Below are 43,377 nucleotides of genomic sequence, written 5' to 3' on the forward strand. Positions count from 1 at the left end.
CTCAGCATACGAAGGCTACAGAGATACCCAGTACACCACCCAAAAGTATATCTCCGGGGTAATGCACACCTAGATAGATACGGCTATAAGACAGAAGTGTGGCCCAAGCAAACATAAACAACGTGAGCTTACGTCGTCTGAAGAACAACATCGTAAGCATAGCCAGCATATAAGTATTGGTGGCATGACTCGACGGAGTACCATAATGCCCACCTCGATAATCATTGATAATATGCACCAAGTGGCAAATAACACTGTCGTCTTGAGCCGGACGAGGACGCGCTATCCACGGTCTAACCAACTGTACACAGAGATAATCAGTCAGCGCAAAGGCTATCAAAAACACACTTATCACCCCGATGAGCTTGCGCCAATCGCTTTTGAAGTGAAGCGCATTGGCCACAACAATGGCTATATACATCGGTACCCACACCCAACGGTTGGATATTTGCCACATCAGCGTGTCGAAGAAGCTGTTGTGGAAACCATTGAAAAACAGGAACACAGTCTGGTCCAAGCTATTAATTTGCTGTAATATGGTTGTCATGGTCAACGTTTTGAGAGGTCATCGTAAAGTTTTTGAAGGTAGGCCTTGCCCAACTTCAACGTATAATCGGTATGTTTGCCGCGCTTCTGCACGGTTGTTTTTGTATCAAGATCGTACATCACAGAGTCGGTAGACGTAATCATACCCAATGCATTAGGCACCGTGAAATACCCAAAATGTGGTGCTCTGCTGTCCATCATGTCTTTACTGAAAGTAAACTGATGGTGCGGCATACCCAATTGCGACAGGAGTGTAGCCGCAATATCTATCTGCGAGCCGATAATATCAATACGGTGCGACTCCTTCACTGCCCCACCTACCATGATGAGCGGAATATGATAACGCGCGAAATCATAGTTGCTAATATCTTCCGGATAGCATCCCAGATGGTCGGGAACAAGCACGATGAGCGTATTATCCCACTGTTTAGAACGGCGCAAGCGCTCTACAAACTTGCCCAAACAATCGTCCGCATAAGCAAAAGCATTCAATACCTTGTTGCTTAAACGATGATAAGGCACATCATAAGGCTCATGACTGCTGCTTGTCTGAATCACCTTCAAGAAAGGTTTACCGCGATATTGTTCTATATCTTTAGCCGCACGGTCGAACACATAACCATCTGGAACACCCCATTTGCTCAACCTTAGATTCACAGGAAAGTCAACATCGGCCACTATTTTCTCAAATCCGGCCGTAGTCAAAAACGACCGCATGTTGGTAAAATCTGCATCACCACCATAATAATATTGCAAGTCGTACCCCTCATTGCTCAATTCTCGCGGCAACGAAGGTAATGTTTCCACTTTCTCAGTGTACTTCATGATACTCATCGTGGGCTGAGCCGGATAGCCGGCCAAGATAGAAACGAGTCCGCGATCGGTACGGAAACTATTGGCATAGAATCGAGTAAAGAGCACACCTTCGCGTGCCAAGCGATCCATATTGACCGCCACTCGCGGCAAACCACCCAACTCTTGCATGATTTGAGCAGAGAAACTCTCTAGCACAACAATCACAATATTGGGACGATGCACGCGTAGCAACTGCGTCTCTTCTCCTTTATTACTGCGGTCACCGGTCTTTACAAGCTGACTAAACAGGCTGTCAGCCTCGGTGGCATCCATCAATCGGTATTGGTCGGAAAGCTTCGTCGCCCCATCAATCCATGAACGTAACAGACTGAAACAAGGATTTACGGCAGCATGATTCAGTCGCTGATTCTGACTATAATACACATTTCCCAAATTCATGGTCGATGTTGTGACGCCTCCACGTATCGGGATAATGAGCAATCCCATCAATACTAAGGTCATCACTACGGTCTGTATACGCTCACGAACTTTTGTTGTAGTCGTAGGAAGTGGCAACAGGCAACGCACAGCAATACTATAAATACCCAACGACAATAACAACCAAACTACCACACCCAGCACGATGAAGCCTGCACCGACACTTGCCATGGCGTCCGAAGGCGACGAGTAGAAATAAAACAAAGGTGTCGTGTCGAGTCTGAATCCCCAATAGCTATAGAGCACCGCATCCACTATGAATATCATAGCGAGCAGCAATGCCACCACAGCATAGTACGTCTTGGCAATACGACGAAGCACATCGCCACCGCCAAAAGGCGCAACGAGTGCAAGAAGTGCAGGTACTATTGATAGGTAACCACTCACAGAGAAGTCCATCGGGAGTCCATGCCACATCACAGCCACATAGTCTTTCAATGTTGCTTCAACATAGATGGCGTGGTTATAAAGCATGAAAAAAGGCTTCATCAGCATTGCCAACACAGCAAAACCTATGAAATTTCCAAGTATGAACGTAGCCATACCCATAGCACACTTCAATCTATGCTCCCTCATTTCGTGTCTTTAATGTTTAAATTTGAGTCTAATTACCTACTATTATATTAGGCTACAAAAATATAAAATAAGTCTAACAATCAGGCAGATAAGAGTTTAAAATTAACTAACATTCTTGTTTTCAGACATCTAACGTTCTTTTGGGCGAATACAATACACCTCTACAATTTGCTATAACTCCTCACTTGTCACTCCTAACTCCTCACTCTTCATTTGCTGTAACGTCTCTTCAGCATCGCTGCACAGCCCATTCAGCATTACTGCCGAGCCGAAGCAGCAAGACTGCCAAGCCACTGCAGCAATTTGAGTTAGTAAGTTTATGAATCTACAAGTTATGATATAAAACATGGAAAGTATTAATATTGCAAAGCGGCCATCGCACATAATTACAGCCTAAAAGATAGTGTCATCCCACTTTTATGTTTATCTTTGCATAAAATAGGCTGCATTCGACAATCACAAATAAGAAAAAACGATATGAAAACAGAAGGTTACAAGGTGAAACAATACGATGGTCCGGTAAAGCGATATTGCCAAACAATGGATCTACGCGACAATCCTGAACTCATCAAATGCTATCGCGAAGCCCACGACCGTGAGCATTTCCGCCAACAAATAGAAGACGGAATCAAACAAGTTGGCATTCTAGAGATGGAGTTATACATCGTTGGTACACGCGTATTCATGATAGTTGAGACACCGGTAGACTTCGATTGGGACGATGCCATGGCTCGTCTTGCTACCCTACCCGGCCAACAAGACTGGGAAGACTATGTGTCGCAATTTCAACAGTGTGCCACCGGTAGCACCTCAGACGAAAAATGGAAGATGATGGAACGTATGTTCTACCTATATTAATCACTCTTAACAACAACTCTACCCTATTGACATGATGAGACAAATCATACAACACTTCACCGACGACGACCTCTATAAGTTTACCATGTGCTGTGCCGTTATTGACAATTTCCCACGTGCACAGGTGAAATATCAGTTCGTAGACCGCAACAATACCGTCTATCCGGAGGGCTTTGCCGACCTTGTAGCCGAGCAAATCAAGATGCTCGAAAACCTCGTTATCACCGATGAAGAGATTCATTTCATGCAGCGTGAATGCTACTATATACCCCATTGGTTCTATCGCTACCTACGTGGTTTCCGCTTCAAACACCAATGGACACGCGTCTGGCAAGACGAAAACCGGCACTTACATATAGAGTTTGAGGGCAGTTGGTCGGATACTATTCTGCTCGAAGTAAAAGTATTGGCCATCGTGTCCGAACTATATTATATGGTGACAGGACAGGAAGCCAAACTCAACTACGAGGAATATTACAAGAAATCGTACGCCAAAGCCGAGCGACTTTTGACTGCCGGCTGTGTCTATAGCGACTTCGGTACGCGCCGTCGAGCATCGTTCGAGGCTGAAGATACGGTAGTAAGAGCCATGAAAGATTGCTATACTTCGCGCCAATGGCCGGGTAGATTCGTCGGAACCAGTAATGTCTATTTGGCCATGAAGCACGGTCTGACACCCGTGGGAACGATGGCTCATGAGTTTGTTTGCGCCATCGGAGGTATGTATGGTCCCCAAATGGCTAACCATATTGCCATGAACTCGTGGCGCAACACATTCCGTGGGGCATTGGGAACCTACCTCTACGACAGCTTCGGGTGGAACATTTTCAGCCTCAACTTCTCTGAAGACTTCGCCAATTTGTTCAAAGGTCTGCGCATAGATAGCGGAGACAACCGACAAGAATTAGCTAAGATTATCGGTAAATACCGCTCGCTGGGCATTGATCCGCGTACCAAACAGGTGGTATTCAGCAATGCGTTGAACACCGACCAAGCCATCGAAGTACAACAATATGCCAAAGACTATTGCCAACCTTCATTCGGTATAGGTACTCACTTCACCAATGACTTCGAGGAAATAGAACCGATGAATATCGTCATCAAGTTGGTAGCAGCCAAGATTACAGAGTCGTGGGACTTCTATAACGACACTTGTAAGCTGAGCGAAGACAATGGCAAACACACAGGAAAGCCCGAAGTCATCAAGCGATTCTTAGACGTTCTGCACATGCAAGACTAACAATGAGTTCTCTAAACGATGCAATGAATAGGAATCAACAGATTATTCGGACAAGTCTTATCGGCATTTTGTCCAACGTACTGTTGGCCTCTTTCAAGGCCGTGGTAGGATTCTTGGCAGGCTCCATTGCTATCGTGATGGACGCAGTCAACAACCTGAGCGACGTATTCTCGTCGGTCGTGACCATCATCGGCACCCGATATTCAGCCCGACCGGCCGACCGTAAGCATCCCTTTGGGCATGGACGAATAGAATATCTCAGCGCCATTGTGATTGCGGTATTCGTGATTGCTGCCGGTATTACATCGCTCATAGAGTCCGGAAAGAAGGTTTTACACCCCACAACTCCCGAATATACCACCGTCACATTGACGGTTATCATCACAGCTATCGTCGTAAAGCTCATCCTCGGACGATATGTTAAAAGCACGGGAGAGCGACTCCAATCAGACGCTCTCATCGCTAGTGGAGCCGATGCAACCTTTGATGCCGTCGTCACCTTGGGTACTTTGGTATCGGCTGTCATCATGCTTGTATGGCATTTTTCCATTGATGGTATCCTCGGTGTGCTCATCTCACTGCTCATTATCAAGGCCGGTATTGAGATATTGGCCTCTCCCGTGAATCAGATTTTGGGTACACGCATCTCTCAAGAGCTTATTACTAACATCAAAGACGAAGTAAAAACATTCGATGGAGTGTGCGGAGTGTTCGACGTTATCATGCATACCTACGGGCCGGATACCATCATTGGGTCGCTCCATATCAGCGTATTAGACACCACTTCGGCCATAGAGATACACAAACTCACCCATCGTATCAGCCACAGACTGATGGAGAAATTCGGCATCATCGCCACTATAGGCATCTATGCCATCAACTCCGGCGATAACTTAACAACTCAATTGCAACAACAAGTGATGGAGATGACTGCCGAATGTCCCGATATTTGTCAGGCACATGGATTCTTCTTGGACACAGAAACACGCACCATCTCACTCGATATCATACCCGAAGACGGGGTAAAAGAAAAAGAGGGACTTCTCAAACGATACTTGAAAAACCTGCAAGAAACCTTTCCCGACTACCATTTCAGCATCATTATAGACAATAACTATAGCGATTAAGCAGCCCCGATTCATGCCTTTTTGACACACAATTATGCCAAAAAGGCATGAATTTTAATAAGGCATGGGGTTTGACTTCTCCTTTACTGAATGAATAAAACATTGAATTAATCAAGGAAAGGAGACACGATATGGATTTCAACAAGTTTACTATCAAAGCCCAAGAGGCCGTGCAAGAAGCTGCAAACATAGCTCAAAGCAGCGGCCAACAGGCTATAGAGCCGGTTCATTTGCTTCAAGGCATCATGAACAAAGGCAAAGATGTGACCAATTTTATATTCCAAAAGCTGGCCATCAACACACAGTTGATAGAGCAGGCGGTACAACAAGAGATTCAACACTTACCTAAAGTACAGGGCGGACAGCCTTACGTGAGCAACGAAACAAATGCCGTATTACAAAAAACGCAAGATTATAGCACGAAATTAGGAGACGAATTCGTATCTATCGAACCTATGCTGTTGGCATTATTGAGCGTCAATTCCACTGCTAGCAGAATTCTAAAAGATGCCGGTTGCACCGAGAACGGCGTGCTACAAGCCATCAACGAACTGCGCCAAGGCAAAAAAGTAGACAACCAAAGCGGCGATGAGAACTATCAAGCATTGCAGAAATACGCTAAAAACTTGGTCGAAGATGCACGTCAAGGCAAGCTCGATCCGGTCATAGGACGCGATGACGAGATTCGTCGAGTGCTGCAAATCCTGTCTCGAAGAACCAAAAACAACCCGATATTAATAGGAGAACCGGGTACCGGTAAGACCGCCATCGTGGAAGGTTTGGCCGAACGTATCGTACGAGGTGATGTTCCTGAGAACCTCAAAAACAAGCAATTATACTCTCTCGACATGGGAGCTCTAGTAGCAGGAGCCAAATATAAGGGCGAGTTTGAGGAACGATTGAAAGGTGTTATCAAGGAAGTGACCAACGCAGACGGTGAGATTATCCTCTTCATCGACGAGATACACACGCTCGTTGGAGCCGGTGGTGGCGAGGGTGCTATGGATGCTGCCAACATATTAAAGCCTGCATTGGCTCGTGGCGAACTCCGTGCTATCGGTGCAACTACACTCAATGAGTACCAAAAATACTTTGAAAAAGACAAGGCATTAGAGCGCCGTTTCCAGACAGTAATGGTGGATGAACCCGACGAACTAGACGCTATCAGCATCTTACGTGGCCTAAAGGAACGGTACGAAAACCACCATAAAGTGCGCATACAAGACGATGCTTGCATCGCAGCGGTGCAACTTTCGGAGCGCTATATATCCGACCGTTTCTTGCCGGATAAGGCTATCGACCTCATGGACGAGGCTGCCGCCAAGCTTAGAATGGAGCGCGACTCGGTGCCGGAAGAGCTCGATGAGATTACTCGTAGGTTGAAACAGCTTGAAATAGAACGCGAAGCTATCAAGCGAGAGAACGATACCGACAAGATAGCACAGCTCGATAAAGAGATTGCCGAACTCCAAGAAGAGGAACATCAATACCGAGCTAAATGGGAATCGGAGAAAGGATTGGTCAACAAGATACAGCAAGATAAGCAGGAAATGGAAAGCCTCAAGTTTGAAGCAGAGCGTGCCGAACGAGAAGGAAACTACGAGAGAGTGGCCGAAATACGCTATGGTAAGCTCCAAGCATTGCAGGATGACATCGATAATATACAGCAACAATTGAGGGCAACTCAAGGCGGCGAGGGCATGATAAGGGAAGAAGTGACGGCCGACGACATCGCGGAAGTGGTGAGCAGATGGACAGGTATCCCCGTCACACGAATGCTTCAAAGCGAGCGCGAGAAGCTTCTTCATTTGGAAGAGGAACTGCATAAGCGTGTCATCGGGCAAGAAGAAGCCATCCAAGCGGTAAGCGATGCGGTGCGAAGAAGTCGCGCCGGACTGCAAGATCCAAAGCGTCCGATAGCCTCTTTCATCTTTATGGGCACCACAGGTGTAGGAAAAACCGAATTGGCCAAGGCACTCGCCGAATATCTTTTCAATGATGAGAACATGATGACTCGTATAGATATGAGTGAATATCAGGAGAAATTCAGCGTCTCCAGACTCATCGGCGCACCTCCGGGATACGTGGGTTACGACGAAGGAGGGCAACTAACGGAGGCTGTAAGACGCAAACCGTACAGCGTGGTACTGTTCGATGAGATTGAAAAAGCACATCCCGACGTCTTCAATATCTTGTTGCAAGTGTTGGACGACGGCCGATTGACCGACAACAAAGGGCGCACAGTGAACTTCAAAAACACTATCATCATCATGACATCCAACCTCGGCAGTCAGTACATCCAGCAACAAATGCAGGATATGAACGTCTACAATAGGGATGAAAAGATGAATGAAATGCGCCACCAAGTGTTGGAAATGCTGAAACAGAGCATCCGTCCGGAGTTCTTAAACCGTATCGATGAGACCATCATGTTCCTGCCTTTGACACAAGAAGAGATTGGAAAGGTGGTCACGCTACAAATGAAACACGTGCGCAAAATGCTCGAACAACAGGGCTTCAGCATCGAGTGGACACCTGAAGCCATCAATTTCTTGGCCACGGAAGGCTACGAACCGGAGTTCGGAGCACGTCCGGTAAAGCGTGCCATACAGCGTTTTGTGCTTAACGATTTAAGCAAACAGCTCCTATCAGAGAACGTATTACGCGACAAGCCCATCATCATCGATGCCGACAACAATGGGCTTGTGTTCAGAAACTAATAAAGATTAGACTTTCATGGGGAAAGGTTCATCATGGTTTGATGAACTTTTTCCCATTTTTAATGTATATTTCCGAAGGCATACTACTTTCATCTCGTCCCATATAATAGCCTGAAATAAGGCATTATTATGTATTGAATAGAATATCAGATATAAAGTTTTGCCCAGTCAAAGCATTACCGCCACTTCACTGCAAAGCCTATAGAAAGCTCTCATAGCGTTGCCATAGATGAATGTCTGTTGCAAAAATACGTTATTTCTCATACAATCCAATGGTCTTCTTATATAAATATGTTACTTTTGTAGCATATTAACCCTATTTCGTTAACATTCATGCAAGAAGAACAAATCAAAGAGGTAGAGCCCATGGAACTACCTGAGAACGCATTCAGAGAATTGAAAGAAGGTGAGGAATACAAGCCTATTATGAGTCCGGAACGCAACTATCCGGAAGTAAACGGATGGTCGGTGACGTGGGGAATCGTCATGGCGATGCTGTTTTCTGCCGCTGCTGCCTATCTGGGATTAAAGGTTGGGCAAGTCTTCGAAGCCGCTATCCCTATCGCCATCATTGCCGTTGGTGCTTCGACAGCAGCCAAACGTAAAAACGCACTAGGCGAGAACGTTATCATACAGAGTATCGGTGCTTGTTCAGGAGCAGTGGTGGCAGGTGCCATCTTCACCTTACCGGCCATCTATATTCTGCAAGCTAAGTATGGCGATGCGATGACAGCATCGTTCTTTAAGATATTTATGAGCTCGGCATTGGGCGGTATCATCGGTATATTGTTCCTCATTCCGTTCCGCAAATACTTTGTGAGCGATATGCACGGCAAGTATCCTTTCCCCGAAGCTACGGCCACCACACAAGTGTTAGTGAGCGGTGCGAAGGGCGGAAATCAAGCAAAACCGTTGCTTATATCGGGACTTGTAGGTGGTCTCTACGACTTCATCGTGGCCACAATGGGCTGGTGGAACGAGAATTTTACGTCGCGTGTCGTCGGTCTCGGAGAACTATTGGCCGATAAAGCCAAACTTGTTTTCAAAATCAATACGGGTGCTGCTGTAGTCGGACTGGGCTACATCGTGGGCTTAAAATATGCTTTGATTATCTGTTTAGGGTCGCTATCGGTATGGTGGCTCATCGTTCCGGGCATGTCAATCCTGTTCCACGACCAAGTATTAAACATGTGGGATCCCTCCATTCAGGCAACAGTGGGTAGCATGTCTGCCGAAGAAATCTTCTCAGCCTACGGCAAGAGCATCGGCATCGGAGGCATTGCCATGGCCGGAATTATCGGTATTATCAAGAGTTGGGGCATCATTAAAGGTGCTACTTCGCTTGCTGCCAAGGAACTAAAAGGTGGTGATGAGGCCGCAACAGCACAGAAACGCACACAACGCGACATTTCTTTTAAGATTATAGCTGTGGGTAGTATCGTCACCATTTTGGCTACATTCATCTTCTTCTGGACCGGTGTGATGAGCGGAAATCTACCCTATGCCGTTGTCGGAATCCTACTGATAACGCTCATTGCATTCCTCTTTACCACCGTGGCAGCCAATGCTATCGCCATCGTAGGTAGCAACCCAGTATCGGGAATGACCTTGATGACGCTGATATTAGCTTCTGTGGTGATGGTGGCTGTGGGCTTAAATGGCCCCGGAGGCATGTTGGCTGCCCTCATCATGGGTGGAGTTGTGTGCACAGCTTTATCTATGGCAGGTTCGTTTATCACCGACTTGAAGATTGGATATTGGCTCGGTACGACACCTAAAAAGCAAGAGAGTTGGAAATTCCTTGGTACTTTGGTGAGCGCAGCTACCGTAGGTGGTGTCATGATGTTGCTCAACGAGACCTATGGATTCACCTCCGGACAGTTGGCAGCACCGCAAGCTAACGCTATGGCAGCGGTCATCGATCCGCTCATGAACGGCGTCGGTGCACCTTGGGTACTTTATGCTATCGGTGCAGCTATCGCTATTATACTCGACCGTTGTAAAGTTCCGGCCTTGGCATTCGCCCTCGGTATGTTCATTCCTTTGCAGTTAAACACACCTCTACTAGTCGGTGGAGCCATCAATTGGTTTGTCACTTCGCGCAGCAAAGACGCTCAGGTGAATAAAGAACGTGGTGAGAAAGGAACGCTGATTGCCAGTGGTTTCATTGCCGGAGGAGCCTTAATGGGTGTGGTAAGTGCACTTCTGCGCTTCGGTGGAATCAATCTTGTAAACGAAGCATGGCTTGCTAATCCGCTCTCAGAGCTTTGTTCGCTTGCCGCTTACGTACTTTTGATACTCTATTTCATCAAGGCTACAAAGAAATAGAAGTCCCTCTCAAGCCCTCCCCATCAAGGGGGAGGGTTGGGGTTGGGCTTACATCAAACCACCTCAATAGCGGTGTCATGAAACGAGTGAGTCTACGTGGCTGCGCTACACCGTGATAATCAAGGCGCGAAACACTCTGCATCACGATGACACGCTTCTTAGCTCGCGTCATGGCAACATAAAATTTACGAGCGTCCTCAGCCATTTGTTGAGGATTGTTACGACTGAAATAACTCGGATAACGGTCTTCCACTGCATCAAAGATAATTACGTTATCAAACTCCAAACCTTTTGCTTTGTGCACTGTTGTCACAAAAATACGGTCTTCTATAGCCTGACTGCTGCATAAATCGGCTTCTTTCAACGTGTTCATCGTGGTGAGATGATTAGCCAATTGTTCTACCAATGACCCTCCACTCTCTTTGTTTATCAAGTCATGAGAGAGGTAACGAACGATGTAATCGAGCGAACGAACCGGCTCGATTACCTTATCTTGTTTCAACACACCATATATATAAAGCAATTCATCGACCAATGCGGGGCGATCACCCTGCATCTCTCGTCTATACAAACGGGCTTGCGTATGCGCATAAATAGGCCCATAGACGCGATGCAACACCTCTACTCGCGACGCAACTCGCTTTTGCTGCATCAGCTTTTGCTGCCCTTCTACCATCTCTTTTGCCTGCTGATAACAATAATTTACGACGCTAACAGTAGCTTCAACATCCGCATCGGCCAAGTGAGAGTTCTCCCCTTCCAAGTGTAGAACAGCCAACAGATACTTCAACTTATACTCCTTCAACCCGGGAACAAGTAATCGTGCCAACTTCAACGAGTCGAAATAAAGCGGATGAAGACTGCCTAAATCAACGTCGGGCAGGTATCGTTGCAAGTTATAAGTGAGGATATGATAATCGTATTCGGCATTATGAGCAAGCAAAACGGCATCACCTACATAGTCAAGAAACTGTCTTAAAGCCTCTGGAGGAGACAAAAGTTCATGATGACGAAGCTCTTCCAAGATGGGATTTTTAATATCCCCAAGCATTTCGGGAATTGGTCTGGCAGTCTGAATGAACAGCGATAACCGACTTCCCTCTACCACCTTGCCACCTCTCAGCTTCACAGCTGCAATCTGAACAATGTCGTCTTCAAACACATCAAGGCCAGTTGTTTCGGTATCAAACACCACGATTTCACGTTCATCGTACGTCTCCACAAACTTCTGAACATACGAAGAGCCGGGGAAAAGCAGGAAATCGGAGGGCAACATAGCATGGTTTAGCAACGTACGAACGAAGTTTCGAGCAGCCGTATTGGTCTCAAACACGTGCAAACCTTTCAATATTCGCGCCCAAGAAATAAAGTTATGCTCACACGAAATCAGATTGAAATGAGCGAAAAGGAGTTTTACTACGGGTGAAGAAAAGAGGTCTTCGCCCGATACTTTAAAGTGGTTGACCATACGAGACCGCAATGCTTGGCTGATAGCATCGGCATCCCGATTTGAACTAACAATGATGGCTGCATTCTCATCGGGATAATCCAGCATGAGTTGTCCGGCTATCTGAGCAGCATCCAAACACTCTGATTCGATGTTTTCCGATTGAAATAACTGCAGTTCATTGCCCAGTCTGGCCGGTTCATAATCTGTTGTCGGCAGTAAAGCAGGGTCAATCTTCAACACTTCTTCGGCGTAAATATTGAATACATCAAGCAAGTAACGGGGCGAACGATGGTTCATCTGCAAGCGATGTAGATGGTCTTTACACCGCTTTTTCAGCACTTCAAGGGTCGACATCTTAGCTCCCATGAACGAGAAAATGGCCTGTTGTTCGTCTCCGAGGTACACTACCGTGGGATTACAAGGCGCTGTCAAAGCATCAATAATGGCTAATTGGAGTGCATTCAAGTCCTGTACTTCGTCCACTTGAATCCACCGATACACCCTTCTTTCATCTTCCTTGGCATGTCGCAGATGCTCGTATGTGAGCAACAACAAGTCTTCAAAGTCCACCAACTTATTCTCCGTACGGTACACATCAAACAGTCTTGCCGTACGCATCTTTATCAATAAGTGGTTCACTATTTGCTGCTCGCCCATGTCGTAAGCCTCACTTCGAGCCTCATCCAAATAGAAATCGGCATTCATATAAAAGTCTTCAACTGTCCGAGCACTCAGTTCCAAATGCTGATGTCGGCATATTATCCGCATTGCCTCGACATCATCGGGCGATAAACATTCAGGATGAAGACGCAAAGTACGCGGATGTTCATGTGTCAACTGGTACATGAAATGCGACAACTGCATCACTTCCATGTAAGCACGATGGCGCCGTGGTGCAGCAGCTACCTCATATTCGTCCTCGTTTAAGATGTTAGCCAAAATACTGATGGTATCTTCTTCGTCGATAATCGAAGCCTCGGCCGGTATCAAAGCATGCTCAAAGAGATATTTGGAACAAAACCGATGCACGTTTCCCACAAAGACTTCGTCTACTCCCTCATCTGCTATTTGCCCATGAATACGCTCCATCATGCCGCGGGCAGCACGATTGGTGAAGGTCAAACAAAGCATACCGGCATAGTCAACTCCCAAAGAATGCGCCACGCGAATGCGCTCGGTGAGTATCTGTGTCTTACCACATCCGGGCGGAGCCAGCACCAAATGATAGCCTTCTTGGGCTTCTACAACCTCTTGTTGGCTTGAATCGAGGGTGAAACCGCGCCCCTTTGAACTTTCCAAAGGCGTACCATCTCCCACTCTTTCATCCTTACTTATCTTTGCATTCATGCTATTTACGTTTCCACAAATATACTAAAAAAATATCTTGATTACAATAGCAATGTTTCACTATCTATATTTTGAGTTATCAAAAATAACACCTATATTTGCCATATAAGATTCAACGATATGCCAGAGATATTTAGATTCTTCGGTTATTCATTCTTCTTTTATAGTCAAGAGCATGAACCTCTGCACGTACATGTAGAAGGAAATAGAGGTCATGCTAAATTTAATTGGGACGGAGACCATTTCTCTTTATAAGAGAAACACGGCATCAAGGCAAACGACTTCAAAAAGATAGAGATGGTAATAGAAGAAAATAAAAATATTATCATTAAGGCTTGGAACAGATATTTCAATGGAGGAGAGTAATATGGAGATAAAAAGAATATGGTTTGATAAGGAATATATATATGCAATGGGAGCCAATGGGCAAACTTATCGTCAATCGTTGTTATGGTATCCTGCACTAAAAGAGGCTACCGAAGAGCAACGAATAAATTACACACTAGGCTCCGATGGAATCCATTGGAGACATCTTGACACCGACATCAGTTATGAAAGTTTCGAATACGAAGATGCAGAACCGACCTTACTTCAACGCTTTTTCCTTACGCATAAAGAGATTAATATCGCTGAGTTTGCACGTCGCACGGGGTTCAATGCAACCCTTTTGAGAAACTATATCAACGGATTCAAACGTCCATCGAAAGAACGTGAGCGTGAGATTCTAGAAGCCGTACACAGTATTGGCAAGGAATATACTGCCGCAACCTTTTAATATGGAATGGTAAGGTTTACCCACTAAAACCTTCCAATTGTATCATGCGAATTATCCACAACAGGTTTATACCTTTCAAACAGTACGATGCCATCAACCTCTTCGGACTGCTTTTCTGCCGTAAGGGAACCGGTATCACGCTCGAACTCATTCAGCACGAGCGCATACATACGGCTCAAATGGTAGAGATGGGGGGCGTTGGGTTCTATCTGTGGTACATGGTTGAGTGGCTCATTCGCCTCTTCATGCACGGCAGAGCATACACCCACATTTCTATGGAGCGCGAAGCCTACGCCCACATGCACGACCCTAACTATCTATTACACCGTCGCCACTACGCTTGGTGGAAATATTTAAGAAAGGAACATCGATGATTAGACAATTCTTCATAGCTTTATCGGCCATCTGTATGCTGTCGTGTAACGCGGCTACAGAACCTACTGACCAGCGCGTAAGCAACCTCATTGAACAAGAAGACTGGTTTACGTTGGATACAGAATATGTCTCATTACGCCCACATATCAAAGATACGGGCGTCCGTCTCACCGCCGATGCAATGCTATCCTATCTACAAAACAATCCACGCAAGTCCATTGCGTATCTCGACACATTGCTCACTCGACAGTTTTATCGTAAGAATCGCGAGACCTACTACCGTCTTTCCATGCTCAAATGCCGCATGCTCAACACCATAGGCCGTTATTGTGAAGCCACCATCTTACTGGGAGAAATGACTCGACTACGCAAGGCCGAGGGCGCCCATGAACAAGATTGGAAACCATTGGAGGCTTTCCAAGCACAAAACAAATCGTTGAACCATCTTCCCGGACCGGCTCTTCAACTTCCAAACAAAGATGTTTCTATACCGTTTACATTGCGAAGCATGCAGGCAAAAAATCAAGATGCATGGGTACAGAAAGCAAAGAAAGACTTCAAAGGCTATCTATTGACCGTTGGGGCGCACATGAACGGCCATCCACTACAAATGGTTTTCGACACAGGAGCATCGAAAACATTCCTCTCCGAGGCCACTGCCAAGCGACTGGGACTGCACTTCCTGCCCGACACCATCACCCTCAATGGCTATCAACAAGCCCGGCGAGCCTTCGTAGATAGTCTGCGTGTGGGCGAAATCACCTACCATAACCTCATCGTCTATGTAGGTATCTCGTCGCTCAACGAGCTTATCGGCACCACCATCGACGCCGTATTGGGGCTCGACTTCATCTCGGCTGTGGGCGAAACCCAGATACTTTTCGACCAACAACGGTTACTCTTTCCGCGCAAACAGACACCCCTACCAGCCTCCGGGCGCAATCTTTACCTCCAAAAAGTGCCTTACATGCGCGTCAACCAAGGCAACGAACATCTCACAATGGTATTTGATACGGGCGACACCACAGGCTCACTCTACTATCCATACTTCGACAAACACCGCTCAGAAATACTTCAATCGGCCGAAAAAGACTCCATTGCGCAGGTAGAATATGGCCGTGTCTATATTCGCGAAGTCTATATGTTGCCCCGGTTCAACTTTCATTTGGGCCGTACACCGGTCAATATCGAACAGGTATACGTAGACCCGAAGCCCAACGGATGGGTCTCTACTGTAGACGGAAGAATGGGAATGGATCTCGTACATCGCTTCCGTAAGACCACCATCAATCTACGCTCGATGTTCATAAGTGTCACTCCTTAATCGCTGCAAGGGCTCGCCAGCATTGCTGAAAAGTCCCGGCAGTAAAACAGCAAAGGCTCGGCAACGATGTTGCCGAGCCTTTGCAATAAACTCATTCGTCTATCGCCACCTTCGGATATAGGCTGTCCCACCATGCGGAATCGTCTTGTAAATACTTCGCAAACCATGCGAAGATGGTGTTCTGCCATTTCACTCGTTTCTTATAATCAAGTATATGATGGTCTTGTCCATCCACTACGACAAAAGCCGTGGGACGTCCCAATAACTTCAGGGCGTTGAACATCTGAATACTTTCTCCCAAAGGCACGTTATGGTCTGCGCTGCCATGCAAGAAGAGCAAGGGCGTATGAATCTTATCGGCATTGAATAATGGCGACTGATTGACATAGAGTTTACGGTCGGACCATGGATAACGGTCGCCCATAGACACCTCGCTATAGCTGTATCCCCAATAGCCTTCGCCCCAATAACTGGTGTGGTCGCTGATACCTGCATGCGAGATGGCAGCGGCAAATAAGTCTGTACGGGTCTGGAGATACTGTGTCATGAAACCGCCATACGACGCTCCGATGCAGCCAATCTTCTGCGTATTGATGTAAGGATGAACCTCACAAAACTTTCGTGTACCCTCAATGATGTCTTCGGCCACGCCCTGTCCGGCTGTGGCTACGTGTCTAGAGGCGAACTCCTGTCCAAACCCTGTGGCACCACTCGGATTGATCACGTAAACCACATAGCCCATAGCTGCATACAAGTGTTGCGGATAACGCGACTCAAAATTGCGGCTAGTAGGCGAACAACCGCCATAGTAGTTCACAATAAGCGGATATTTCTTGGCCGGATTGAAGTCAGCCGGCAGATAGAAACGACCGCTGATGGTGTCGCCACGACTGTTAACAAAGTCCCAAGCCTCGCACTTTCCTAGCTTCACCCCTTTGAGTATATCGCGGCTCAAATCTTCCACCAACTCCGATTGTCCGCTTTTCGTATTGAGCAGATAGAGTCTGTCAGAATTAGAAGCACTCATTCCACACCATGCCATCCGATCGCTTTGATTAGCCAAAGAAAACTCGGTCACCATGTCTTCCGGTACATCTATACGCACGATCTTACCATCAGCAGGCGACAAACGGAACAACCGGCAATAGTCTTTATCCAATGCCGAGAAATAGATTTGACCATCGGCGCGGCTCCACTCATACTGTGCAATAGACGGATTAAAGGAACGTGTGAGTGGCATTACGTGGCGTGTGGCTATGTCAAGCGTATAGAGTTGATAGTCGTACATACTGGGAATACGCCCTTCGGGTACGTTCTTCCCCACTCCACCAAAGCTTTCGGGCGAGCCCTTCACGACGAGACTACGGCCATCGGGCGAGAATTTTGCATCGGCTATAAAGCCATCATCGGCCACCAATGTCTCGGATTTCATCTCCTGAAGGTCTATACGTATGAGCGAATAGAGCGTTGTCGGACGCTTCGTCAGCCTACTTCGACTGGTCATGATGAGCAGATAACGACCGTCAGTCGATATATCTTGTACCACAACATTGTGAAAACCAAAGGTCAAAGGCTGTAAGATACCGGTCTCCACCTTATATGTACCGAGGCTTTTACGGTCGCGCCACCCCGGTTGACGATCGTCGGGTTCCACGATTTGGTAAATATCTTTATGCTCGGCAGGCCCCTGTTGCACGTTCGACACGATAATATCTTTCAGCGTAGGAGAAATCATGAACGAAGCTCCGATGGGTAATCGGGTGGCAAGCACACGTTGTTGACCCGTCTCTATATCCGTCATGGTTAGGCGAACTCCATCTTTTAAGCTCTCTTCCACATAATAGGCATTGCGTCCCGGCACCCATTTGAGGGTAGAGAGCGACTCAATAATCAACTTACCAGTAGCAACCTCTGTGAGGCGCCATACGAAATAGCTCTCTTCTTCAGGCTCTGTAATGCGGTAAGAGGTAATCTGATAACGCCCATCATGCGACAGTGAGACACCAGAAAACCGTTTACCATCAAGCACATCGCCCAAAGAATAACTGCGCTCGGCATCGGCATCAACCGACAGGAGCGACTCTTTATCGGCCTTGACACTCACCTTCAACGCTTCGCGACGCCCTTTACGCGACATATATTTAATGGTTACGAGGTGCGTTCCGGGCAAAAACGTCTGCTCGCCTTGGGCAGACTGTCCGTCAATAGTCACTTCATACGATTTCAAACCAGTGACAGAGATCTGTCCTTTCACATATCCTCGCGATCTAAAATTGAACTTTAACAGGTGCAAAGCGTATGCATCCGTGCTCGTAGGTACTTGTTTACCAGTGTATATCTTGCTTTCATCATTGGCTTGAACCATAAGACTCGTCTTCAAAAGCGATTCATCCGAGAATTTCTCGGCATTGATATCAATGCTGTCGAGCATCAAAGGACGATACACAGCATACGGCCCTTGGTAGCGAAAGGTGTTGACATCAATGGCATAGACGTTTGTATCGAGCCCCAAAAACAAGCATGCAAGAAGAAATAAGTATGACTTTTTCATCGTAATTTCATTTAAAATTAGAAGTATATTACTGCAAAAATAGGCTTTTTAATGCAAAAGACCATGGAATATCATACAACATTTGTCACACCGAAAGCAGCAATACTGAAAAAGAAGAGAAGGGATACTAAAAAGGACAAAAGAACATCAACCCACGTAGAAAGATACGAATCAGGTTGATGTTCTTTTGTCCTGAAATGGCAGATATTAAAACTCTAGCTCCAAACCTATCATTAATTCTTCCGGGGCAAAGCGTATACCCCATCCCGAATTGCCAATTTCGGCCTCTTCGCCACCAGTATAATGATTGCGATAACCAACAAAACCCATGCGCAGACAAAGGCAAAGCCCCTCGGTAAGGTCGACACATGCGCCCGGACGCACGCCTATTTCATAACCGTTTTTCTTACCCGTTGCCTCCGAAGTCTTGCGATAACTATAACCCACACCGCCATCCATAAATAGGTTGAAAGGCCCTTTATGTACATAATAATAACGGGCAAAGGGAGCCACTTTATAACTTGTGGTCTTCATTCCGTTGCTTTCTTTCTCATGTCCGAAACCTAACATGACGCCCACTCCCCATGTTTGATTGAACAAACGTCCGATTTCTGGATAGAAATTGAACGTATGACTATGCTCTTTCTGATTATTCCAATAGGTAAGAGAGCCACCTACAAATGTGCGAGGTCCATGTTCCATCTCCAAATGTTGTGATGGAAAAGTGTCATGATCACCAGCTCGGACAGAAGACCACACACAGGACTACAGGCATACCAATAGCAATAAATGTTTCATATTATAGTTTTTGAATGATTAATTATTAACAAAGCTACTGAAAACCTGTGAGGTAATAGAAAGAAAAGGAGCATCCAACAAGTAAATTACCTACAATTAGGTTAGGTCAAAGAGGTGTTTACAGTATCTATCCCCTATTTTTTGCACACTAAAAAAGGCGAAGATGTTTACACATCTCCGCCCTTATAAAGGTTTATATTAATTCCGTAAATTATAGAGGTTTGTACTCTACGAATGCCTCCATAGCCTCATAGCATGCCAAACCTAAATCATCGTACAACTTAGCTGTGCCACGGTTACGGTCTTCAGAACGCTGCCAGAACAGACGTTCGTCGTTTCCTAAGAACGGAGCACTCTCCATTTGGCTTGAATGCTTCAAGATACTGTTACGCTTAGCACGCAACTCTTCGGGACTCATCGGTACACACATCTCGATGTTTTCGATTTCCCATTCAGCCCAAGCACCACGATACATCCAAATACGGCAGTCTTTCAACCACTCAGCACCGGCTTCCTTCTCTACGTCAATAGCCGCCATAACAGCGTCGGTACACTTGCGATGAGTTCCATGAGGGTCGGCTAAGTCACCTGCAACATAGATTTGATGAGGTTTAACTTTGCGCAAAAGCTCCAAAACCACTTCCACATCAGCTTCACCCATAGGCAATTTCTCGATCTTACCAGACTCATAGAATGGTAAATCGAGGAAGTGAACGCGCTCCAATGGTACACCATTGTAAGTACAAGCTGTGCGAGCTTCACCACGACGAATCAATCCCTTGATGGTCAATATGTCGCGTGTATCCATGTCGCCTTCTTTCTTTTCGGCCAAGAACTTTTTGATTTCTTTGTACTTGCTCTTGATAACTTCATCTTTTTCGTCGCCGAAAATCTGATTGAAACCATTGATGAAGTGCATGAAACGAGTTACTTCTTCATCGCCAACAGCAATGTTTCCACTGGTCTCATAGGCTACATGCATCTCGTGTCCCTGCTGAACGAGGCGACGTAAAGTACCACCCATGGAGATAACATCATCGTCGGGGTGTGGCGAGAATACAATAACGCGCTTGGGGAATGGCTTTGCACGCTCCGGACGATTGGTATCGTCAGCGTCAGGTTTACCTCCCGGCCAACCGGTAATCGTATGCTGTAGGTCGTTGAAAATCTTGATATTGGCATTGTAAGCAGAACCATACAGCGCCAAAAGTTCTGATAATCCGTTCTCGTTATAATCTTTATTGGTAAGTTTTAAGATAGGTTTGCCAGTCTTCAAGCAAAGCCATACGAGTGCAGAACGAACCAACTTATCGGTCCACTTGCAAGAAGTTACCAACCAAGGATGAACGATACGTGTCAATTGGCTGGCTGCAGCGAGATCTATAACCACGTGAGCGTCGTTGTGAGTCTGCAAGAATGAAGCAGGAAGAGCGTCTGTAATCTGTCCCTCGACCATCTTCTGAATCACCTCAGCCTTTTCATCTCCCCATGCAGTGATGAACACCTTACGAGCCGCAAGGATTGTAGCGATGCCCATAGTGATGGAACATGGAGGCACAGGTTCTTGTGAACTGAAGCTCATTGTCATCTCTTCGCGTGATGTAGCATCAAGCAACATCAAACGAGAAGTAGTGGTAAGCCCTGATCCGGGTTCGTTGGTTGCGATATTACCGCTACGTCCTATACCCAAAAGAATAATGTCCAAACCGCCACATTCAGCTATTTTCTGCTCGTAAGCACGACATTGTTGCTGTACATCATCCTGCTTTACGGTACCGTCAGGACCATATACATTCTGTGGATTAATGTCTACTTTGTCTAAGAACATAGCATGCAATTGAGCCATAGCACTATGCTGACTGTCGGCATTCAAGGGGAAATATTCGTATGCGTTGAATACAACTACATTCTTAAAACTCAACTCTTTCTTCTCATAACGAGCTATCAACTCGTCGTAAACAGGCACCAACGACTTACCGGTACCCAAACCCAACACGCAATTGCGGCCTTCGTTGCTGCGCTCATTGATGAGTTTGCAGATTTCATCTGCTATATTTACGGCACCTTCTTCTACCTTTGCGAAAATCTCTGTAGGTACTTTCTCACAACGAGTGATTTCAGAACGCTCCACAGCCGTGCGTGGACGGTAGAACTCTTCAGGTACTTTATTCAGTACAATTTGTGAACTTAGATGTAATCTCATTATTTACCTCCTGTATAATTAAGTTCGTTTTACTTATGTTCAATATCCTTGAAGTAACGGTATGTACCCACTTTGAGTTCATCGGTAGCTGCCTCGTCGCATACAATAATACCATGCTTGTGCAACTGAAGAGCGCTGATTGTGAACATCTGAGTTACCGGTCCTTCTACCACTGCCTGCAAAGCGCGAGCCTTAGAGTGGCCGTTGATAAGTACCATTACCTCACGAGCGTCCATCACTGTGCCCACACCTACGGTCAATGCGTAAGCAGGAACTTTGTTCATATCGTTGTCGAAGAAACGTGAATTGACGATACGTGTATCCGTGGTCAATGTCTTCTGGCGAGTACGAGAAGTCAATGACGAACCCGGTTCGTTGAAAGCTACGTGGCCATCAACACCCACGCCACCGATAAACAAGTCGATGCCACCGGCCTCTTGAATCATTTCCTCATAGTGAGCGCACTCTGCTTCCAAGTCTTCTGCATTACCATTCAGAATATGGATATTCTCTTTTGGGCAGTCGATATGGTCGAAGAGATTGCGAGCCATAAACGAATGGTAGCTCTCAGGATGTGATTCGGGAAGACCCACATACTCATCCATGTTAAAAGTCAACACATTCTTAAACGACACTCTACCTGCCTTGCAAGCTTCTGCCAGTGCCTTGTACATGCCAATAGGCGAAGAACCTGTAGGCAAACCAAGTACAAACTTATGGTCTGGTGTAGGATTAAACTGATTGATACGATTGATAACATGCTCCGCTGCCCACTGAGACAGCTTCTCATAATCTTTTTCAATGATTACTCTCATGGTTGCTAATTAAGTTAGTTTACTTATTTTTTTGAATTAGCAAAGATAACATAAAAACATCAGAAAGTCGAACAAAACAGCAATTTTTCTTAAAGTTAATATTTTATAACGCACCATTGACAAGCCCGCTTGGCAAATACTAATCTTAGAGTATATAAAACTTAGGATGAAATGCCATATTTATGACTTTATTTCTTAACTTTGCATGGATTATAATACAATATACATGAAGGAATTTGTCATCTCAGAAGTAAAGGCCGAAACAACCGTACTCGTGGGACTTATCACGCAAAACCAAGACGAAGCAAAGACCAAGGAATACCTCGACGAACTGGAATTCCTTGCCGACACGGCCGGAGCCGTCACCGTCAAGCGATTCACCCAAAAGGTAGCCGGGCCTAGTCAGGTAACCTATGTGGGCAAAGGTAAGTTGGAAGAGATAAAACAATACATCAAAGACGAGGAAGAAAACGAACGTCCGGTGGGTATGGTCATCTTCGACGATGAACTGTCGGCTAAGCAGATACGCAACATAGAAGGCGAACTTGGCGTGAAGATTCTAGACCGAACATCGCTGATTCTCGACATATTTGCCATGCGAGCGCAGACAGCTAACGCCAAGACTCAAGTGGAATTAGCGCAATATCGCTACATGTTGCCGCGACTCCAACGCCTTTGGACTCACTTGGAACGCCAAGGAGGTGGTTCTGGTTCGGGTGGCGGAAAGGGTTCCGTAGGACTCCGTGGCCCCGGTGAAACGCAGTTAGAGATGGACCGTCGTATCATCTTACAGCGCATCACGCTGCTGAAACAGCGATTATTGGAAATCGACAAACAGAAAACCACACAACGCAAGAACCGTGGCCGCATGATTCGTGTGGCGCTTGTAGGCTACACCAACGTAGGTAAATCGACACTGATGAACCTCATGGCCAAGAGCGAAGTATTTGCCGAGAACAAACTTTTCGCCACACTCGACACCACTGTGCGCAAAGTTGTGGTCGACAACCTGCCTTTCCTATTGGCCGACACTGTCGGTTTTATTCGTAAACTACCTACTGATTTGGTCGATTCTTTTAAATCTACACTCGACGAAGTGCGCGAAGCCGACCTGCTACTACACGTGGTCGACATCTCACATCCCGATTTCGAAGAACAAATACAAGTGGTAGAAAAGACACTCAGCGAACTGGGTTGTGCCGAGAAACCATGTATGATAGTCTTCAACAAAATTGATAACTACACGTGGATAGAAAAGGAAGAAGACGATTTAACACCGATTCGTAAAGAGAATATCACACTTGAAGAGCTCAAACGCACTTGGATGGCACGACTAAATGATAACTGTCTATTCATATCGGCAAAGCAACGAGAGAACATCGATGAGTTCCGTAGCGTACTATATAAGAAGGTGCGCGAGCTACATGTGCAAAAATATCCGTACAACGACTTCCTCTATCCACAGATGGAAGGCTAAATCAGATAGACATGAGACAGTTGACAGACAAAGAAATCATCACACTTGAAGAGAATAATTGTTGGGCCGAAGACTGGACTGCAATACAGGTAGCCGAGGATTTCATGCCTAATTATTTGCATCGGGTCATGTTTTACGGTGACATAGAGTTGGGCGAATTTACCAAAAATGTCGAGGTAAGCCGCGGATTCATGAAACATAGTGGTATCAACAACGCCACCCTGCGCAACGTTTCTATCGGCGACAACTGTCTCATAGAGAATATCGGCACCTATATCAACAACTATACGATAGGCGACGACTGCTATATCGGCAACGTGGCAATGATGGAAACAGCCGAAGGAGCGACTTATGGAGAGGGTAATCCGGTCTCCGTGCTCAACGAATCGGGCGAAGGCAATCTGCTACTCTTCCACAATCTCAGCAGTCAATTGGCCGCCCTCATGGTGCTACATGCCGAAGACAAACTGTTGCGCGACGCCCTCCGACGTCTCATTCATGAGGATATTGAGCGCCGTATGCCCGACCGTGGCATCATCGGTAACAACGTGAAGATTGTCAATACCAAAGAGATTACCAACACCATCATTCACGACGACTGTGAAATTAGTGGTGCCGAACGACTCTGCGACTGCACAATTATCAGTTCACCCAATGCCAGTGTATTTATTGGAACGGCCGTCATCTGTGAAAATTCCATTATCTGCGACGGTTCATCCATCACCAACGGTGTAAAGATACAAGATTGTTTTGTAGGCGAAGCGTGTCAGTTGAACAATGGTTTTACAGCAACTAGCAGTGTCTTCTTTGCCAATTCCAACATGAGTAAGGGGGAAGTCTGCTCAGCTTTTTGCGGTCCTTTCAGTACCAATCATCATCAAAACAGCCTGCTATTGAGCGGCATGTTCTCGTTTTACAATGCCGGTAGCGCCACTAATTTCAGCAACGATTGCGGTAAACTGGGGGCTATCCATCATGGTATTTTAGAGCGCGGATGCACTACAGAGAGCGGTTGTCAACTGGTCATGCCGGTGCATATCGGCGCATTCTCTACATGTTCCGGTGTTTTAACGCATCATCCTGATACCCTGTCAATGCCTTTCTCACAGCTCAAAGCAGTAGGTGACACCGTATATCTGAAGCCGGGCTACACACTCTGCACTGCCGGATTGTATCGAGACATACACAAGTGGGTGAAGCGCGATGTGCGCGTTCATGCCATTCAGAGAAGCATTGTCGACTTCGACTGGTTGAATCCTGTCACCATAGGAAGTATCGTCGAGGGTAAAGAGATACTCGAACGCCTGCGCGAAGCATCGGGAGAACACGCTCCCACCTATTATTATCATGAGCACGCAATATCTGCCGCCGACTTAAAACAGGGCATCCAAAACTACGATATGGCCTTGCACATCTACATGGGAGCGGTATTGAAGCAGCGTATAGAGCAGAATGAAGCCGAACAACCCTACGCTCAAACGGGCTGTGGACAATGGAGTGACCTTGCCGGTATGCTCTTACCGAAGAGTGAGGAACGTATGCTAATCAACGACATCAAGCATGGTGACATCGAGACGGTGCAAGACATCATCGACCGATTGGTTGACATCCACGAGTCGTACCGGGAATATGAGTGGGCTTGGACGTACCGATTGATACTCAATTATTACCATCTGACCGAGCTAACCGATGATGCCACGGAGCAAATCATGCAAGATGGTATCGCAGCTCGACACATGTGGGCAGACCAAATTCGCAAAAATGCTGAGCAAGAATTAACATCAAGCGATGTGGAAAAGAGTGTATTGAGCGATTTCATCAATATGCTAAGTCGCGAAACAGAACAAAACGAAGAGAACAGTATAACATTATAAATTCATGAAAATGATTAAAACAAAGAGAATCATTGCCACTGTCATGGTATTAGCATGTTCCGTCATGGGTATGCAAGCTAAGGATTATCACTACACGACAGTCAAAGGCGACCCCATGCAGACGCGTATTTATACGCTTGACAACGGTCTGAAGATTTATCTAAGCGTCAATAAAGATGCACCACGCATCCAAACCTACATTGCCGTACGAACCGGTTCGCGCAACGACCCAGCTGAAACGACAGGCTTGGCTCACTACTTGGAGCACTTGATGTTTAAAGGAACAAATCACTTCGGTACCAGTAATATGGCAGCCGAGCAACCCCTACTCGACTCTATTCAGAATCGTTACGAGGTCTATCGCACCATCAAAGACCCAGCAAAGCGCAAAGCTTGGTATCACAGCATAGACAGCTTGTCGCAGTTGGCAGCCAAGTATAATATCCCAAACGAATACGATAAGATGATGGCCAGCATCGGAGCAGAGGGTACCAATGCCTATACGAGCAACGATGTGACCTGCTATCAGGAAAATATCCCGGCCAACGAGATTGAAAACTGGGCCAAAGTACAGAGCGATCGTTTCCAAAATATGGTGATTCGTGGCTTCCATACCGAACTTGAAGCTGTGTACGAAGAGTACAACATCGGCTTGGCCAAGGACGCCCGGAAAGTTTGGGATGCTCTCAATAAAAAGCTCTTCCCTACTCATCCCTACGGAACACAGACTACTATCGGTGTGGGCGACCACTTGAAAAATCCTTCTATCGTCAATATCAAAAACTACTTCAAGAAGTATTATGTACCCAATAATGTAGCTATCTGTATGGCCGGTGATTTGAATCCCGACGAGACCGTAGCCTTAATCGACAAATATTTCGGTGGATGGAAGAAAAGTGAGAACCTCTCACGCCCAGAATTCCCTGTTCAACCCAATCTCACTGCTGTTGTTGATACGACGGTTATAGGTATCGAAGCAGAAAACATGATGATGGGATGGAAGTTTGACAAGGCTTCTTCTTTGCAGAATGATACGCTCGAAGTCATCAGTTCGCTGTTGTCAAACGGCCGTGCCGGTCTCTTCGATTTGAACTTGAATCAAGCCATGAAAGTACAAGGAGCAGGCACAGGAGTCAATGCTTTGACCGATTATAGCGAATTTATAGCTGTGGGGTATCCTAAAGAAGGCCAAACATTGGAACAAGTTCGCGCCCTCATCTTGGCCGAGATTCAAAAGCTGAAAAATGGAGAATTCTCCGACGATTTGCTTCCCTCGATTGTCAACAACATGAAGCGAGCTTACTATGCATCGCTATTGAACAACAATTCTCGCGCTAGCCAGTACGTCGATGCGTTCATCAATGGTATCGAATGGGAGCAGGTTGTGAATCGTATGGACCGTATCTCGAAGATGACAAAACAACAGATTGTAGAGTTTGCTCGCAAATATTTCGGTCAAAACTTCGTTTGTGTATACAAGAAGACAGGCGAGGATAAGACCATCAAGAAAATAGAAAAGCCGGCTATCACGGCTATTCCGACCAACAGAGATAAGAGTAGTGAGTTCTTACGTAAGATAGCTGCCAGCAAGCCGGAGCCTATACAACCTCATTTTGTAGACTTTAAACGCGACTTAACATTCGCCAAAACTGGCAAGAAACTGCCAGTAGTATATCGACAAGAGGCCAACGACAAGCTCTTCACTATGATGTATCGCTACGAATTTGGCAAACAAAGCGACGTAAGATACGACTATGCAGCCGGCTATGTAGACTTATTGGGAACAGACAAATTATCTGCCGACCAAGTGAAACAGCAATTCTATAAATTAGCTTGCGACTTCGGTATCAACGTATCTGATAATGCTATCACCGTCAGCCTGTCCGGATTGAACGAAAACATGCCTGCCGCTGTGGCATTGGCCGAAAATGTTTTGAAGAACATGAAGGTTGACACAGAGGCTTACAATCAATATGTGGGTCTGATTCTAAAGGGTCGTGCCGACAACAAAAAGTCTCAATCGGCCAACTTCAGTGCCCTTTCCAGCTATGGAATCTATGGCGAATACAATCCTCAACTGAACCAATTGTCGGCTTCACAACTCAAGCAGACCAATCCACAGACGCTCGTCGACCTCATCAAAAACCTGAGCAACTATGAGCACACCTTATATTATTGTGGTCCGTCGAGCCTCGCTGCCGTCACTAAATTGGTAGACAAGCAACACCGTATGGGCAAGAAATTGATCAACATACCCACAAAGAAAGAGTATCAAGAGCAAACCACAACACAGAACGAGGTGCTGTTGGCTCCTTATGATGCCAAAAACATCTATATGATGATGTATCATAACGAGAATACACAGTGGACTCCGGAACGCGCGACCATCGAAGCTGTCTTCAACGAGTACTTCGGTAGCGGTATGAACGGTGTTGTATTCCAAGAACTACGCGAAGCTCGCGGACTGGCATATAGCGCATCTGCCCGATACATGACGCCTCGTTTGAAGAATCATCCGGAATGGGTACAGACCTATATCATATCTCAGAACGACAAGATGTCGGACTGTATACGCGTCTTTAACGAGATTCTTGACACCATTCCACAAAGCGAATCAGCCTTCCAATTGGCAAAACAAAGCCTCACCAAATTCTATGCGAGCGTTCGTACGATGCGCGGTGGGTTCTTCAATGCGTACATCAATGCCAAAAACCGTGGCTTGGATTACGACTTGAACAAGAAGATTTATGAGACATTGCCAAGCATCCAACTCAAAGATATCGTCGACTTCGAGCAGCAACACATGGCTCGCAAGCCTTACCGCTACATCATCTTAGGCAACGAGAAGAATCTGAACATGAAGGAATTGGAAAAGATTGGTCCTGTGAAGCGCGTATCTACAGAGACTATTTTCGGATATTAAACAACCTATTATAGATTAAAAAACATTATGGCAAAAGCACCAGATTTCAAGTATGCTCCCATGTTCCAAGTGGGAAAAGACGATACCGAGTACCGTCTTTTGACCAAAGAGGGAGTCAGCACTGCCGAATTTGAAGGCAAACAAATTGTAAAAGTGAGCAAGGAAGCTTTGACCTTGTTGAGTCAGCAAGCTTTCCACGACTGCGAATTTATGCTCCGTCGGGCACACAACAAGCAGGTGGCAGCCATCCTTACCGACCCCGAAACATCGGAAAACGATAAGTATGTGGCTCTCCAATTCCTACGCAATGCTGAGACAGCAGTTAAAGGCGTGCTCCCATTCTGCCAAGATACGGGGACAGCTATTATCCATGGCGAAAAGGGACAGCAGATTTGGACAGGCTTCGAAGACGAGGAAGCACTCTCTCGTGGTGTATACAACACCTTCACACAAGACAATCTGCGCTACTCACAGAATGCTCCGCTCAACATGTACGACGAGGTTAATACACGTTGTAACCTTCCCGCTCAGATAGACATCGAAGCCGTTGAGGGTGCAGAGTATCGCTTTATAATGGTAGCCAAAGGTGGTGGTTCGGCTAACAAGACCTATTTCTACCCCATGACCAAAGCTACCATCCAAAACGAAAGCACATTGTTGCCTTTCCTCGTTGAAAAGATGAAGAGTCTCGGAACGGCAGCTTGCCCTCCATACCACATCGCATTCGTCATCGGTGGTACCTCGGCCGAGAAGAACTTGCTTACCGTAAAGCTCGCATCTATCAAGTATTACGACAACTTACCCACCACAGGCGACGAGACCGGACGTGCTTTCCGCGACATCGACTTGGAGAACAAGTTGCTTGAAGAAGCCCACAAGATTGGCTTGGGTGCACAGTTTGGCGGTAAGGCTTTGGCTCATGACATCCGCATTATCCGCCTTCCACGCCACGGAGCAAGCTGTCCTATCGGTATGGGTGTAAGTTGTTCAGCCGACCGAAATATCAAAGCTAAAATCAACGCCGATGGTATCTGGTTGGAAAAAATGGACGACAACCCCTCAGAACTGATTCCTGAAGAGTATCGTAAACCCGGAGAGGGCGCACAGGGTATTACCATCGACCTTGATAAGGGTATCGATGCTGTACGTGCAGAACTCACTAAATACCCTGTATCTACTCGTGTGAACCTCAAAGGTACCATCATCGTGGCTCGCGACATAGCCCATGCTAAGCTCAAAGCTCGCTTGGATGCTGGCGAAGATATGCCACAATACTTCAAAGACTATCCTATCCTCTATGCTGGACCGGCCAAGACTCCGGAGGGATATGCCTGTGGTTCGATGGGACCAACCACTGCCAACCGCATGGATCCATACGTAGATGAATTCCAAGACCATGGTGCCAGTCTCGTGATGATAGCCAAAGGCAATCGTACACAAGCTGTTACCGATGCATGCCAAAAGCATGGTGGCTTCTATTTGGGGACCATCGGAGGCGTAGCCGCAGTCCTCTCACAGAGTTCAATCAAGAGCATCGAGTGTGTGGAATATCCCGAACTCGGCATGGAAGCCATTTGGAAGATTGATGTAGAAGACTTCCCTGCTTTCATCTTGGTAGACGATAAGGGCAATGATTTCTTCAAACAACTGAAGCCTTGGAGCCCCAGCTGTCCTATGAAGTAAACACTTCGAGTTTCAATATAAAAATCCCTGCACCATTAAGGTTGCAGGGATTTTTTGTTTAACATTCTCATGTTAGGGGGCAGAAGATACCAAAAGAAATCGCTACCTTTGCCCCCATTACTACTAATACAAATTTTTCAAAACATCAAATGGATAAGAATAACATCTATCTAGCCTCTAAACCGCGCTACGAAATACTCGACGGACTGCGTGGAGTGGCGGCATTAATCGTCGTGGCTTTCCATCTTTTTGAAACCTACTCAGCCGGTCCTAAGTTCCAAATCCTCAACCATGGCTATCTAGCTGTGGACTTCTTTTTCGTCTTATCGGGCTTCGTGATAGGCTACGCATACGATGATCGTTGGGACAAGATGTCTACTTGGAATTTTATCAAGCGCCGTTTAGTACGCCTTCACCCCATGGTTATCTTCGGTTCTTTCTTCGGTATGTGCATGTTTTACTTTGGTGCCAGCGAGGTATTCCCGATGATTTCAAACACTCCTTGGTGGATGGTTATCGTCGTATTCCTCTTCACCTGCACCATGATACCGTTGCCCAAGTCGATGGATATACGCGGATGGACAGAGACCAATCCACTCAACGGACCAGCATGGTCGTTACAATGGGAGTATTTGGCCAACTTGCTTTATGCTCTTATCATTCGCCGTTTCTCCAAGAAAATGCTCATGGTGTGTGTCGCTCTCTTTGCTTTGCTCACCGTCAACCTATGTTTAAACATTGACCTCGGCGGCATTTTGAAGCCTCGCGAATATGCCATTTATACCGTGATAGGTGGTTGGAGCCTTACTCCCGACCAACTCTTAATAGGCAGCACACGCCTGCTCTACCCCTTCTTCATGGGATTGCTCATCTCTCGTATGGGACGACTGATAACCATTCGTGCTGGATTCTGGTGGTGTTCACTGCTTGTTGCCGTCTTACTCGTGATGCCTTATGCCGGCGCCGAAGGCTCTCCTTGGCTCAATGGCGTTTACGAACTCATTGTCATCTTGGCTTGTTTCCCACTCATTGTTGCTATAGGCGCAGGCAGTAAAGTCACCGACAAGCACTCGGCAGCTGTATGTAAATTCTTCGGAGAGATTTCCTACCCGCTCTATATCACCCATTATCCACTGGTATATGCACAGATGGCATGGAAAGAAACACATCCCGACGCTCCCCTACATGCCCACATCATGTTGTCGGTAGGCCTCTTCTTCATCGCTATCATGCTAGCCTACGCTTCTTACAAACTCTACGATATGCCAGTAAGAGAGTGGCTCAAAGGCAAACTATTTGCTAAGAAAGCAGTTGCATAATAGCCTTTTGAATTTCTTTCAAAAGGTAATAAGATACAAAAAGGGCTATCTTCCGAATAAGGAGACAGCCCTTTTATCTTATATATTAATCACTATATTTCTGTCATTCAGAGAATTTGGTTCTGCTTAGCGACTCAATATTACTGACTTGTCAGTACGACTCACCTTGCAACGATAGAGATCTGATATAACAACCATGCACTTACCAAAATCCGACGAAGGCAGTGTGCCGGTGAAATAATCGTCGGTATTGACATTCTTCAGTTCTATTTCAACACCATAGACAACACTCAACTTCTGCACCACCTGCCGTAACGGCACACTATGGAACACCAATTCATGGCGTTGCCAAGCTGTATAATAAGCCTCATCTTCATCAAATGGCTCCACCGAAAAGTGTCCGGTGTGACGGTTAAGCACACATCGTTCGTGAGGTTTCACTGTAATTTGCTCCTGTGTTTTCATAGAACGGAGAGACACAGAACCCTCGAAAAGGCACAACGTCACCGTAGCCGACTGTGGATAATTAGTGAGATTAAATTTCGTTCCAGTCACTGTGACACTCATATCGGGCGTGTGAATGATGAACGGATGACGACTATCACGATGCACTTCAAAGTAACCTTCGCCTTGAAAATCTATCTCTCGTTTGTTAGGTGTGAAAACCTGAGGCCGATACGATACTGTAGATTGCTCGTTTACCTGCACATGTGTACTATCGGGAAAAGTAATACTTGTCTGCTCACCATGGCGCGTAGAGATGGTTAGAAGATTATCGGTGGATCGCAAACGTTCGTAGCTTAAATAGCCCAACCCTATCAAACAGATAGGCAATAGCACCACAGCCACTCGCTCTAAGATGTGCCACAGCCGACGATGCAATGTCTGTGAACCACTGATTTGCTCATCCAAACGCTCTTGAATGGCATCTATTTCAGCCTCATTGACGTGTGATGTATCAATATCCTCCTGCCAATGAGCTTCCATGGCAGCGCTCTGTTCAGCATCAGTCGACTGGTTTACAAATTCACGGAACTGCAATAATTCCTCCTTTGTCAACCTTCCGGTCCTATATTTTTCCTCTATATTGGTCATAACCTTATCTTTATTATTATTGGAATAGACATGAAATCATGTAAGATATACCGATTTTTATGCTTTATTAATAAATCATCAGCCATAACGTAAACGCTCCATAGCCCGCTCGATTGATGAAAGCCATCAGCTGCTTAAGCCCTAATGACAATTGGTTCCTCACCGTTTGTTCTTTCAGATTCATGAGTTCGGCAATCTCTTTGATACTTTTCTGCTCGAATCGCGACAACTCTATGACTCGCCGCTGTGTGGGTGGAATCTGCTCAAGTCCATTCCTGATGATGCGTACAAAGTCGTCATAATCCATCTGTGCGCCGTTGCTCTCTGTACCAAGACTGTCTACATAGTCCACGTAGTCTTCAAAACGAGGACTGTTAAGAGTAGCCCTGTAAGCATTGATAAGCAGATGGCGTGCTTTGATAAAGAGCAGTTTGAACAGTGTTTTCTCCTGTTTTATCTCGTGACGATGAGTCCATATCCAGATAAAGGTATCTTCCACTATCTCACCCGCAGTCTCGTTATGATGACAATATTCCATGGCAAAGGCCATAAGTCTATGTGCATACATGCGATAAAGATTGTCAAAAGCCCATTGAGAGTCGTGTTTGAGCAGCCAAATCAGCATATCTTCTTTTGTTGATGTCATGTTCATGTGATGCCACTTATTTTATTAGGTTCTTTCAAAAGGTCATATCGTTAAAAGACTAACTGTTTTTCAGAACTCAAAAGTAGGCAAAACCAAACAGAAAACCAAACTTTATGCCTAGAAACATACTCTTATCTATCACTTCAACTCTTATCTATCGTATTTGCCAACCGCCGTTCGGAAGATTCTATCAACTCGTCCGAAGGAGGTTGGCAATTGACACTTATTTCACCATTTAGCGAAGGATGTCGGCCACAAGAGCCTCCATCTGTACCTCATTGAGCTTCACCGGCGTGTAGTTCACCGGCTTTTTGCTCCATGCAATTTGGTATCCATAGTAGTCGGGCTCTATCATCTCGATACCCCGAACACGCTGACGCCATACGTCGACAAACATTTTCCACTCTTCATAATAGAGAGTTTTGAGCATACCACTCCACTCTTTAGCTGCATAGTCGTGCACGGTAGTATTGGGATTCCAGTCAGGTCCCCAGAAGGTTAACTGCATTTTGGCATTCTTCAGAGCCAAAGCGCGGTCGCCCTCCGTCTTCCCGAAACACGCTGCTTTACCCAACCACCGGTCTAAGGTGAATCCCTTGCTTTGGGCAAGGAGGGTATCCTGACGCAACAAAAGGTGGAGGAAACGGTCGGAAGTACGCTCAAATCGAGCCACATCCTTAGCCTCAATAGCTGCTATCATGTCATCATAAGCGCGGTTTCCCTTATCCGATTGCACCTGACGCAGCAAATCAAACATATCGTAGGAGTAAGTTTCTGAATTGGAAAAGGCCGCACGTGCTTTCATAAAGCGTTTCACACCTTCCTTAAAGAAGTCCATATCATAGTATCGGGCACGTACTCCCCACGATGAGGTATTGACTACTTTAGTACCCGGACGAGCGCAGAACACGCTCTCAGGAAGACCATATTTCTCAGGCACACTGGCATAGATGGTCTGCAAGAAAATGAGCCAAGCAGCATAAATATCCTCATTGAAAGCTCCATAACGATAGGTAATGTAAGACCGAAGCCATTCTTCTACATTGATTTTGCCGTCGGTCATGGGGGCATGGAGCACCAAATCGTAGACCACCGGATTGTTGTTGATGCCCTCAGGCATGATACCTACACCTTTCAAACAGTTTTTATAAGGGCTATGGCGTACCTTATCTATCTGCAGGGCAATGCGCTGTAACTTACCATACATGCCACATTGTTCGCCAAAATTAGACACAACACACCATATAAAAGGAGTACCGCCATAGGCCTGTGTCTGCTCCCACACTTCAGAATTCTCACCGAAAAGATCGACCACCAACACTTTTTCGCGATTAAGTTTAGCTAATAATGCCGGCTTAGGATTGCCACTCCACCCCTGTAATACCCATGTACTTCCGGGGAAATGACGCTCCATGGCGCTTTGCACTGCCAAACCGCAGTCTGAAACATTCAGCGTTCCAGTGAGTCCACCTTCGTGGAAGAGGTCGCCTCCAAAGTATTTCAGGTTAGTACCATAGAGCTTTTTCATCTCATGATAATACACGTCGGCCATATCTCCAAAGAGTTTACCGGTAGGCTTGAGGATGTCCGGGCGCTCGAAGAATCCCCACATACCTTGTGGAATCACAGCATCGGCATGTCGATCGCGAATACTTCTAGATACCATACCATAGAAACCTTGCATCACCGGTCGTATGCCCAATGCCTCCATGCGCCCCAACAATCGACGAGCCATCTGTGCCTGACCGTCTATAAAAGTCTGTGACACAGGACCACCCCAACCTTCCAAATTGCCCATAAGCCACCAAGCTGTATAACCGGGACCGGGAATAAAATTGCGAATTTGCAGATCGGTGACGCCAAACTTGCGGAGTGTGTTCTGCCAAACCTTTTCCATACCGATGGGCATGAGCATCAAATTGACACCATGAAGAGCCATCCAATCTAATTCATGCTCCCAGTCTTCCCATTGGTAGAACGACATGGTATAGTTGAAAGTGCAATAATTAAGGGCATAACGCAATGGCATGTCAACTCGACGAGTTACAGGTGAGGTTATTTCGGGCAAACGATTGACCGGTCCAAGGTTATCTCCCATGTGCGACATGGAACGGTGACAGTAGTCTTCCAAATAATGGTTGAGCCCCATACAAGCCACATTCTCGCCTGTAGCTTTGATAATGAGTTTACCATCATGCGTAGCCAAGGTGAAAGTTTCAACCTTATCGGTCTGTGGCAGCAACTCAAACATCACCTTATCTTTAAGCCATGGTACGCGACGGTCTACCAATGACTGTACACCGGCGAAGCGATTATCGGCCATGCCCATGACGGTAGTCAACCAAAATGATAACAACAACAGTATATGCTTCTTCATTCTGAATATCTTCTAAAAGATGATTATATCACTATTTCACTTCTATTTCTTTTTTACATTCCTTGCCTCGGCGGTCTTTCCACGTCAGTAGATACTTCCCACGGAAGCCACGGAAACGCAAGGTACGGTCTTTTGCCAAACGAGTTTCAAACTTTGTCTTCCACTCTTGATTGATAAGATTATCTAAAACGGTATAGGCAGGCTTCTCAACCATGTGCTTATCGTAAATACCTGAGTAGGAAGGCTCGCCCGAAGCACCACCACCATCAACCACATTCCACCACGTAATGGCTTCTACCGTGGGATAACTGAACCACAACCGATACAAATTGCGAGCTATCACAGCCTGAATCAGCTTGCCATGCTCAGTGGTATCGGGAGCACAGACAGTCACCTCGCTCACATGAATGGGCAGGTCGGATGCTTGTAAGCAGTCGAGTTTTTCTTCTAAAAGAGCCGGAGCAATATAAGGATCTTTACCCTTTGCAATATCAGCAGCCTCCAATGGGTCGAATATATGCATCTCTATACCGATATGATCGATACGCGAACCTCGACTTACAAGGTCGCGAGTTAGTTCTGCATAGCGTCGATGGAGTGTCGCCGGACTGTGCATATCTACATCGTTGATATTGAGTTGCACATTGGAGGGGAATACCTCTCTAGCCCACTGGAAACATTTGAAAGTGTAATCATCAGGCATCATGCCACGATTAGCCTGATCAATGGGTTCGTTTACCACATCCCATAGATGCACACGGTCGCCATAACGTTGTGCCAAACGATTGATATGAGCATGGAATATGCTGTCCATCATGAGTCGATTGTCGGGCATCCAAGTGGGATGTCCATGCAATCGAAGTCCGTAGACAATTGCATGCCCCTTCGTCATGATACCCTTGGCATTGCAAAAGTCTACAATGGGGTCGGTAGGCGGACGCCGAAAGATGTAGGAACTACTACTTGTGAAACGCGGATGTCCCTGTTCCGGTTCCAATGTCTTCCAATAAAAGGGAATCGTAGCAGCATTGAAAAGCGTGCCAAAAGTATCTTCATATTTACGATTCATGGCCGGTGTGGCCAACTGTCCATAGACAAATATGTTACCGCCAAAGATAAAGGAGTGGCTCAACTGTTCTACCTTAACTACTGTTCCAGGCTTCACGTCTTCCAAATAAATGGTAGCCGAAGCCTTACGATATTGTTCTATACGATGGTCTATAGCATTTTGGAGAGAATCGTTCCACATCTTCCAGTAGTCTGGCGCCATCACATGACATACGTCTTCGGCCGCTCGATGAGGCACTTGAGCGGAAGAAAAGGAACAGATAAAGCTGAAAAGAAAAATAAAGAATAGGTATTTCATAAATATATCGTTTTAAGTATGTCGTTCTTCATAAGCTTTACGAGCTTCGCCCAATAGTGTAATGCCTTTTAGAATGCGCTCTCTGTTTTCCTCTATCGTAGGCTTCCACCACGTCTGCAAGAAACCTTTAAGGTGTTGCCGACTGATATATTTCTCTGCGAAAGCCACGGTGTTGGCTATACTTTTAGGATTTTCAAAATGATAACTACCGGTCGGAATTTGGTCATAACCATGTTTTTCTAAATCAATATACTGCCTCACCATGTCCCATTCGGGATTAAACTCTTCATCATAATACCAATTACTCTGCATCACGCTCTTAGGCATCTTACTGAAAAACTGGTCGGGATGGTGCCACAACATGTAGTCGGGCCAGAGCCAAGCCTGCGCATGCCGGCGCTCACATTCCTTCACCAGAAACATGAAATCGTGCCACCAAGCATCATTTTTGCGCACCACCACATGCTTGTAGGTACTCTGCATATTGTAGCCTTCTTCATCCATTCCGATGTGGAACAGGCGAGGCTGGCCGAAAATACTACACACTTCGGCTATCATATCCGAACAGAAACGATAGTATTCATCGGTAGAAACCATCTTGGAGTATTCTTTCATCCAGGTATCATGCCCTGCGGAGAAGTTTAATTTAGGTATCGGCTCTATACCCAACGACCGCATACGTCGCAACTCCTGCTTCAAACGGGCAACCGTCCAGGCTCCATTGACGGCTATTTCGGGATGCCGCTGGTATCTTATGGCATCACCCAGATCAATAACAACCATGTTTACACCGCTCTTGCCCATCAGTTCGATGGCGTCATTCCATAGCGGTTCGCTCAGTTCCAAGTCGGGTCGATAGCCTCGGAAAGGGCGTCCCGGCCATATATACTCCTCCCACATGTTGAAACTAAGATGGATTAAACATCCCCATATCAATCTGTCTTTCATACCTTCGCTCTCCTTTTATTTTCATATTCCGAACGTGCGGCTCCTATCAAGTCAATCCCTTGTAGGATAGGCGCACGATAAGTTTCTATCGTCGGCTTCCAGAATGTCTGCATAAAGCCCAACAGATGATTGCCGTCAATATGCTCGCTACAGAACTTCACCGTATTTCCAATGCTCTTGGGGTTCTCTTGATCAAAACTACCGGTGGCCATTACGTCATAGCCTTCACGGGCCAAATCAAGATAAGAACGGATAGCCACATCGTTGATAGAGAACTTCTCGGTGTACCACCAATTACATTGTACCACCGACTTGGGCATCATCTTGAAGAAATCATCCGGATGGTGCCACACGTAATCAGCCCATACGCAAGGGCGAACGCCCCGTTTCATAGCTTCGCCGATGTAGAAATACAAGTCGGCCCACCATGTTTCCTGCTGCCGTATCACTATATAATCGGACAGTTGGTAGTCGATTCGTTCTTCGTCCATGCCGAAATGAATAAAGCGAGGCGTATCGAAGAGCGCGATGGCTTCGGCTATCAAGTCGGCGCAAACTTCATAATACTTGGCCGATGACACCATTTTTGAATACTTACCCAGCCACGCATCATGTGTCGTAGAAAAGTTAAACATCGGAATAGGCTCTATTCCTGCCTTCCTAATCTTGATCAACTGTGCCCGCAACTGTTCGTGTGTCCACGAATGAGCCAAGGAAATCTCGGGATGACTGTGCCAAGCCAACGAATCATCCAGATTGATAAAAAGCATGTTTACATGGTTTTTAGCCATGCGTTCGATGGCCGCGTTCCACACAGCCATATCGGGTTCAAATTCTGTTCGTAGTCCTCCATACAGTTTTATTTGGCCTGCAAAATTAAAGGAAAGATGCATCAGACAAGCCCAAAACTTCTCTCCTGAAGACTGGGACTCCGCAACTTGCTCTACCAGAGAAGTACCCAACAGCACCTTGGGCAAGGTTGCAGCCATGCCAAATGCTGTCGCACGCTTCAAAAAACTACGTCGATCCATAAATATTTATTCTATAATATTGCCGTTGTTCGGTAAAATTAAAGTCGATATACCTTATCTTTTGATGGATTACCAGCGTGTGGTAATCCATCGTTTGTGTATTTTTTAATCGTAACCTGCGTTCTGAATGACCACGCCTTTACCATCTAGGATAACGCTCTTGGGTAAAGGATAAACTTCCTTCGCCTTTTCGGCATAAGGAGAACCGTTGATGGTCTTGGCATATTCTATGAATTTATCCAGTCGAATAAGGTCGGCACGATACTGTCCGTTCTCGCACCAGAACTCATGACAACGCTCCTTGAGCAACACTTCGACAAACTTTTCATCCGTGTCAATGGCCGAATAATCTATACTTGCTATACCCGCCCGCTCACGAATAACGTTGATATACTTCAAAGCCTCCTGCTTATCGACAGCCGAAGCTCCAGGCTTGCGATACAAAGCCTCTGCCAAGGACAGATAAACGTCGGCATAACGATAGAGAATGGGGTCTATCTTGCTACGTCCGCTATTGCTAAACAGGTCGGTATCGTAGCCATATTTCATGGGGATGGGGCCGAGGTCAAGATTAGGATAATCGCCTCGCTTTACGAGTTTTCCGGTCTTGTTGCTCGTGTATTCGGCCAAAAGATAGGTGCGGCGCACGTCGTTTGCTTCAAAACCGTCGTAGAAATGCCAAGTACTCGTCAAACTATGGTAGCCGCCTTTCATGCCATTGCTTCCAAAATCAGACGGCAATACAAACATGTGCCAGTCATTCCAGCTTACCATTTCGGTATTAACGGGCAAGGCAAAGATGATTTCCTTATTAGTTTTTCCCTGTCCGCCAACCTCAAACATCCGTGTATAAGTCGGCTGCAACTGATAACCAAAGGAAGGTTGCATCAGTTCACGGGCTAACGTTTCCACCTTTGCATAATAACTCTTGTCGTCCTTTGTCTCATGCAAATACAGACGAATAAGCAGCATCTTGGCCAGTCCGGTGCTGAACCTACCATATTCAACCGCATTGGGAGACGGCAGATTTTCAGCCGCATAAAGCAAGTCCGCCTCTATGAATTTCACCATTTCTTCACGAGACATGCGTGGCAAAGGCTCATTTTCACGTGGAGTTTCCAATAGTTTCTGTGGCGCAATGATCAAGGGGCCAAACATATCATAAAGCGTATAAGAGATAAAAGCACGGGCACACCGCACTTCGGCTGTCATCTTTTTCTTTTGTGCTTCATTCAAAGAAGTAGCATTTTCGATATAAGCTAAATCCGACGTGCAACGACTAATATCATTGGCAAAGCCATCACGAAAGCCACCACCCGATGGATCCTTCTCCGTATAATAGAATCCGACCAAGTAATCGTCGGTAGAATTCCAGTCCAGATCGTGTTGTTTCTTAAAAATATGACTACGGGCAGTCAGTATTTCGGTAGTCGCGTCATTAAGGGCGACACATCCTCGGTCGTCTGTGGCGAACAAGCCATCGAACCAACTGGAGCGAATAGAGCGATAGCATTCGTTCACAAGTGTGGTATAATCGCTCTCAACCTTGGGAAATAGTTCGCTATTCATCTCGGAATAATCCACCGGATTCAGGTCGGCACATCCTGTAAACATGGTGGTAGCCAAACTTAAAGCCACCATACAGGATACATATTTGAATTGTTTGAAAGGTTTCATAATATAATGCTGTTGAAATATTAAAATGTGATGTTCACGCCAAAGCTATAGGTCTTGGCGTTGGGATAGGCAGCCTCATAGGCATCAGTCTCTGGATCAAGCCCATCATAAGGCGTAATCACAAAAAGGTTATTGGCCGAAAGATGCACGCGTAGACTATTGATAAATCCAACCTTACTCAACAATTTCTTAGGCAAATTGTAGCTCAACGACACGTTTTGCAGACGGATGAACCATGCGTTCTGATAGAAAAAGTCACCACTCGTATAGTATTTGCCACGTCCCATGTTGTAGAATGCGCTTGGATATCGGGAAGAAGGATTGGTCGGTGTCCAGCGTTCAAGATTGGTTTTCAAACCATTTAATCCTGAGCCTGCCACACCATAGCTGTTAATACCGTAAAAGGCCATCGTGGGATCTTCTATCTTTCGATCGAACATACCATTGAACATGAACGAAAATTCAAAGTCTTTGTAGCGGAATACATTGTTGAGACCAGCCAACCATCCAGGGTCTCTTGAACCAATAAGTTTGGTATCGGCATCATCTATCTTGCCATCGGGAGCTCCGGTAAGTATAAAGTGCCCGTTTTCATCGGTCATTGGATTGCCCGAAGCATCGCGCTTATAACCGTCAAGGTCTTTGATGACAACCTGACCCGGCAGCAAATCGGGCTGAGCAGCAGGAGCTTTTTCGCCTATTTGTAAGATATGGTCGGCTCTACGTGCGTAGATGGGACGAATAGGATCATTGGCCCGCTCATAGACAGCAGGCTTCCAATCGGGTGTACGCTCCTTCCATTTATCGCGATACATGGTAAATGTAAAGTTGGTAGTCCAACCAAAGTCTTTCGTTTCAATATTACGAGTATTAAGCATTACTTCGATTCCTCGTCCCTGTGTTTTACCGATATTCGACATTACCTTGGGAAGTTCTTGGTAAGAGTTGAGCAGACGATAGTTGAGCAAGTCGGAAATAGTGCGTTGGTAAATATCTATCGAACCACTGATACGTCCCTTTAAGAAACCAAAGTCAAGACCTAAGTTCCATTCCTCGGTGGTTTCCCACTTCAAGTCGGGGTTATCAAACTTACCTTTCTTTACACCGATAACGGTCTTATGGTTACCGTTGACATAGGCATTCTCGGCTGCGAAACTTGCAAAGGCATTGGTTCCGATGTCGGCATTACCCGTCTGTCCCCAGCTCAAACGCAGTTTTAGATTCGAAAGCCATTTTGTCTGCTTCAAGAAACTTTCTTCATTGATAAGCCAACCTAAAGCAACAGAGGGGAAATAGCCCCACTTATTGTTCTTGGCAAACACGCTGGCACCATCGGCACGCATGGTTCCCGTAAAGAGATAGCGATCCATGAGTACGTAGGAAGCACGCATAAAATAAGATTCCATCTTGTTTTTCGTAGCGTTGGACTTGGTTATCTTGGTTCCCGTTCCGGCGTCAATATTGTTATAAAGAAAAGCGTCAGTCAGGAAGTTGTTGTTTCCCAACTCGGATATATCATTGTTAAATTCTTCGTAGGAGGCACCCACCATGAAATTAACATTGTGGATATCGGCCAAAGTCTTGTGATAAGTGGCCGTAGCTTCTGCTAGATACTGATCGTTGTTTGTATTATAAATATAGGCTACTCCACCGTTGGCATTACCATTTACGGTTGTGCGAGGTTGGTAAGTCTTACGATCTATCTGCGCATGATCTATACCCAAGGCACCACGCAACAGCAAATCTTCTAACGGACGAGCCTCTATATAGACGTTACCGATTAATCGATTAGTGCGTCCTTGGTCGGTATTCGTCAGCAACGAGTACGGGTTAGGCTGTTTGGCCAACAGGGGATTGACAGGATAAGTACCCGTTTCGGCATCGTAGGCTTTCACCTCCGGACTCATCTGAATGGCCGAGCGGATAATACCGGAGTTCTCATAACGTGCAGCCCCCAATTGTGTATTATCATTATTGATACGTGTCATCGTCAGGTTCAAACCAGCTTTGAATATCTTGAGAAAGCTCTGGTCGATGTTGGTTTTCAGCGTGTATCGAGTCAAACCGGAGTTCTTCACGATACCTTTTTGGTCGAAGTAGTTGAACGACAGCATATACTGTGTTTTGTCACTACCGCCCTGCAGGTTGACGTTGTGCTCATTGATACGGCCGTTACGCGTAATCAGTCCGAGCCAGTCGGTACCCTCTCCGGCTGCCGCAATCTGCGCATCGGTATAAGGATAACTCAATTGTATCCCGTTATAGGGATTAGCAGCTACCTCTTTCATTGTCTTTGTGCCGTATGGAGCTACTCGGTTGTTCCACATATAGTTTTCTAAGGCCATATCGTTACGCACCTGCATCCACTCTTTCAACGACAGCAGATTATAGATATCGGAATATTTCTGATAAGAAAAGTCATACGAATAAGACACTTTAGCACTACCGGTCTTACCACGCTTGGTCGTGATGAGAACTACACCGTTGGCCGCACGTGCACCATAGATGGAAGTGGCGGAGGCGTCTTTCAATACTTCTATCGACTCAATGTCATTCGGATTTAGGAAGTTGAGTATGCTTTGTGTTCCCGGACTCATCTTTTTATCACCACCATCCGGCTGGTCAAGTTTTGCAA

The 43,377-nt window shown here is 46.0% G+C and carries 29 protein-coding genes; 14 read left to right on the top strand and 15 right to left on the bottom strand.

What is annotated here, in order from left to right; all coding sequences use genetic code 11:
* Position 1: 1 nt before the first annotated feature.
* Complete coding sequence (locus HMPREF0671_RS08105) at positions 2–547, bottom strand: phosphatase PAP2 family protein (protein ID WP_052052941.1); 546 nt, start codon at positions 545–547, stop codon at positions 2–4.
* 2 nt (positions 548–549) lie between these two features.
* Positions 550–2,382, bottom strand: a complete 1,833-nt coding sequence (locus HMPREF0671_RS08110) for an LTA synthase family protein (protein ID WP_369793970.1) — start codon at positions 2,380–2,382, stop codon at positions 550–552.
* A 510-nt stretch (positions 2,383–2,892) separates the two neighbouring features.
* On the opposite strand from HMPREF0671_RS08110, the gene HMPREF0671_RS08115 reads away from it, so the two are divergent.
* The 5 genes from HMPREF0671_RS08115 to HMPREF0671_RS08135 all read left to right on the top strand — a co-directional run bounded on the left by HMPREF0671_RS08115 (position 2,893) and on the right by HMPREF0671_RS08135 (position 10,688).
* Complete coding sequence (locus tag HMPREF0671_RS08115; RefSeq protein WP_036899276.1) at positions 2,893–3,273, top strand: L-rhamnose mutarotase; 381 nt, start codon at positions 2,893–2,895, stop codon at positions 3,271–3,273.
* A 34-nt stretch (positions 3,274–3,307) separates the two neighbouring features.
* Positions 3,308–4,513 carry a nicotinate phosphoribosyltransferase gene (pncB, locus tag HMPREF0671_RS08120; protein ID WP_036899323.1) on the top strand — a complete coding sequence of 402 codons (1,206 nt, stop codon included), beginning with the start codon at positions 3,308–3,310 and terminating at the stop codon, positions 4,511–4,513.
* Positions 4,514–4,536: 23 nt separating this feature from the next.
* Positions 4,537–5,640: a cation diffusion facilitator family transporter gene (locus HMPREF0671_RS08125; RefSeq protein WP_036899325.1), complete on the top strand. Its 1,104-nt coding sequence runs from the start codon at positions 4,537–4,539 to the stop codon at positions 5,638–5,640.
* Positions 5,641–5,771: 131 nt separating this feature from the next.
* The gene (gene clpB / locus HMPREF0671_RS08130) at positions 5,772–8,360 is read left to right on the top strand and encodes an ATP-dependent chaperone ClpB (protein WP_036899279.1); all 2,589 of its coding nucleotides are present in this window, start codon (positions 5,772–5,774) and stop codon (positions 8,358–8,360) included.
* A 333-nt stretch (positions 8,361–8,693) separates the two neighbouring features.
* Complete coding sequence (locus HMPREF0671_RS08135; RefSeq protein ID WP_036899280.1) at positions 8,694–10,688, top strand: OPT family oligopeptide transporter; 1,995 nt, start codon at positions 8,694–8,696, stop codon at positions 10,686–10,688.
* On the opposite strand, the gene HMPREF0671_RS08140 is transcribed toward HMPREF0671_RS08135, so the two are convergent.
* Positions 10,675–13,485 carry a 3'-5' exonuclease gene (locus tag HMPREF0671_RS08140; RefSeq protein ID WP_198025893.1) on the bottom strand — a complete coding sequence of 937 codons (2,811 nt, stop codon included), beginning with the start codon at positions 13,483–13,485 and terminating at the stop codon, positions 10,675–10,677. The genes HMPREF0671_RS08135 and HMPREF0671_RS08140 overlap by 14 nt on opposite strands.
* Positions 13,486–13,605: 120 nt before the next feature.
* Between HMPREF0671_RS08140 and HMPREF0671_RS12545 the strand changes: the two genes are divergently transcribed.
* From HMPREF0671_RS12545 to HMPREF0671_RS08155, 4 genes are all read left to right on the top strand, one after another.
* Entirely contained in the window at positions 13,606–13,740 is a 135-nt protein-coding gene (locus HMPREF0671_RS12545; RefSeq protein WP_231725656.1) for a DUF4160 domain-containing protein, read from the top strand.
* A gap of 112 nt (positions 13,741–13,852) precedes the next feature.
* On the top strand, positions 13,853–14,260 hold the full coding sequence (locus HMPREF0671_RS08145) for a DUF2442 domain-containing protein (RefSeq protein WP_036899329.1): 408 nt from the start codon (positions 13,853–13,855) through the stop codon (positions 14,258–14,260).
* A 44-nt stretch (positions 14,261–14,304) separates the two neighbouring features.
* The gene (locus tag HMPREF0671_RS08150; protein WP_036899282.1) at positions 14,305–14,634 is read left to right on the top strand and encodes a hypothetical protein; all 330 of its coding nucleotides are present in this window, start codon (positions 14,305–14,307) and stop codon (positions 14,632–14,634) included.
* Positions 14,631–15,959 (top strand): retropepsin-like aspartic protease, encoded by a 1,329-nt coding sequence (locus tag HMPREF0671_RS08155; RefSeq protein ID WP_036899284.1) that lies wholly within the window; start codon positions 14,631–14,633, stop codon positions 15,957–15,959. The genes HMPREF0671_RS08150 and HMPREF0671_RS08155 overlap by 4 nt, the downstream gene beginning before the upstream one ends.
* Positions 15,960–16,050: 91 nt before the next feature.
* Here HMPREF0671_RS08155 and HMPREF0671_RS08160 read toward each other — a convergent pair whose 3' ends face one another.
* From HMPREF0671_RS08160 to nagB, 4 genes are all read right to left on the bottom strand, one after another.
* Positions 16,051–18,510: a prolyl oligopeptidase family serine peptidase gene (locus HMPREF0671_RS08160; protein ID WP_036899286.1), complete on the bottom strand. Its 2,460-nt coding sequence runs from the start codon at positions 18,508–18,510 to the stop codon at positions 16,051–16,053.
* A gap of 207 nt (positions 18,511–18,717) precedes the next feature.
* The gene (locus tag HMPREF0671_RS08165; RefSeq protein ID WP_084589747.1) at positions 18,718–19,212 is read right to left on the bottom strand and encodes a hypothetical protein; all 495 of its coding nucleotides are present in this window, start codon (positions 19,210–19,212) and stop codon (positions 18,718–18,720) included.
* A 307-nt stretch (positions 19,213–19,519) separates the two neighbouring features.
* Positions 19,520–21,511, bottom strand: coding sequence for a glucosamine-6-phosphate deaminase (locus tag HMPREF0671_RS08170; RefSeq protein ID WP_036899290.1), 1,992 nt, complete (start codon positions 21,509–21,511; stop codon positions 19,520–19,522).
* Positions 21,512–21,540: 29 nt separating this feature from the next.
* Complete coding sequence (nagB, locus tag HMPREF0671_RS08175; RefSeq protein ID WP_036899292.1) at positions 21,541–22,326, bottom strand: glucosamine-6-phosphate deaminase; 786 nt, start codon at positions 22,324–22,326, stop codon at positions 21,541–21,543.
* Positions 22,327–22,552: 226 nt separating this feature from the next.
* Between nagB and hflX the strand changes: the two genes are divergently transcribed.
* From hflX to HMPREF0671_RS08200, 5 genes are all read left to right on the top strand, one after another.
* Positions 22,553–23,803, top strand: a complete 1,251-nt coding sequence (gene hflX, locus HMPREF0671_RS08180; protein ID WP_036899295.1) for a GTPase HflX — start codon at positions 22,553–22,555, stop codon at positions 23,801–23,803.
* 11 nt (positions 23,804–23,814) lie between these two features.
* Positions 23,815–25,677, top strand: a complete 1,863-nt coding sequence (locus HMPREF0671_RS08185; RefSeq protein ID WP_036899297.1) for a DUF4954 family protein — start codon at positions 23,815–23,817, stop codon at positions 25,675–25,677.
* Between the two features lie 10 nt (positions 25,678–25,687).
* Positions 25,688–28,600 carry a pitrilysin family protein gene (locus HMPREF0671_RS08190; RefSeq protein WP_036899331.1) on the top strand — a complete coding sequence of 971 codons (2,913 nt, stop codon included), beginning with the start codon at positions 25,688–25,690 and terminating at the stop codon, positions 28,598–28,600.
* Between the two features lie 27 nt (positions 28,601–28,627).
* Positions 28,628–30,283 carry a fumarate hydratase gene (locus HMPREF0671_RS08195; RefSeq protein WP_036899299.1) on the top strand — a complete coding sequence of 552 codons (1,656 nt, stop codon included), beginning with the start codon at positions 28,628–28,630 and terminating at the stop codon, positions 30,281–30,283.
* Positions 30,284–30,432: 149 nt separating this feature from the next.
* A complete protein-coding gene (locus HMPREF0671_RS08200; protein ID WP_036899301.1) occupies positions 30,433–31,602 on the top strand; it encodes an acyltransferase in 1,170 nt (389 codons plus the stop codon).
* 126 nt (positions 31,603–31,728) lie between these two features.
* On the opposite strand, the gene HMPREF0671_RS08205 is transcribed toward HMPREF0671_RS08200, so the two are convergent.
* From HMPREF0671_RS08205 to HMPREF0671_RS08240, 8 genes are all read right to left on the bottom strand, one after another.
* Positions 31,729–32,697, bottom strand: a complete 969-nt coding sequence (locus HMPREF0671_RS08205; RefSeq protein WP_036899303.1) for a FecR family protein — start codon at positions 32,695–32,697, stop codon at positions 31,729–31,731.
* A 67-nt stretch (positions 32,698–32,764) separates the two neighbouring features.
* A complete protein-coding gene (locus tag HMPREF0671_RS08210) occupies positions 32,765–33,349 on the bottom strand; it encodes a sigma-70 family RNA polymerase sigma factor (RefSeq protein WP_036899305.1) in 585 nt (194 codons plus the stop codon).
* A 229-nt stretch (positions 33,350–33,578) separates the two neighbouring features.
* Positions 33,579–35,720, bottom strand: a complete 2,142-nt coding sequence (locus HMPREF0671_RS08215) for an alpha-N-acetylglucosaminidase (protein ID WP_036899306.1) — start codon at positions 35,718–35,720, stop codon at positions 33,579–33,581.
* 31 nt (positions 35,721–35,751) lie between these two features.
* Complete coding sequence (locus tag HMPREF0671_RS08220) at positions 35,752–37,086, bottom strand: endo-1,4-beta-xylanase (RefSeq protein WP_036899308.1); 1,335 nt, start codon at positions 37,084–37,086, stop codon at positions 35,752–35,754.
* Between the two features lie 12 nt (positions 37,087–37,098).
* Positions 37,099–38,034 (bottom strand): Tat pathway signal protein, encoded by a 936-nt coding sequence (locus HMPREF0671_RS08225; protein ID WP_036899310.1) that lies wholly within the window; start codon positions 38,032–38,034, stop codon positions 37,099–37,101.
* Positions 38,031–39,065 (bottom strand): hypothetical protein, encoded by a 1,035-nt coding sequence (locus HMPREF0671_RS08230; RefSeq protein ID WP_036899312.1) that lies wholly within the window; start codon positions 39,063–39,065, stop codon positions 38,031–38,033. The genes HMPREF0671_RS08225 and HMPREF0671_RS08230 overlap by 4 nt, the downstream gene beginning before the upstream one ends.
* Before the next feature lie 105 nt (positions 39,066–39,170).
* The gene (locus HMPREF0671_RS08235; protein WP_036899314.1) at positions 39,171–40,742 is read right to left on the bottom strand and encodes a RagB/SusD family nutrient uptake outer membrane protein; all 1,572 of its coding nucleotides are present in this window, start codon (positions 40,740–40,742) and stop codon (positions 39,171–39,173) included.
* Between the two features lie 20 nt (positions 40,743–40,762).
* Positions 40,763–43,377: SusC/RagA family TonB-linked outer membrane protein (locus HMPREF0671_RS08240; RefSeq protein ID WP_036899317.1), on the bottom strand; the 2,615-nt coding region annotated here is incomplete at its 5' end.

The sequence above is a fragment of the Prevotella sp. S7 MS 2 genome, assembly GCF_000762865.1.
In the GTDB taxonomy this organism is placed as follows: domain Bacteria; phylum Bacteroidota; class Bacteroidia; order Bacteroidales; family Bacteroidaceae; genus Prevotella.

Coding starts and splice junctions, on each gene's coding strand:
- HMPREF0671_RS12545 (WP_231725656.1), top strand. CDS start 13,606: ATGCCAGAGATATTTAGATTCTTCGGTTATTCATTCTTCTTTTATAGT.
- HMPREF0671_RS08150 (WP_036899282.1), top strand. CDS start 14,305: ATGCGAATTATCCACAACAGGTTTATACCTTTCAAACAGTACGATGCC.
- HMPREF0671_RS08220 (WP_036899308.1), bottom strand. CDS start 37,086: ATGAAATACCTATTCTTTATTTTTCTTTTCAGCTTTATCTGTTCCTTT.
- HMPREF0671_RS08195 (WP_036899299.1), top strand. CDS start 28,628: ATGGCAAAAGCACCAGATTTCAAGTATGCTCCCATGTTCCAAGTGGGA.
- HMPREF0671_RS08235 (WP_036899314.1), bottom strand. CDS start 40,742: ATGAAACCTTTCAAACAATTCAAATATGTATCCTGTATGGTGGCTTTA.
- HMPREF0671_RS08210 (WP_036899305.1), bottom strand. CDS start 33,349: ATGAACATGACATCAACAAAAGAAGATATGCTGATTTGGCTGCTCAAA.
- HMPREF0671_RS08135 (WP_036899280.1), top strand. CDS start 8,694: ATGCAAGAAGAACAAATCAAAGAGGTAGAGCCCATGGAACTACCTGAG.
- HMPREF0671_RS08145 (WP_036899329.1), top strand. CDS start 13,853: ATGGAGATAAAAAGAATATGGTTTGATAAGGAATATATATATGCAATG.
- HMPREF0671_RS08140 (WP_198025893.1), bottom strand. CDS start 13,485: ATGAATGCAAAGATAAGTAAGGATGAAAGAGTGGGAGATGGTACGCCT.
- HMPREF0671_RS08170 (WP_036899290.1), bottom strand. CDS start 21,511: ATGAGATTACATCTAAGTTCACAAATTGTACTGAATAAAGTACCTGAA.
- HMPREF0671_RS08160 (WP_036899286.1), bottom strand. CDS start 18,510: ATGAAAAAGTCATACTTATTTCTTCTTGCATGCTTGTTTTTGGGGCTC.
- nagB (WP_036899292.1), bottom strand. CDS start 22,326: ATGAGAGTAATCATTGAAAAAGATTATGAGAAGCTGTCTCAGTGGGCA.
- hflX (WP_036899295.1), top strand. CDS start 22,553: ATGAAGGAATTTGTCATCTCAGAAGTAAAGGCCGAAACAACCGTACTC.
- HMPREF0671_RS08155 (WP_036899284.1), top strand. CDS start 14,631: ATGATTAGACAATTCTTCATAGCTTTATCGGCCATCTGTATGCTGTCG.
- HMPREF0671_RS08190 (WP_036899331.1), top strand. CDS start 25,688: ATGATTAAAACAAAGAGAATCATTGCCACTGTCATGGTATTAGCATGT.
- HMPREF0671_RS08225 (WP_036899310.1), bottom strand. CDS start 38,034: ATGAAAGACAGATTGATATGGGGATGTTTAATCCATCTTAGTTTCAAC.
- pncB (WP_036899323.1), top strand. CDS start 3,308: ATGAGACAAATCATACAACACTTCACCGACGACGACCTCTATAAGTTT.
- HMPREF0671_RS08165 (WP_084589747.1), bottom strand. CDS start 19,212: ATGGAACATGGACCTCGCACATTTGTAGGTGGCTCTCTTACCTATTGG.
- HMPREF0671_RS08215 (WP_036899306.1), bottom strand. CDS start 35,720: ATGAAGAAGCATATACTGTTGTTGTTATCATTTTGGTTGACTACCGTC.
- HMPREF0671_RS08125 (WP_036899325.1), top strand. CDS start 4,537: ATGAATAGGAATCAACAGATTATTCGGACAAGTCTTATCGGCATTTTG.
- HMPREF0671_RS08105 (WP_052052941.1), bottom strand. CDS start 547: ATGACAACCATATTACAGCAAATTAATAGCTTGGACCAGACTGTGTTC.
- HMPREF0671_RS08115 (WP_036899276.1), top strand. CDS start 2,893: ATGAAAACAGAAGGTTACAAGGTGAAACAATACGATGGTCCGGTAAAG.
- HMPREF0671_RS08185 (WP_036899297.1), top strand. CDS start 23,815: ATGAGACAGTTGACAGACAAAGAAATCATCACACTTGAAGAGAATAAT.
- HMPREF0671_RS08200 (WP_036899301.1), top strand. CDS start 30,433: ATGGATAAGAATAACATCTATCTAGCCTCTAAACCGCGCTACGAAATA.
- HMPREF0671_RS08110 (WP_369793970.1), bottom strand. CDS start 2,382: ATGGCTACGTTCATACTTGGAAATTTCATAGGTTTTGCTGTGTTGGCA.
- HMPREF0671_RS08205 (WP_036899303.1), bottom strand. CDS start 32,697: ATGACCAATATAGAGGAAAAATATAGGACCGGAAGGTTGACAAAGGAG.
- HMPREF0671_RS08230 (WP_036899312.1), bottom strand. CDS start 39,065: ATGGATCGACGTAGTTTTTTGAAGCGTGCGACAGCATTTGGCATGGCT.
- clpB (WP_036899279.1), top strand. CDS start 5,772: ATGGATTTCAACAAGTTTACTATCAAAGCCCAAGAGGCCGTGCAAGAA.